At 60.5% G+C, this 57,671-nt stretch carries 51 protein-coding genes and 1 tRNA gene; 19 read left to right on the top strand and 33 right to left on the bottom strand.

What is annotated here, in order from left to right; all coding sequences use genetic code 11:
* Positions 1–1,184: right-handed parallel beta-helix repeat-containing protein (locus T424_RS22785; RefSeq protein WP_051559105.1), on the top strand; the 1,184-nt coding region annotated here is incomplete at its 5' end.
* Here T424_RS22785 and pyrF read toward each other — a convergent pair.
* The 3 genes from pyrF to dnaN form a co-directional block, all read right to left on the bottom strand.
* On the bottom strand, positions 1,174–1,872 hold the full coding sequence (gene pyrF / locus T424_RS0116260; protein WP_027488660.1) for an orotidine-5'-phosphate decarboxylase: 699 nt from the start codon (positions 1,870–1,872) through the stop codon (positions 1,174–1,176). The genes T424_RS22785 and pyrF overlap by 11 nt on opposite strands.
* Positions 1,873–2,103: 231 nt before the next feature.
* Positions 2,104–2,697 (bottom strand): phospholipid N-methyltransferase PmtA, encoded by a 594-nt coding sequence (gene pmtA, locus T424_RS0116265; RefSeq protein WP_027488661.1) that lies wholly within the window; start codon positions 2,695–2,697, stop codon positions 2,104–2,106.
* 250 nt (positions 2,698–2,947) lie between these two features.
* Entirely contained in the window at positions 2,948–4,066 is a 1,119-nt protein-coding gene (gene dnaN / locus T424_RS0116270) for a DNA polymerase III subunit beta (protein ID WP_027488662.1), read from the bottom strand.
* Between the two features lie 258 nt (positions 4,067–4,324).
* Here dnaN and rsmI point away from each other — a divergent pair, with 258 nt between their 5' ends.
* Together rsmI and T424_RS0116280 are read left to right on the top strand one after the other, a co-directional pair.
* Positions 4,325–5,239 (top strand): 16S rRNA (cytidine(1402)-2'-O)-methyltransferase, encoded by a 915-nt coding sequence (gene rsmI / locus T424_RS0116275; protein ID WP_027488663.1) that lies wholly within the window; start codon positions 4,325–4,327, stop codon positions 5,237–5,239.
* A 4-nt stretch (positions 5,240–5,243) separates the two neighbouring features.
* Positions 5,244–5,630 (top strand): YraN family protein, encoded by a 387-nt coding sequence (locus T424_RS0116280; protein WP_027488664.1) that lies wholly within the window; start codon positions 5,244–5,246, stop codon positions 5,628–5,630.
* Between the two features lie 162 nt (positions 5,631–5,792).
* Here the strand turns inward: T424_RS0116280 and T424_RS0116285 are convergent, their stop codons facing one another.
* The 5 genes from T424_RS0116285 to T424_RS0116305 all read right to left on the bottom strand — a co-directional run bounded on the left by T424_RS0116285 (position 5,793) and on the right by T424_RS0116305 (position 10,604).
* On the bottom strand, positions 5,793–6,242 hold the full coding sequence (locus tag T424_RS0116285; RefSeq protein WP_407921404.1) for a cupin domain-containing protein: 450 nt from the start codon (positions 6,240–6,242) through the stop codon (positions 5,793–5,795).
* A gap of 151 nt (positions 6,243–6,393) precedes the next feature.
* Positions 6,394–7,491 carry a sn-glycerol-3-phosphate import ATP-binding protein UgpC gene (locus T424_RS0116290; RefSeq protein WP_027488666.1) on the bottom strand — a complete coding sequence of 366 codons (1,098 nt, stop codon included), beginning with the start codon at positions 7,489–7,491 and terminating at the stop codon, positions 6,394–6,396.
* 11 nt (positions 7,492–7,502) lie between these two features.
* A complete protein-coding gene (gene ugpE / locus T424_RS0116295) occupies positions 7,503–8,345 on the bottom strand; it encodes a sn-glycerol-3-phosphate ABC transporter permease UgpE (RefSeq protein ID WP_027488667.1) in 843 nt (280 codons plus the stop codon).
* Between the two features lie 4 nt (positions 8,346–8,349).
* On the bottom strand, positions 8,350–9,231 hold the full coding sequence (locus T424_RS0116300) for an ABC transporter permease subunit (protein ID WP_027488668.1): 882 nt from the start codon (positions 9,229–9,231) through the stop codon (positions 8,350–8,352).
* Between the two features lie 74 nt (positions 9,232–9,305).
* A complete protein-coding gene (locus tag T424_RS0116305) occupies positions 9,306–10,604 on the bottom strand; it encodes an extracellular solute-binding protein (RefSeq protein ID WP_027488669.1) in 1,299 nt (432 codons plus the stop codon).
* Between the two features lie 370 nt (positions 10,605–10,974).
* Between T424_RS0116305 and T424_RS0116310 the strand changes: the two genes are divergently transcribed.
* Positions 10,975–12,507 (top strand): YifB family Mg chelatase-like AAA ATPase, encoded by a 1,533-nt coding sequence (locus T424_RS0116310; protein ID WP_027488670.1) that lies wholly within the window; start codon positions 10,975–10,977, stop codon positions 12,505–12,507.
* Positions 12,508–12,944: 437 nt separating this feature from the next.
* Positions 12,945–15,914, top strand: a complete 2,970-nt coding sequence (gene polA / locus T424_RS0116315; RefSeq protein WP_027488671.1) for a DNA polymerase I — start codon at positions 12,945–12,947, stop codon at positions 15,912–15,914.
* Positions 15,915–16,236: 322 nt separating this feature from the next.
* On the opposite strand, the gene T424_RS0116320 is transcribed toward polA, so the two are convergent.
* From T424_RS0116320 to T424_RS0116335, 4 genes are all read right to left on the bottom strand, one after another.
* Positions 16,237–17,694, bottom strand: a complete 1,458-nt coding sequence (locus T424_RS0116320; protein WP_027488672.1) for an amidohydrolase family protein — start codon at positions 17,692–17,694, stop codon at positions 16,237–16,239.
* Between the two features lie 251 nt (positions 17,695–17,945).
* Complete coding sequence (locus tag T424_RS0116325) at positions 17,946–18,896, bottom strand: LysR family transcriptional regulator (RefSeq protein ID WP_027488673.1); 951 nt, start codon at positions 18,894–18,896, stop codon at positions 17,946–17,948.
* A 201-nt stretch (positions 18,897–19,097) separates the two neighbouring features.
* Entirely contained in the window at positions 19,098–20,270 is a 1,173-nt protein-coding gene (locus tag T424_RS0116330) for a Gfo/Idh/MocA family protein (RefSeq protein ID WP_027488674.1), read from the bottom strand.
* 276 nt (positions 20,271–20,546) lie between these two features.
* Positions 20,547–21,470, bottom strand: a complete 924-nt coding sequence (locus T424_RS0116335) for a TIM barrel protein (protein WP_027488675.1) — start codon at positions 21,468–21,470, stop codon at positions 20,547–20,549.
* A 128-nt stretch (positions 21,471–21,598) separates the two neighbouring features.
* Here T424_RS0116335 and T424_RS0116340 point away from each other — a divergent pair, with 128 nt between their 5' ends.
* Positions 21,599–22,612: a LacI family DNA-binding transcriptional regulator gene (locus T424_RS0116340; RefSeq protein WP_027488676.1), complete on the top strand. Its 1,014-nt coding sequence runs from the start codon at positions 21,599–21,601 to the stop codon at positions 22,610–22,612.
* Between the two features lie 73 nt (positions 22,613–22,685).
* Here the strand turns inward: T424_RS0116340 and phnN are convergent, their stop codons facing one another.
* The 3 genes from phnN to T424_RS0116355 form a co-directional block, all read right to left on the bottom strand.
* Positions 22,686–23,270, bottom strand: coding sequence for a phosphonate metabolism protein/1,5-bisphosphokinase (PRPP-forming) PhnN (phnN, locus tag T424_RS0116345; protein WP_027488677.1), 585 nt, complete (start codon positions 23,268–23,270; stop codon positions 22,686–22,688).
* A 114-nt stretch (positions 23,271–23,384) separates the two neighbouring features.
* Complete coding sequence (locus T424_RS0116350; protein ID WP_027488678.1) at positions 23,385–24,527, bottom strand: alpha-D-ribose 1-methylphosphonate 5-triphosphate diphosphatase; 1,143 nt, start codon at positions 24,525–24,527, stop codon at positions 23,385–23,387.
* Positions 24,528–24,534: 7 nt separating this feature from the next.
* On the bottom strand, positions 24,535–25,239 hold the full coding sequence (locus tag T424_RS0116355; RefSeq protein WP_027488679.1) for a DUF1045 domain-containing protein: 705 nt from the start codon (positions 25,237–25,239) through the stop codon (positions 24,535–24,537).
* Between the two features lie 485 nt (positions 25,240–25,724).
* On the opposite strand from T424_RS0116355, the gene T424_RS0116365 reads away from it, so the two are divergent.
* Positions 25,725–26,537: a class II glutamine amidotransferase gene (locus T424_RS0116365; RefSeq protein ID WP_027488680.1), complete on the top strand. Its 813-nt coding sequence runs from the start codon at positions 25,725–25,727 to the stop codon at positions 26,535–26,537.
* 22 nt (positions 26,538–26,559) lie between these two features.
* On the opposite strand, the gene T424_RS0116370 is transcribed toward T424_RS0116365, so the two are convergent.
* Positions 26,560–27,489: a LysR family transcriptional regulator gene (locus T424_RS0116370; protein WP_027488681.1), complete on the bottom strand. Its 930-nt coding sequence runs from the start codon at positions 27,487–27,489 to the stop codon at positions 26,560–26,562.
* 207 nt (positions 27,490–27,696) lie between these two features.
* On the opposite strand from T424_RS0116370, the gene T424_RS21340 reads away from it, so the two are divergent.
* The gene (locus T424_RS21340) at positions 27,697–28,983 is read left to right on the top strand and encodes an MFS transporter (RefSeq protein ID WP_161712606.1); all 1,287 of its coding nucleotides are present in this window, start codon (positions 27,697–27,699) and stop codon (positions 28,981–28,983) included.
* Between the two features lie 4 nt (positions 28,984–28,987).
* A complete protein-coding gene (locus T424_RS0116380) occupies positions 28,988–30,406 on the top strand; it encodes an amidohydrolase (RefSeq protein WP_051559110.1) in 1,419 nt (472 codons plus the stop codon).
* Positions 30,407–30,507: 101 nt separating this feature from the next.
* Here T424_RS0116380 and grpE read toward each other — a convergent pair whose 3' ends face one another.
* Together grpE and hrcA are read right to left on the bottom strand one after the other, a co-directional pair.
* Entirely contained in the window at positions 30,508–31,146 is a 639-nt protein-coding gene (gene grpE / locus T424_RS0116385) for a nucleotide exchange factor GrpE (protein WP_027488683.1), read from the bottom strand.
* A 118-nt stretch (positions 31,147–31,264) separates the two neighbouring features.
* Positions 31,265–32,350, bottom strand: coding sequence for a heat-inducible transcriptional repressor HrcA (gene hrcA, locus T424_RS0116390; protein WP_051559113.1), 1,086 nt, complete (start codon positions 32,348–32,350; stop codon positions 31,265–31,267).
* 265 nt (positions 32,351–32,615) lie between these two features.
* On the opposite strand from hrcA, the gene rph reads away from it, so the two are divergent.
* The 4 genes from rph to hemW are packed head-to-tail and all read left to right on the top strand — an operon-like array spanning position 32,616 to position 35,605.
* Complete coding sequence (gene rph / locus T424_RS0116395; protein ID WP_027488685.1) at positions 32,616–33,332, top strand: ribonuclease PH; 717 nt, start codon at positions 32,616–32,618, stop codon at positions 33,330–33,332.
* 17 nt (positions 33,333–33,349) lie between these two features.
* Complete coding sequence (locus T424_RS0116400) at positions 33,350–33,763, top strand: VOC family protein (protein ID WP_037068075.1); 414 nt, start codon at positions 33,350–33,352, stop codon at positions 33,761–33,763.
* An 11-nt stretch (positions 33,764–33,774) separates the two neighbouring features.
* Positions 33,775–34,419, top strand: a complete 645-nt coding sequence (gene rdgB / locus T424_RS0116405) for an RdgB/HAM1 family non-canonical purine NTP pyrophosphatase (RefSeq protein WP_027488687.1) — start codon at positions 33,775–33,777, stop codon at positions 34,417–34,419.
* A gap of 4 nt (positions 34,420–34,423) precedes the next feature.
* Positions 34,424–35,605, top strand: coding sequence for a radical SAM family heme chaperone HemW (gene hemW / locus T424_RS0116410; RefSeq protein ID WP_027488688.1), 1,182 nt, complete (start codon positions 34,424–34,426; stop codon positions 35,603–35,605).
* Between the two features lie 157 nt (positions 35,606–35,762).
* On the opposite strand, the gene dnaA is transcribed toward hemW, so the two are convergent.
* From dnaA to mutM, 4 genes are all read right to left on the bottom strand, one after another.
* The gene (gene dnaA / locus T424_RS0116415) at positions 35,763–37,310 is read right to left on the bottom strand and encodes a chromosomal replication initiator protein DnaA (RefSeq protein WP_027488689.1); all 1,548 of its coding nucleotides are present in this window, start codon (positions 37,308–37,310) and stop codon (positions 35,763–35,765) included.
* An 820-nt stretch (positions 37,311–38,130) separates the two neighbouring features.
* On the bottom strand, positions 38,131–38,406 hold the full coding sequence (gene rpsT / locus T424_RS0116420) for a 30S ribosomal protein S20 (protein WP_027488690.1): 276 nt from the start codon (positions 38,404–38,406) through the stop codon (positions 38,131–38,133).
* Between the two features lie 225 nt (positions 38,407–38,631).
* Positions 38,632–39,405 carry an enoyl-CoA hydratase gene (locus T424_RS0116425; protein ID WP_027488691.1) on the bottom strand — a complete coding sequence of 258 codons (774 nt, stop codon included), beginning with the start codon at positions 39,403–39,405 and terminating at the stop codon, positions 38,632–38,634.
* 33 nt (positions 39,406–39,438) lie between these two features.
* Positions 39,439–40,332 (bottom strand): bifunctional DNA-formamidopyrimidine glycosylase/DNA-(apurinic or apyrimidinic site) lyase, encoded by an 894-nt coding sequence (mutM, locus tag T424_RS0116430; protein WP_027488692.1) that lies wholly within the window; start codon positions 40,330–40,332, stop codon positions 39,439–39,441.
* Positions 40,333–40,472: 140 nt separating this feature from the next.
* Between mutM and ubiE the strand changes: the two genes are divergently transcribed.
* From ubiE to T424_RS0116455, 5 genes are all read left to right on the top strand, one after another.
* Positions 40,473–41,249: a bifunctional demethylmenaquinone methyltransferase/2-methoxy-6-polyprenyl-1,4-benzoquinol methylase UbiE gene (gene ubiE / locus T424_RS0116435; protein ID WP_027488693.1), complete on the top strand. Its 777-nt coding sequence runs from the start codon at positions 40,473–40,475 to the stop codon at positions 41,247–41,249.
* 58 nt (positions 41,250–41,307) lie between these two features.
* A complete protein-coding gene (ubiB, locus tag T424_RS0116440) occupies positions 41,308–42,882 on the top strand; it encodes a 2-polyprenylphenol 6-hydroxylase (protein WP_027488694.1) in 1,575 nt (524 codons plus the stop codon).
* Positions 42,883–43,248: 366 nt separating this feature from the next.
* On the top strand, positions 43,249–44,742 hold the full coding sequence (locus T424_RS0116445) for a sensor histidine kinase (RefSeq protein WP_027488695.1): 1,494 nt from the start codon (positions 43,249–43,251) through the stop codon (positions 44,740–44,742).
* The gene (locus tag T424_RS0116450) at positions 44,739–45,176 is read left to right on the top strand and encodes a response regulator (RefSeq protein ID WP_027488696.1); all 438 of its coding nucleotides are present in this window, start codon (positions 44,739–44,741) and stop codon (positions 45,174–45,176) included. The genes T424_RS0116445 and T424_RS0116450 overlap by 4 nt, the downstream gene beginning before the upstream one ends.
* 16 nt (positions 45,177–45,192) lie before the next feature.
* Positions 45,193–46,236 carry a sensor histidine kinase gene (locus tag T424_RS0116455; RefSeq protein ID WP_027488697.1) on the top strand — a complete coding sequence of 348 codons (1,044 nt, stop codon included), beginning with the start codon at positions 45,193–45,195 and terminating at the stop codon, positions 46,234–46,236.
* On the opposite strand, the gene deoA is transcribed toward T424_RS0116455, so the two are convergent.
* From deoA to T424_RS0116505, 10 genes are all read right to left on the bottom strand, one after another.
* Positions 46,229–47,560: a thymidine phosphorylase gene (gene deoA, locus T424_RS0116460; protein ID WP_027488698.1), complete on the bottom strand. Its 1,332-nt coding sequence runs from the start codon at positions 47,558–47,560 to the stop codon at positions 46,229–46,231. The genes T424_RS0116455 and deoA overlap by 8 nt on opposite strands.
* A 1-nt stretch (position 47,561) precedes the next feature.
* Positions 47,562–48,335: a deoxyribose-phosphate aldolase gene (gene deoC, locus T424_RS0116465; RefSeq protein ID WP_027488699.1), complete on the bottom strand. Its 774-nt coding sequence runs from the start codon at positions 48,333–48,335 to the stop codon at positions 47,562–47,564.
* Between the two features lie 30 nt (positions 48,336–48,365).
* Entirely contained in the window at positions 48,366–49,160 is a 795-nt protein-coding gene (locus T424_RS0116470; RefSeq protein WP_027488700.1) for a purine-nucleoside phosphorylase, read from the bottom strand.
* Entirely contained in the window at positions 49,157–49,549 is a 393-nt protein-coding gene (locus tag T424_RS0116475; RefSeq protein ID WP_027488701.1) for a cytidine deaminase, read from the bottom strand. Before T424_RS0116475 ends, T424_RS0116470 begins: the two co-directional genes overlap by 4 nt.
* Before the next feature lie 3 nt (positions 49,550–49,552).
* On the bottom strand, positions 49,553–50,524 hold the full coding sequence (locus T424_RS0116480; protein WP_027488702.1) for an ABC transporter permease: 972 nt from the start codon (positions 50,522–50,524) through the stop codon (positions 49,553–49,555).
* A 12-nt stretch (positions 50,525–50,536) separates the two neighbouring features.
* Positions 50,537–51,640, bottom strand: coding sequence for an ABC transporter permease (locus T424_RS0116485; RefSeq protein WP_027488703.1), 1,104 nt, complete (start codon positions 51,638–51,640; stop codon positions 50,537–50,539).
* Between the two features lie 7 nt (positions 51,641–51,647).
* Positions 51,648–53,159 (bottom strand): ABC transporter ATP-binding protein, encoded by a 1,512-nt coding sequence (locus T424_RS0116490; RefSeq protein WP_027488704.1) that lies wholly within the window; start codon positions 53,157–53,159, stop codon positions 51,648–51,650.
* 193 nt (positions 53,160–53,352) lie between these two features.
* Positions 53,353–54,348: a BMP family lipoprotein gene (locus T424_RS0116495; RefSeq protein ID WP_027488705.1), complete on the bottom strand. Its 996-nt coding sequence runs from the start codon at positions 54,346–54,348 to the stop codon at positions 53,353–53,355.
* Positions 54,349–54,669: 321 nt separating this feature from the next.
* Positions 54,670–55,320: a peptide-methionine (S)-S-oxide reductase MsrA gene (gene msrA / locus T424_RS0116500; protein ID WP_027488706.1), complete on the bottom strand. Its 651-nt coding sequence runs from the start codon at positions 55,318–55,320 to the stop codon at positions 54,670–54,672.
* A 93-nt stretch (positions 55,321–55,413) separates the two neighbouring features.
* Entirely contained in the window at positions 55,414–55,734 is a 321-nt protein-coding gene (locus T424_RS0116505; RefSeq protein WP_051559128.1) for a hypothetical protein, read from the bottom strand.
* Positions 55,735–56,027: 293 nt separating this feature from the next.
* Here T424_RS0116505 and T424_RS0116510 point away from each other — a divergent pair.
* Positions 56,028–56,117 (top strand) — tRNA-Ser (locus tag T424_RS0116510).
* A gap of 13 nt (positions 56,118–56,130) precedes the next feature.
* Here the strand turns inward: T424_RS0116510 and T424_RS0116515 are convergent.
* The gene (locus T424_RS0116515; protein WP_027488708.1) at positions 56,131–57,522 is read right to left on the bottom strand and encodes an aminotransferase-like domain-containing protein; all 1,392 of its coding nucleotides are present in this window, start codon (positions 57,520–57,522) and stop codon (positions 56,131–56,133) included.
* Positions 57,523–57,671 lie beyond the last annotated feature (149 nt).

The following is a 57,671-nucleotide window of genomic DNA, read 5'->3' on the forward strand; positions in this document are numbered from 1 at the left end:
AAACCGGTTCCCACTTTTCGGGCCGATGCTATCGCGCCTTCATGCCGCATCGGCTCAGTCCGAAAACCGGTTCCCACTTTTCGGGCCGATGCTATGGCCCCTCCCCCGCCATCGCCCTCCTGTGGCTGATGGCGTTGGCGGTTGTCCCGACACCCGTGGCGCAGGCTACGGAGCCGTCCCACGGTTCTGCTCGCGCCTGCGGCCCGTCGGCGCAGGAAAGCCTGCTTGAGCCTGCCTCCGGCGTGGACGACAGTCTGGCGCTGGATTGCCGCGCCAGTCTTTCAGGGCAGGATCTTGTCACGAAGGAACTGGTCTTCGAGGGGGAAAAGGCCAGCGGCGCGGGTATTGATTGCCATGGCGGCACCATCGGCATTCCCGGCCATGTGCCGAAGGGCGCACCGCCCACCATAACCATTCGCTCCGAGCCGCAGGAAGACGGTGGCTGGAGCGTGCCGCACGATATTCACATCCGCAATTGCAAGATTTATGGCTCCATCGTCATCATGGGCATGGGCGGCAATGGCGAGGCGGAGGCCGTGCGTCTCTCTTCTCTCACGCCGGGCCACACGGCCCGCGCCCAGATGGCGGCACCCCATCACATCGTGATCGACAATGTTACGCTGGTGGCGGCCGGACCGGTTCCGCTTTATCTTGCGCCCGGCGTTCACCATGTCGAGTTCAGCCATTCCATTGTCACCGGCCATAGCAAGAATACAGCCCTCTATCTCGACGCCGAGAGTGGCCAGAACGTCATCACTGGCAATCGTTTTGAAATCGGCACGCGCAATCGTGAAGTCATCGCGGTGGATGGCTCGGCACACAATGTCATTTCGGCAAACAGCTTTGTAGAACCGGCTGGCGGCGGCGTTTTCCTCTATCGCAATTGCGGACAGGGCGGCACGATCCGCCACCAGACCCCGCAATATAACCAGATTACCGGCAATCACTTTCTCTATCGCGAAGGCGCGCCCTCGCACCCGGCCATCTGGCTTGGCTCCAGCAGCATCGGTCAGGCGCTTTATTGCTATCAAGACCCGTCGCTGCCCTTCGGCAGCGGCGCCGATAACCGCAGCTTTGCGGATTTCAACACCGTTACCGGCAATGACATAACAGGTGCGGGCAGCGAAACCATCCGGGATGCAGGCGCCTCCAACACCGTTGGAGACAACCGCTTCAAACCGTGAAGGCGCCCTGCATTTCCTCCAGAATGGCGCAGGCCGCGGCAAGCGGGTCAGCCGCCTTGACGATTGGCCGCCCGACAACCAGATGGCTTGCGCCTGCCTGAATCGCATCCGCCGGGGTCATCACACGCTTCTGGTCGCCCTTGTCGGCGCCTGCGGGGCGAATGCCCGGCGTGACCACCGCCAATTCCGGCCCGACCACGGCGCGCACCGCCGCAGCCTCTTCCGCCGAGCAGACAATGCCGCCCATGCCGGTGGCGCGGGCCTGTTCTGCCCTTTTGAGCACGAGGCTGCGCGGATCGGCCTGATAGCCTGCCTCGATGAGGTCGCCGCTATCCATGGAGGTCAGAACCGTCACGCCCAGCAGGCAAAGTCCCGAGCCACGCGCTGCATCCACAGCCGCGGCCATGGCCTTGGGATAGGCATGGATGGTCAGCATGGTCATGCCCATGCGCACAATGTTTTCCACCGCCGAATGCACGGTGTTGTCTATATCCAGGAGCTTCATGTCGAGGAAGACCTGCTTGCCGTCACGGGCAAGATCACGGGCAAATTCCAGCCCACCAGCGAATGTCAGCTGATAGCCGATCTTGTAGAAGCTCACATCCTCGCCAAGCTTCGCCACCAGCGTTTCCGCCTCGGCAATCGTTGGCACATCCAGCCCCACGATCAATCGATTGCGCGCCTGCATTTCCAGCTCCTTTCATGACCGGCAGCCAAAGCCCCAGGGAAAAGCTCTTCACCCGCCTTTTCGAATGGCGTCCAGTCGCACGAGATGCGGCAATCCGCAAGGGTGAAGCTGAAGAGATTGCCCGCCCCCTAAACTCACTGTTTCTTCGCCTTTGCGGAGAGAAAGCCGGAAAACAGGCACTTCAGGATCAATCCTGATCTGCGGATGGGTGATATAGACGCCAAACACCGATCAGGTCCGGCGGTAGATCCACAGCTGCGCGGGCGGCAGGTTGCGCACCATGAAATCGAGATGCTGGATATGGTAGCTGCCGCCGCGGGCAATGACCGGCGAAACCGGACCATAGGAAATCTGCACCACGGGACGCCCGCGCGGAATGCGGTTCAGCAGATCTTCCACCAGCCGGATGCGCTGGTCCATTGGAAAGCTCAGCAGCGGCACGGCGGAGATTACGCAATCGAATGTCGCGCCGGATAGCGCGCCCAAGGTGTGATCCAGATTGAAGGCATCGCCGTGAATGAAATTCACGCCCGGAAAGCCCGCCTTGAGGTGGCGATAGAAATCCTGGGAATATTCCACCGAAACCAGCTTTTCCGGCGCAACGCCATGGGCAAGAATGGCCTTGGTAATCGCGCCCGTACCCGGACCAAGCTCCAGCACCGGCAGGCCGGATTGCGTATCGATGACGCTGGCCATGCGGCGCGCGGTGAAGGAGGAGGTTGGCGCAATGGCCCCGACTGCCTTGGGCCCCTGCATCATGCCCTTGAAGAAGCGTATCTCTTCATCAAACTTCTGCTCAAGACGCTGCTTCAGATTGAATTTCATCCGCGACTTCCTCCATGCTCTTCCAGTTGCGCCAATCATTGGCGCGTGCGCGGCATGTTGGCGTTATTTTTCGTAAAGACAAGAGGTCCCGACCCTTAAAGACAAAGAAAGCGGCAAACCGATGCCGATCTGCCGCTCTTTTCAAATCTCTTTATAAGCGCCCCCCCAAGGAGCCTCGGACGGCATTGCCGTGGCGCAAGAAACGACTTGGCCCACGGCGGCTTGTCCGTCACCGATCCCGTCTTGCGGATCAGACCCGCATCGGCATCAGGACATACAGAGCGTCGTCGCCAGCCGTATCGCGGATCAGCGTTGGCGATCCGGCATCGGCGAGAAGGAAAATCGCGTCTTCGCCCGAAAGCTGGGCGGTGATGTCCAGCAGATATTTGGCATTGAAACCGATTTCCATGGCATCGCTTTCATAGCCAACGGCGATTTCTTCCGTGGCGCTGCCGGAATCGGGATTGTTGACGGTGAGCGTCAGGTGGCCATCGTTCAGGGCCAGTTTCACGGCCCGGCCGCGTTCGGAGGAAATCGTCGAGACGCGATCCACCGCCTGGGCGAAGCCCTGGCAATCCACGCGCATTTCCTTGTCATTGGCAGTCGGGATCACGCGCTGGTAATCGGGGAAGGTGCCGTCGATGAGCTTTGAGGTCATGACGATTTCACCGATGGTGAAGCGGATCTTGGCATCCGACACCTCGATGGAAACAACGAGGTCTGGATTGTCGATGAGCTTTTGCAGCTCGCCCACCGTCTTGCGGGGAATGATGATGCCCGGCATTCCCTCCGAGCCGGAGGGCGCCTCGACATCGGCGCGCGCCAGCCGGTGTCCGTCGGTGGCAACGGCCCTGAGCTTCAGCGCGCCAGCCGCCTCGATCGTGTGCAGGTAGATGCCGTTCAGATAATAGCGGGTCTCTTCGGTGGAGATCGCAAACTGGGTGCGGTCGATCAGCATCTTGAGATCGGCGGCCTTGAGCTTGAAGGCATGACTGAAGCTTCCGGCGGTCAGATCGGGAAAATCGCTTTCCGGCAGGCATTGCAGCGAAAATTTCGAGCGGCCGGACGTCACCGTCATGCTCGCGCCGTCAGCGGCGGTGGATAGCAGCACCTCGCCGCCATCGGAAAGCTTGCGCACGATTTCGTAAAGAAGATGGGCCGGAACGGTGGTGGCGCCCGCCTGCTCAACCATGGCAGGCGTGCCTTCGATGATTTCCAGATCGAGGTCGGTGGCCTTCATGGCCAGGGTGTTGCCCTCGGCCCGCAGCAGGACGTTGGAGAGGATCGGAATGGTGTTGCGCCGCTCGACGACCCGGTGAACGTGATTGAGCGATTTGAGGAGATTGGACCGTTCAAGAGTAATACGCATTGACGCTGCCACTTTCGACCTTGCGATCCTGAAGGCGGATCGGTTCTTAAGTCCCGGTCCTTCGGAACCGGAGAATGGGACGGGCAAAATGGCAGGAAAACCACTCCAAATGCAAGGGCCTGCCGGGCATCGGCTTTCGAACTCCCCGTTTTCCTCAGGCTTTGCACCTTGCCGGAGCGGCAGAGCTGGACCATAAGTCAGTTCCACCGGCGCAACAGCACCACGCCGATGAAAACATGTGCAAGGCAGGATGGGCCGTTGAAGGACGAAGACACCAGGGCGGACAGACCGCAGCGCAGCTTCCGGCTGAATGACAGCCCGGTTCAGGCCCGCCCGCTGGAGGCCGCCCTTTATCTCGTGGCAACGCCCATTGGCAATCTCGGCGATATTACCCTCAGGGCGCTGGAGGTTCTGGCGGGGGCGGACGTGCTGGCCTGCGAGGATACCCGCGTCACCCGCGTGCTTCTGGACCGCTACGGCATCGCCACCCGGCCCTATGCCTATCACGAACACAACGCCGCAGACGTGGGCCCAAGGCTCATCGAGGCGCTGGCCAGCGGCAAATCCGTGGCGCTGGTTTCCGATGCCGGCACGCCTCTTGTCTCGGATCCTGGTTACAGGCTGGCCCAGCTTGCCATCGAGGCGGGGCTCAAGGTGGTGCCGCTCCCCGGCCCTTCGGCGCCGCTTGCCGCCCTTGTCGGCTCGGGCCTGCCCAATGATGCCTTTCTGTTTGCGGGCTTCCTGCCCAGCAAGGACAAGGCGCGACGTGATGCTCTGGCCGGATGGGAAGATGTCCCCGCAACGCTGATCTTCTTCGAAAGTCCGCATCGCATCGGCGCCACGCTTACGGCAGCGGCAGAGGTTCTGGGCGCAGACCGCCCCGCCTGCGTGTGCCGGGAACTGACCAAGACCTTCGAGGAATTCCGTCGCGGCACGCTTGGCGAACTGTCCGGCTTTTACGACGATGACAGGCAGGTCAAGGGCGAAATCGTGCTGGTGATCGGCCCGCCGCTTGCCCCGCCGCCCCCCGCAGAAGAAGATGTGGACGTCCTGCTTCTGGAGCTTGCCGCAACGCTGCCCGCGCCGAAGGCTGCGGCGGAAGCGGCACGGCGCACCGGCCTTGTCCGCAAGGATCTTTACCAGCGGCTTTTGGACCTGAAAGCTGGAACATGACGCAATGAGCGGCCGCAGCAGGACGACGGGCTCAAGGCAGGACCGGCGACGGCGCAAGGCCGAAAAACGCGGGCGCATGGCCGAGTGGCTGGCCGTTGCATTTCTGCTGATGCGGGGCTATCGCATTCTGGCGCTGCGCCACAAGACCCGCTTCGGCGAGGTGGACATCATTGCCCGCAAGGGCGATCTGGTCGCGCTGGTGGAGGTCAAGGCCCGCGCCAGCGAACAATTGGCGCTCGATGCGGTAAGCCATGAAAGCCAAAGACGGATCCGGGCGGCGGGCGATGCCTGGCTTTCCCGGCAGAAACAGGCGCATCTTCTATCCATCCGCTGCGACATCATTGCCGTTATGCCGTGGCGCTTGCCACGCCATTTTGAAAATGCCTTTTGAAACAGGGCTTGCGACCCTGAACCAGACGTCTGTGGCTCAGGCTTACAGCGCCGCGCGTTTTATCAAACGCACAAAGGACGCTGTAACACTTTAAATCTTCTGCATAATTTTCAGGAAAAGTGGAAGCCGGTTTTCCGTCTGAAAATGCGTAAAAACAAATAGTTAGAGTGCCCGCCGGTCGCCGCTGCGCAAGGCGTTGCGCAAACGGTAAAGCGTGGCAAGCGGTCCGGGAAAAGGTTTGCGCAAAAAGGCAATCTTGCGCACATAGGTGTCAACCTGCCATGTGGCCCAGGTACCACCCTTGAAATAGGCAATGTCACCGGCCTTCAAAAGACGGCTTTGCCCGTCCTCTCCGGTCACGTCTACCGTACCTTCCAGTATCATCACGGTTTCATCCCAGCCGAAATACCAGCGAAAACGGCCTGCCGTGCAATCCCAGACGGCTGTCGTTCCGGCCTCGTCGGCGCTGCGGGAATGGTCTGCCACGCGGGCTTGCGGATCGCCTTCAAGCACCCAGTCCGGATTGATCGGCGCGGGCCGCATTTCAAGATCGCCCGCGGGCGCCGCAATGATTGGCGGCACGTCTTCCCGGCCACGGTTCGCAACCATCATCAATCCGGCAATTCCGGCGACAAGCAACTTGATCGGCATTTACGTCCCCCATGAACGCCGACATTCTAATGTGGGAGCATCGACACCGCGTTAACGCGGTATCGATAATTTTCGCGAAATGAGCATTCGCCAGCAATCGGCCCGCGCGGTCTCAGGCCAGCGTCGTGGAGACGGAAACCGCAGAAGCTTGCGAAAGACCCAGCTCCAGCCGTCGCCCATCCGCACCGAAGAAATGCAGTCTGGCCGGATCGAAACTCAGCACCATGTCCTCCGAAAGCTCGGCGCCGACCGGCAGGGAAGCGCAGAGCGCCTGCGTGCCGATGCGGCCATGGACAAGGCGCGAGCCGCCCAGTTCCTCGACATAATCCATGCGGAAGGGCAGACGCGGCATCCCATCGCGCACCGGACCGAGATCTTCTGCCCGGATACCCACTGTCACATCGCCGGAATGAGCGGCCTGGGCGGAAAGGGTCAGGCTGATCGGCCAGACGGAAAGCAGATTGCCATCGATACGGCCATTCAGAAGATTCATGGCGGGAGAGCCGATGAAGCTCGCCACGAAGGTGGAGGCCGGACGATGGTAGACCTCGAGCGGCGTGCCGATCTGTTCGATGCGGCCGCCATTCAGCACCACCAGCCGGTCGGCCAATGTCATTGCTTCCAGCTGGTCATGGGTCACGTAAAGCGAGGTGGTGCCAAGGCGCCTTTGCAGTTTGCGGATTTCGCCGCGCATGGACACGCGCAGCTTGGCATCCAGATTGGACAGCGGCTCGTCGAACAGGAAGGCGGCAGGCTTGCGCACGATGGCGCGGCCCATGGCCACGCGCTGGCGCTGGCCGCCGGAAAGTGCGCGCGGCTTGCGCTCCAGATAGGGCTCCAGCTCCAGCATACGGGCGGCTTCGGCCACGCGGGCGTCGATCTCCGCCTTGGGCGTCTTGCGGTTCTTCAGGCCGTAGGCCATGTTCTGCCGCACCGTCATATGCGGGTAGAGCGCGTAATTCTGGAAAACCATGGCGATGTCGCGATCGGCGGGCTCCACCTTGTTGACCACGCGCTCGGCGATGCGCACCGTGCCTTCCGAAATGCTTTCCAGACCCGCCACCATGCGCAGCAGCGTGGACTTGCCGCAGCCGGACGGCCCCACCAGCACGATGAACTCGCCATCGGCAATCTGGATGTCCACGGCACTGACGGCCCTGACACCGCCGTCATAGATTTTCGAGACCTGGTTGATGTCGATGGATGCCATGACCGGCTCCTTTACTTGTCGGTTTCGGTGAGGCCCTTGATGAACCAGCTCTGGAACACCACCACGATCAGCACGGGCGGCACGAGCGCCAGCACGGCCAGGGCAAAGGCCTCGTTATAATCAGGGATCTGCGCGCCCACCCAGACTTGCAGGATCTGCTTGATGCCGCGCATCAGGGTGAAATAGCCTTCATCCGTGGTCATCAGGATCGGCCAGAGATACTGGTTCCAGCCATAGACGAACATGATGATGAAAACGGCGGCGATCATGCTGCGCGACAGCGGCACCAGCACATCGATGAAAAACTTGAACGGACCCGCGCCGTCTATGCGCGCCGCCTCCAGCAATTCATCCGGCACGGAACGAAAGAACTGCCGGAAGAAGAAAGTGCCGGTGGCCGATGCCAGAAGCGGCAGGATGAGGCCGGTATAACTGTTCAGCAGATGCAGCTCGCTCATCACCTGATAGGATGGCAGGATGCGCACTTCCAGCGGCAGAAGCAGCGTGGTGAAGATCATCCAGAAGGCCAGCGTCGAAAAGCGGAAGCGGAAATAGACGATGGCATAGGCCGCCATCATCGACAGAACGATCTTGCCGATGGCAAAGCCGAGACCGAGAATGAGCGAGTTCATCATCATGCTCAGCCCTGTCACCTTGCCGTTGAAGCCGGCCTGGGCAAACAGCACTTTGTGATAGGTCGCACCAAACTGGTCGCCCAGCGACAGCATCAGGCCCTTCTGGTGAATTTCGGGCGCCGAATGAGTAGAGGTGGTGAAAGCCACGATAACCGGCGCCAGCATGACGAGGCAGCCGGCAAGCAGGATGAGGTGGTCGAAGAATTTCGTCTTGTACATGGCATCACCCGTAATGCACGCGGCGCTCGATGAAGCGGAACTGGATGAGGGTCAGCACCAGCACCACGACCATCAGGATCACCGATTGCGCCGAGGAAGAGCCGATGTCATTGCCGCGGAAGCCATCGGCATAGACCTTGTAGACCAGCGTTATGGGGTTATCGGCGGGCTTGTCCTTCACCATCACGTCAATGAAGGCAAAGGTGTCGAACAGCGAATAGGTCATGTTGATGACCAGAAGGAAAAACGCCGTCGGCGTCAGAAGCGGCAGGATCACAGTGAAGAAGCGCCGCGTTCCTGACCGGCAATCCAGAACGGCCGCCTCCCGCACGGAAGCCGGAATGCCTTGCAGGCCCGACAGGAAAAAGATGAAATTATAGGGAATATGGCTCCAGACAGCGATGGCGGTCAGTGCCACGGCGGTATCGAAATAGTTCAGCCCGACCTTCATGTCCCAGCCGAACAGCGCCACGAATTTCATGAAGGGGCCGATATGCTGGTCGAAAAACATGGAGCCGATGAAGCCTGACACCGGCGGCGCGATGGCATAGACGAAAATGAGAATGGTCCTGTAGGCCGACTGGCCGCGTATGACCGCATCCGCCTTGACCGCAAGGAGCAGTCCGAGGCTGAGAACGAGAAAGGTGACGACGATCGCGAAGACGAAGGTGAAAAGCGCCACGCGCCGGTATTCCGCCGAAGACAGCACATCGGTATAATTGGAAAGCCCCGCGAAGGTGGATCCGAAGCCGAAGGGATCCTCGATGAACAGCGACGAACGAATGGCTTCAGCCGCCGGCCAGTAAAAGAAGATCGCCACGATGGTCAGCTGCGGCAGAAGAAACAGATAGGGCAGATATTTCGATTCGAATTGCACGCGCTTCATGGCGTCTTCCTCACGTCAATGACCGGAGGCGCCGTTTTACAGCGCCTCCGGACCGGATGTGTTCCAGAGAAGGATCAGCCAGCCGTCTTGGCGAAGCGGGCCAGAAGCTCGTCGGCTTCCTTCTTGATCGTCTCCATGGCGGCCTTGGGCGTGGTTTCGCCGGAGAAGATCTTGTTGTATTCACGCTCCATCACGGCGCGGATCTGCGGATAAAAGCCCATGCGATAGCCCTTGTCCCATTCCGCACCCGGCAGCGAAAGCTGCTTGATGCCAACTTCGGCAACCGGCTCCTTCTCGTAATAGCCGTCCTTCTTGGCCAGTTCGTAAGCAGCCTTTGTGATGGCCACATAACCGGTGGACTGATGGTAGAAGGTCTGGATTTCCGGCGAGGTCAGGAAGTTGAAGAAGGCGGCCGTGCATTTGTTTTCCGCTTCCGGCTTGCCCGACATGGCAAAGAGCGCCGCGCCACCGATGAAGGAATGCACGCCCGCACCCTTGATGGAGCCCCAGTAAGGCAGGAAATCTGCCGAGAAGGGAACGCTCGCCGTCTTCTTCAGACCACCGAAGGAGCCGGAGGAGCCAATCCAGAAGGCAGCCTTGCCTTCCTCGAATACTTTCTGGTTATCGTTCCAGGCAGCGCCGTAATAGGCGAAATAACCCTTGTCCTTCCATTCCTTCAGCTTGTCATACATCATCACATGGTTCGGATCGGTGACATTGATGACCGTATCCTTGACGCTGTCATAGCCGTTGTTGTTGGAAGCAAACTGGATGTTGTTGCGCGAGAAGAAATTCTCGGTGAACTGCCAGGTGAGCTGCGACTGGATCAGCGGAATATAACCGGCTTCCTTCAGCTTCGGCGCAATCTTCTCGAACTCTTCCCAGGTCTTCGGCGCCTCGACACCGGCCTTCTTCAGCGCATCGGTGTTGATATACATGATCGGCGCCGAGGAATTGAACGGCATACCGACGAACTTGCCGGTGGAATCGGCATAGAAATACTTCACGCCTTCGATAAAGGCGTCGCGGTCGAACTTGTAACCGGCCTTGGTGATCAGGTCTTCAGCCGGAATGACGGCGCCCTTGGCGTTGATGATGGTGGCCGCGCCCGCATCGAACACCTGAAGAATGTTCGGCTGCTGGCCGGACCGGAAGGCAGCGATGCCCGCACCCAGGGCTTCCTCGTAGGAACCCTTGGACGTCGGCGTCAGCACGCATTCGCTCTGCGCGGCATTGAACTTCTGGGCGACCTCGTTGATCACTTCGCCATTGCGCCCGCCCATGCCATGCCACCAGGAAATATTGGTGGCCGCAAAGGAAGAGGTGGCCGAAACGCTCACGGCCAGCGCCGCCATAGAAAGCTTCTTGAACATGGATTGATCCTTTCCGCCGGAATCGGGGTTGGACCAAGCCATTAGTGAGGCAAGATGACAGGCGCTTGAACATTTTATGACGGGTTTATTACAGGAATTGAGCGTGGCATATTCAAAAACCCCGGAAATACATGGGTTTTTACGACAATTTGCGGCGTTCCCGTAATTTCGGCCGACATCTTTAAGCACTTTCGGAAATTCTATTCTCTTTTTGTTTCATTTTTACAACTCATCACAACCTGATTCCACCCGGAATGGGCTAATGTTCCGTTATTGTTCTTGTTATTGCGGATTTTTCGTGACATGGTTGCTATCTCCCGCCTGAGTTGAGAAACGTTGCAGGCAAGGTGGGCAAGCGTTTGAGGGCACAATGGTAGCACGGGTCAGTACGGTCGCATTTCAGGGAATAGAAGGTGTGCCGGTGGACGTTCAGGTCATGGTGGCGCCCGGCAAGGTGGGGATGCAGATCGTGGGCCTGCCGGACAAGGCCGTGGCCGAAAGCCGCGAGCGGGTGCAGGCGGCCCTGCACGCTTCCGGCCTTGCTCTTCCGGCCAAACGCATCACCATCAATCTTGCGCCCGCCGACCTTCCCAAGGAAGGTTCGCATTTCGATCTTGCCATCGCGCTTGGCCTGATGGCGGCGATGGAGGCCATTCCGGCGGATGCGGTTTCCGGCTATCTGGTGATCGGCGAACTCAATCTCGACGGCACGATTGCCGCCGTGGCAGGCGCGCTTCCCGCCGCCATGGCGGCAAATGCCATGGACAAGGGCCTGATCTGCCCTGCCGATAGCGGGCCGGAAGCGGCCTGGGCCGGCGAAGACATCGACATTCTCGCCCCGCGCAGCCTGATTGCGCTGGCCAATCACTTTCGCGGCACGCAGGTTCTGTGGCGGCCGCAACCGGCCTCCCGCGCCCTTATCGGCAATCTGCCGGACCTTGCCGACATCAAGGGTCAGGAAAGCGCCAAAAGAGCACTGGAAGTGGCTGCCGCGGGCGGTCACAATCTGTTGATGGTCGGCCCGCCCGGCTCGGGCAAATCCATGCTGGCGGCGCGGCTTCCCTCCATTCTGCCCGTGCTGCAACCGTCGGAACTGCTGGAGGTTTCCATGGTCCACTCCATCGCCGGGCAATTGTCCGGCGGGCGATTGTCGGACCGGCGGCCCTTCCGCACCCCGCACCACTCCGCCACCATGGCAGCCCTGGTTGGCGGCGGCATGAGGGCCAAACCCGGCGAGGCTTCGCTTGCCCATCACGGCGTGCTGTTTCTCGACGAGTTTCCCGAATTCATGCCCCAGGTTCTCGACGCGCTGCGCCAGCCGATCGAAACGGGTGAATGCATCATTGCCCGCGCCAATCACCGCGTATCCTATCCGGCCAAATTCCAGCTCGTCGCGGCCATGAACCCCTGCCGCTGCGGCATGGCGGGCGAGCCCGGCCACACCTGCGCACGCGGCCCGCGCTGCGTGAGCGATTATCAGGCCCGCATTTCCGGGCCGCTGATGGACCGTATCGATATTCGCATCGATGTGCCCGCCGTTTCCGCCATGGACCTCATCAAGCCAATGGCCGCCGAAAAAAGCGCCGATGTCGCCCGCCGCGTGGCCAGGGCGCGCCAACGGCAGATCGACCGGCTTTTGGCCCTGGGAGAAAGAAACGTTTCGACCAACGCCGCCTGCTCCACGGCACTGATCGAAAAAATCGCCGCACCCGATGCCGCCGGCCTGCAATTGCTGCGTGACGCGGCGGAAAAGTTCAAATTCTCCGCCCGCGCCTATCACCGCGTCTTGAAGGTGGCCCGCACGCTTGCCGATCTGGACGGGGCCGAGAACCTTGGCCGCCTGCATCTGGCGGAGGCGATTTCCTATCGCATCCCCGCCGAGCGGCTTTCGGCAGCCGCATAAAACAAAAAAGCCGTCACGGCAGGAGGCGGCGCCGTGACGACTTTTCTAATGGTTGGACAAAGGCCCGGAGAGGGGGATAAGGCCTTTGTCCTGACGTCTGAAGCGGCGGGGGACGAGCCAGCTTTCAGACCGCGACGCTTTTTGTTGCGCCGGTGAGTTCTAAATGCGCCCCCAAATGTGTCTTTTCAAGGGTTCCCAGATTACAATGCGGTAAGCTTTTCGTGATGAGATTAAAAAATCGTCACTTTTGTCCAGCACCTCACAAACTACTGAAAAAGCGGGCCTGAAAACATATCCGCTGAGCGCATTTCCTGCCGCATCCGGTAATTCCGGCAGCCGCCCTGTCGCGGTTTCCGCCGTCTCCCATATTCCTTTGCTTGCGTATTTCCGTTGCCCCCCGATTTACCTTAACCTGCGGGCGCGCTATCCCTGTGCCCATGAAAAAAGGCGATCATCTCTTTCTCGTTGACGGCTCCGGCTTCATCTTCCGGGCCTTTCACGCGCTTCCGGCGCTGACACGTAAATCCGACGGCCTGCCTGTGGGTGCGGTTTCGGGCTTTTGCAATATGCTGTGGAAGCTTCTCACCGATGCGCGCGATACCTCCGTCGGTGTCACGCCCACCCATCTTGCGGTGATCTTCGATTATTCCTCCAAGACATTTCGCAAGGAAATCTATCCGGATTACAAGGCCAACCGCTCCGCTCCGCCGGAGGATCTGGTGCCGCAATTTTCGCTGATCCGTCAGGCAACCCGCGCCTTCAACCTGCCATGCATCGAAACGGAAGGCTTTGAGGCCGACGACATCATCGCCACCTATGCCCGCGCGGCCGAAGCCATCGGTGCGGATGTCACCATCGTTTCCTCCGACAAGGATCTGATGCAGCTCGTCACCCCGAATGTCCACATGTATGACAGCATGAAGGACAAGCAGATCGGCATTCCCGAAGTCATCGAAAAATGGGGCGTGCCGCCTGAAAAGATGATCGACCTGCAATCGCTGACGGGCGACAGCACCGACAATGTGCCGGGCATTGCCGGGATTGGCCCGAAAACGGCCGCACAGTTGCTGGAGGAATTTGGCGATCTCGACACCCTTCTGGCCCGCGCTGGCGAGATCAAACAGGCAAAACGACGTGAAAACATTCTGGCGGGCCGTGAGCTTGTGCAAATTTCCCGCCAGCTTGTCACCTTGCGCACCGATGTGCCACTGGACATGCCGCTCGATGCGCTGATGCTGGAAAGGCAGGACGGCCCAAAGCTCATCGCCTTCCTCAAGGCCATGGAGTTTACCAGCCTGACACGCCGCGTGGCCGAAGCCTGCGATTGCGATGCCTCAGCCATCGCGCCCGCCATCGTGGCCGTGGAGGAAGGTGCTGCCGCCCACGGACCGGACCTCGACCCGGCAGGAACCGGAGCGAGCGCCGCGCAGGCGGCTGTTTCCGTTCCCCCGCAAGGCGAGACGGCGAAAGGCGCCACGCCGCAGGATCTCGCCGCTGCCCGCCTTGAGGCTTTCGGTGGCAAGGAGATCGACCGCAGCAGCTATGTGACGATCCGCGATCTTGCGACGCTTGAACAATGGATCGCGGCAGCGCGCGAGCGCGGTCTGGTGGCCTTCGATACGGAAACCAATTCGCTGGATCCCATGCAGGCCGATCTGGTCGGCTTTTCGCTTGCCCTGCAAGACGATGCGCTCGATCCGGGGGCGGTGGCCATCCGCGCGGCCTATGTGCCGCTTGGTCATCGCAAGGGGCAGGACGACCTGCTGGGCGGCGGCCTCACGGAGGGGCAGATCCCCATGGCCGAGGCGCTGGCCGCCCTGAAAGGACTGCTCGAAGATTCCGCCGTGCTGAAAATCGCCCAGAACCTCAAATACGATTATCTGGTGATGAAGCGGCACGGCGTCAGCCTGCAAGCCTTTGACGATACCATGCTGATGTCCTACGTGCTGGAAGCCGGCCAGGGCAATCACGGCATGGATAGCCTTTCCGAACGCTGGCTCGGCCACACGCCGATTGCCTACAAGGACGTGGCCGGTTCCGGCAAGAGTGCCGTCACCTTCGATTTCGTCGAGATCGACAAGGCAACCGCCTATGCCGCAGAGGATGCCGATGTGACGCTGCGGCTTTGGCTTGTCCTCAAGCCGCGGCTTGCGGCCGCAGGGCTTTTGCGGGTCTATGAGCGTCTCGAACGCCCGCTGGTGCCGGTTCTGGCGGAAATGGAGGAGCGCGGTATCACCATCGACAAGCAGATTCTTTCGCGCCTTTCCGGCGAGCTGGCGCAAAAGGCCGCCGCCTTCGAAGATGAGATTTACGAGCTGGCGGGAGAGCGTTTCAACGTCGGCTCCCCCAAGCAGCTCGGCGATATTCTCTTTGGCAAGATGGGCCTTTCCGGCGGCTCGAAAACCAAAACCGGCCAATGGTCCACCTCCGCTCAGGTGCTGGAGGATCTGGCCGCCCAAGGCGAGGCACTGCCGCGCAAGATCGTGGACTGGCGCCAGCTCACCAAGCTGAAATCGACCTATACGGATGCCCTGCCCGGCTATGTGCATCCGCAAACCAAGCGGGTTCACACCAGCTATTCGCTGGCTTCCACCACGACCGGGCGGCTTTCCTCCTCCGAGCCCAATCTGCAAAACATTCCGGTGCGCACGGCAGAGGGCCGCAAGATCCGCACTGCCTTCATTGCCAGCCCCGGCCACAAGCTTCTGTCTGCCGATTACAGTCAGATCGAGCTTCGCGTTCTGGCTCACGTGGCAGAGATCCCGCAATTGCGCCAGGCCTTTGCCGATGGCGTGGATATTCACGCCATGACGGCCTCCGAAATGTTCGGCGTTCCGGTAGAGGCTATGCCATCCGAGGTGCGGCGGCGCGCCAAGGCCATCAATTTCGGCATCATCTATGGCATTTCAGCCTTTGGCCTTGCCAACCAGCTCGGCATAGAGCGCGGCGAGGCGGGCGATTACATCAAGCGGTATTTCGAACGCTTCCCCGGCATTCGCGATTATATGGAAAGCACCAAGGCCTTTGCCCGCGAGCATGGCTATGTGGAAACGATTTTCGCTCGCCGCGCCCATTATCCGGAGATCAAATCCTCCAATCCTTCGGTACGCGCCTTCAACGAACGCGCCGCCATAAACGCTCCGATCCAGGGTTCGGCCGCCGACATCATCCGCCGCGCCATGGTGCAGGTGGAACCGGCCCTGGAGCGGGCCGGTCTTTCGCAGCAGGTGCGCATGTTGCTGCAAGTGCATGACGAACTGATTTTCGAGGTAGAAGAGGCGGCGGTAGAAAGCGCCCTGCCCGTCATCGTCTCCACAATGGAACAGGCCACCATGCCAGCCCTTTCCATGCGCGTCCCGCTCAAGGTGGATGCCCGCGCTGCCCACAATTGGGATGAGGCACATTGAAAGGCTGAAGGAAAAATCAGCGACGGATCTTCCCTCCGGAAATGCGGGAAAACAAAATCTTACAGCGCCGTGCGTTTTATCAAACGCACGGCGCTGTAAGATTTTAAATCTGCTGCATAATTTTCACCTTAAATCGATTCCGATTTAAGGAATTATGCAGTAGAGCGTCGATCTGGTTGAATGAGATCGACGCTCCAAGGCACTAGAGCGGTTCATTGTTTCACGGAAACATTGAGCCGCTCTAACTATTTGTTTTTACGCATTTTCAGACGGAAAACCGGCTTCCACTTTTCCTGAAAATGCTCTATGCAGTGACACACCCTCAAAGCGCAATATCGAGTGGCGGCAGGTTGGCGCGTTGACGAATATCGGCCTGCGCCTTTTCCGCCTTTTCGATCACCGCCCCGACATCGACGCCGACAAGCCTGCCCTCTCTCTTGCGGATAATGCCATCGATGATAACCGTATCGACATTGGCTGGCTCGCCATGCTGAACGATCTGATAACTTGGGTTGGTGTTGGCGGCAGGCAGCATGTTTGGCGCATCGGTGCGGATGAGAATGACGTCTGCCCTCTTGCCCGGTGTCAGTGTGCCGATCTGATCGGAAAGACCCAGAACGTGGGCACCGCTCAGCGTGCCGACACGAATGGCGTCACGGTAGCTGAACGCCCATTTCAGACCCTTATGGGCAATACCCAGAAGATCCCCGGTCATTTTATTGGCTTCCACCTGCTGGATGCGGCTGGAATTCACCACGGTCCTGAGGCAGGCGAAAGGATCGGCGGGCGCCTGGCAGGTCACGTCGATGCTGAAACTGATATTATCCAGCGAAACCCCACCGGACAACATGGGATAGATCGGCGGCAGACCATTGCCGATCATCGGGTCGGTGGCAGGGCAGAGCGCAACCCCAATCTTCTTTGCGGCAATCAGCCGGACGGCTTCCGGCGGCAGGCCGGGTCCATGCGTGAAGATGAATTCCGGCCCGAGCAAATCGGGAAAGGCCATGAAACTACCGTGGTCGGTAATCGGCCGCAGACCGAGTTTGCGCGCCAGTGCAACCTGCGGCACGAAATGCTCGCCCGCACCGTCGAGGATCATGCCAAGTCCCAATCGGCCCTCGCCATTGGCGGCAATCCAGTCCAGGGCGCGCTGAAGATCGGCAGCAGGCGTGGGAACACCGCGAACGACGCCCGTATAGCTCAATTTGGCGCGAATACCGGCATCGGCCAACGCCTCCAGTTCAGCCTGCACGTCGTTGTAATCCCGCAAACCATGCGACCAGTTGTGGCAGGTGGTAATGCCTGCATTGATCGCTTCGAGGGCGGCATATTGCACGGCCGTATTGTGATCTTCCACCGAATAGAAGGGCAGGAGATCATGGCGGTTGAAGTAATCGGTGGCGTCATTCACCATGCCGCGCCACAGGCTGTTCCACATATGCCAGTGGGTATCGACAAAGCCCGGCATGACGATCATGCCTGCGGCGTCGATCAAATCGGCCTTCGGCGCTTCTATATGCTCGGCGACGGCGACGATCTTGCCGTCCTTGATATGGACATCGCCCTTGACGAGGTCCTTCATGGCCGGATCGACCGGCAGGACATAGCCGCCACGCAGCAGGATCTCGCCCGAAGAGGGCTTTGCGCTGGACGTCCCGGCGGCGGCGGGGCTGGAAATCCCGCTCGCCAAAAAAGGTCCAAGAACGGTGGCGCTCATGGCCGCAAGGGCATGGCGGCGCGAGAGTTTGGGTGTTTTCGGATTGCAGCAGTCACACATGTTGTCTCCCCCGGATCAGGCAACCAATTCGCACGGTATTCGCGCAATGGCTGCAAAGCAAAGGACGGCGCCGCGCCATCGCAATGACTGGCGCGCAGCTGCAAGTCCCCGTTTATCTTGCAATTTCATCCCGGATACCGTGCAGCAGACCCCGCCGCGCGCACCGATGACAGCACCGCTTGCCGGTCGAAGACTGAAGGCATTTCCTGCCGGGATTGTGAAGGAGAGGTAACAGCACGTTCGCGCTGCAATCAAATCGTTTCCAGCGCGAGCCTGTATAAGCGCGGTTTATGTTGCGCGTGCACATCGGCAAGACAAAGCCTGATCCTGGCCCGCAACCAGGCCAGCCCCGGATCATCCTGCAAGCGGGAATGCCACTGCATGACGAGCCGAACCCGCGGAATGGCGATGGGCGGCTCGAACAGTTTGAGATCACAGAAGGAGCCGTACAGCTCTGCCGTCATGCCCGGCAGCGTGGCCAGACGCCTCGTTCCGGAAATGAAAAACGGCACGAGGGAGAAATTGTCGAGCTTCACGGCGATCCGGCGGGCAACGCCGTACCGCGCAAAAAGGCGATCCGGCAGATAGGGCCTTGCCATGGGCCTGACAAAAACCTCGATATGGTCTGCGGCCGCATAATCCTCGAGCGTGATGGCATCGCCATCCCAGCTTTTCGCACAGGCGATGACGCAATGCTCCTCTTCAACCAGCAATTCGCGCGGGTGGTCCGGGGAGCAGTGAATTTCCGGCACCACGACCAGATCGACCTCTCCAGACTCCAGCCGCTCGCCAAGATTTCCGGAGGGCGTGGCAATCTCCAGACGCAGGAAAGGGGCAAGCTGGGAAATCTGCTGGAGCGGTTTTGCCAGCAGCCCCGCAACCACCGTGTCGGCTGCAAGCAGGCTGAAATCACGGTCGGCGACATCCGGGTCAAAGCTCGGAGGGGCTATGATTGTCGCATCGATGCTGCGCAGCATGTTGGCCACGGGCGCAGCGAGCGTCTCGGCCAGAGGCGACAGAATGGACTTGCCATTGCGGGTAATCAACAGCGGATCGCCGAAATACTGGCGCAGACGCGCCAGGGCCGCACTCATCGCAGGCTGCGTCACGTTCACCGCGCCTGCCGCACGCGAAACACTTTGCAGCCTGAGCAATGCGTCCAGCGCCACCAGCAGGTTGAGGTCAAGTCCCCTGTATTTCATCGCTCCCAGTCCGCACAGCCCTCAAGCATTTCCAGAAGAAAAACGAGTTCTTACCTCCGCAAATGCCCTACAGCGCCCCTGCATTTCAACAGAAGCAGGGGCGCTTTGTTCCTCAAGGTGAATTTGAACACTCCTGCCCCGGTTAGTTCCATGGTCTATTCCACCTGAAGCAAAGGTATTTTTCAATCGGAGATCCCGATTTTATTGGTAATCCACCCAGACGCCGCCGAGATCGGCCGAGCGAACGCAATTTTCCACCCAGCGCACCCCTTCCACGCCAGCCTCTATGCCGGGATAGCGAATTGTCGCCAGACGGGCCATATCGTTGTCGTTGCAGGCCTCCATGGCGATTGCGAAGCGGTCGTAGAGGTTGGCCCAGGCCTCGAACAGGCCTTCGGGATGGCCGCCGCCAATCCTGTCATCGGCAAGCGCGTTCGGGTGGAGATAGCCCATGCCGCGCTCCAGAATACGCACCGGCTCGCCCTGAACCTCGAAGCGCAGCTGGTTCGGTTGCTCGTCCCACCATTCGATGGATGCTTTCGAGCCGACGATGCGCACCTTCTGGCCGTGCATGGAGCCACAATTGATGGCGCTGGACCAGACAGTGCCGAAGGCGCCGTTATCATATTCCATCAGGGTCATGGCATTGTCTTCAAGCGGTGCGCGGGTCTTCACGAAGCTTTGGCGGGCGCAAAGCAGCCGCTTGATATGAAGATGCGGCAGGATGACTTCCGACAGATAAAGCGGATGCGTGCCAATATCGCCCAGCACATAGCTCGGCCCGGCAAATTTCGGATCGACGCGCCAGCGGGCGGCGGGATTTTGCAGTTCCACGGCCTCGTTGTGAAAACCATGCGCGAACTGCAGGTTGACCAGACGAATATCGCCGAGTTCCCCCGCGGCCACCAGTTCGCGGGCATGTTCGATCACCTGATGGCCGCTATAGCCGTAAGTAACGCCGACGATACGGCCGCGCTCCTGCGCAATACGGCGAAGGTCTTCGGCCTCGGCCACCGTGAAGCAGAGCGGCTTTTCGCAAATCACATGCAATCCGCTTTCCAGCGCCGCCCTCGTGATCTCATAATGGGTATTGTTTGGCGTCGCGATCGAGACCGCCTCTATCCCATCGGCACGCTTCGCCTCCTCTGCAAAAAGCGTGCGCCAGTCGGCATAGCAGCGCGAAGCGTCGAGCCCGAGATCCACGCCGAAGGCACGTCCGCGCTCGGCATCGAGGTCGAAGGCACCTGCGACCAGCTCGAAATAGCGGTCGCGAAGGGCAGCACATCGATGGATGTAACCGATCTGGCTGCCACGCCCACCACCCACCATGGCCCAGCGCAAGGCCCGTTTCGTCTGACGAGTTCCGTAAATCATGATCTTTATCCTGAGCTTGTGGTGTCGATCTTGTGGCAAGGCGCAAGAATGAACAGGCGTCCCACCTTGCAGAAATCAAAATATCTCAATAATATCGGTATCTTGAGATATTAAAAAAGGAATGGTCAGGGTCATTGACCGTGGCGCCCGCCTCTTCCTGGGAGCCTTTCACTGTTTCACGGAAACGGTGAAAGGCTCTAGCTGTCTGTTTCGACGCATTTCCGGACGCAAAACCGAATACACTTTTGCTGGAAATGCTCTAAGAGCCGAGGCAGGTTAAAAACCGACGCTTCCAAGATAGTCGCGGCTGAGCTTCACATCGGCAAGGCTGCCGTCCGCATTGCGCGGATCGCGCTCCTGCTCCACGGTGATGAAGCCCTGATAGTCCAGTCGCGTCAGAAGGTCGCGAATGGCGGGATAATCGATGCAACCCTTGCCGATCGGGCACATCACGCCTTGCGCGCAGGCTTCGAAAAAACGAATTCGCTCACCCATCACGCGCTCGAAAACCGGCCTGTCTATATCCTTGAAATGAATGTAGTCGAGCCGGTCGGCGTATTTTTCCAGCGTTGCCACCGGGTCCATGCCCGCATACCACGTATGTCCGGTATCCAGGCAGAAGCCCGCAACCTCCTTTGGAATATCGCGGGCAAGCCGCTCGATCTCGTCTTCAAATTCGATATAGCCCCCGGCATGGGGGTGAATGGTGGCGCGCACGCCATAGGCCGTGCGGGCAAGATCGGCAATGGCGCGGATATTGTCCATCATGCCCTGCCAGTCGCGGTCATTCAGCCGGGGGGCGCGATCGCTGTGACCGGCGGCATAATCACGCTCGTCATGGCCCCAGTCCATGACGGTCAGATAAGGGGCGGGAAAGCGCTGGCCCGCCGCCTGCGGCGGACGCGGCAGCTTCGTGATCAAGGCGCAGATCTCATGCGTCTGACGCAGCAATTCCTCGCGATTGTCCGGCGAAACGAGGTCATGAAATATCGTACCCGCGACGATATAAAGACCCCGGCTGGTCAGCGCCTGCGATACCTTGCCGATGTCGAGCGGCACATAGCCATAAGGCCCAAGCTCCATGCCGCCATAGCCTGCCGCCTTTACCTCGTCGAAGACAAGCTCCCAGGCAGGCAGGTTGGGGTTGCGCACGTCGTCAACGCCCCAGCAGCACGGGGCCGTGGTGATGGTAATGCTCATGATGGTTCGGTCCTTCCTCGGCGCCATGGGGTGAATGGCGCCCCTCCACGGCCAGAATTAGCGATTCCGGCCTGCTTTACAAAGCGCCGTTTTGATGGGATTCCATCAAAATCGGAGAGAGGGCGTCAATGGTCGGACGAAAGGTCAGCATTGCCGATATAGCAACCGCCGCCGGCGTCTCAACGGCAACGGTGGACCGGGTGCTGAACAGGCGCGGCGGCGTGAGCGCCATGAAGGAAGATCGCGTGCTGGCCGCCGCGCGTTTGCTTGGCATGGATCGCGCCCTCGACCGGCCGCCATCCCGGACGCTCCGCATTGCGGTGCTGATCCAGACGCCGGCCAATCCGTTTCATGCCGCGCTGCGGGAAGGGCTCGACCTTGCCGCGCGGATCTATGCCGCCTTCAACATGCAGTTCTTCGTGCATCACATCGACCCGAAAAACCCGGCGGGTATTGCCGCCACCGTGCGCGAATGCCACGCCTATAACGGCCTCATCATCACCAGCCCCGATGACGAGCGCATCCGGGAGGCGATAAAAGCCCTGTCACGCACGATCCCGGTGGTTACGCTGGCCACCGATGTGGCCGGTTGCGGGCGGGCGGCCTATATCGGCCCTGACGACCATAAGTCCGGGCGCGTCGCGGGCGACCTCATGGGGCTTTTCTTAGGGCAGGAGGGCGGACGCCTGCTGATTGTCGCGGGCTCGCGCGACATTACCGGCCATCGGCAGCGGGAGGCCGGATTTCGACAGATCATCGCCGAACGCTATCCCGCCTGTCACGTCATGGCGGTGCTTGAAACGGGCGAGGAGCAGGCGGCGGCAGGGCGCGTGGTGGAAGTTGCATTCCGGCAGGATCCGGCCCTGCGCGGCATCTATCACCTGTCCGCCGGAGCAGGCCCCATCGTCGTGGCGTTGCAGCGGCTTGGAAGGCTCGCCGATACGGTCATCATCACCCATGAATTGACGGAGGATCGCCGACGCCTCCTCAAGGCGCGCAGGCTTGCTGCCGTCATCGACCAGCAACCGCTGCTGGAGGCACGCATGGCGGTGGAAACCATGGCAAAACTCCATGGACGCATGGCGGGCGAGGCCGCTTCCGTCGCCACCGACATCCAGATTTTCCTTGCGGAAAATGCTTGATACATCCACTGCCTGAGACAGGTCCCCGAACCAGGCGAGAAATGCAGGTTTCAAAAGCCTGCCGAAAGCCCGGTCAGCGGGAAAGGAGCGTTTCAATCATCTCCACCAGCAGGCCGCCTGCCTTTTCCAGCGCCCCGGAATTGTCGATATGCACCACATGGTAATTGCCGTGGAGGGCGAGGGAAGCGCGTGACAGCCTTGCCAGAATATCACCCCGGCTTTCGCGCCCGCGCGCTTCAAGCCGGTCCGCCAGCACCTCGGGCCTTGCCGTCACATTCACCACCGTCATGGCCCTGAAGACGCGGGCGAAAAGCGGCAAAACCGAGCGCGAACCGTTGACCACCACGATCCGCCCGTTTGCCACATGCCCGCCGACATCGGCGGGAATGGCATAGCGCAAACCATGGGCCTGCCACTCCACCGAAAAGAGGCCCTGCGCCTTCATGGCATCAAATTGATCCGCGCAAAGCGGCTGATGGTTTTCTCCTCCAGCCTCGGCGGGACGTGTAATGAAGCGGCGCACGAAATGGACGCGACGATCGTGAAGGAAATGATTGCGGGCGAAATCGATCAGGCTGTCCTTGCCCGCCCCTGACGGCCCCACCACCACGAGAAGGCAGCCTGCGCCCTGATCCGGATGCGATGAATTATCCCCCATGGACCTTACTAGAGCGCCTTTCGATCTGATTGAATCAGATCGAAAGGCGCTCTAACCTTTTCTTTTTGAACCATAATCTTGTCGATCCTCGTTCCACTCCGGTCGGATTATGCTCTAGGCCACCCGCTGGCCCTGCCGCCAGACGCCCCGCACCACGGGAACATCCGTCATGGCCTCGACACGCACCAGATCGGCGCGCAGACCGGGCGCGATCCGGCCACGATCGTCCAGCCCCACGGTCCGTGCCGGGGTGGCCGTCACCATGGCCAGCGCCTGCGGCAGGCTGATGCTCTCGATTGTTTGCGCCAGCAAAAACGGCGCATAGATCAGGCTGAAGGGAATGTAATCGGAAGACAGCACGTCCAGCACGCCGTGCCTGGCGAGATCGGCTGCGGCGATATTGCCGGAGTGTGAGCCGCCACGCACCACATTCGGCGCTCCCATCAGCACGCTCATGCCAGCCTGATGCGAAGCCACCGCCGCTTCGAGGCTGGTGGGGAATTCCGCAAGCCGCACGCCATGGCCACGCGCCTCCTCCACATGCTCCAGCGTGGCATCGTCGTGGCTTGCCACGGTAATGCCGCGCTCGGCGCAAAGCTTTGCCAGGCAATCGCGATGCGGCTGCGAATAGCGCGCCGATATGGCTTTTCTGGCGGCGACGAACGCGGCAAACTGCTCATCGCTCAGGCCGCGCCTGGTCTTGTAGTAGAGTGTGTATTGCTCCATCGTCTGAAACTGCCGCTGCCCCGGCGAATGATCCATGAGGGAAATCAGCCTGACCTGTGGATCCGTTTCGAAATCCGTGAAATGCTCCAGCACATTGGCAGAGGCCACCTCGCAGCGCAGATGCAGGAAATGCTCGGCCCGCAGCCGCCCCTCGCGTCCGGCAAGCGCGATGCCATCGGCCATGGCGCGCATTTCGCCCCGCTCGAAGCCGCCCTCCTCGTCGGAACCCAGCCGCAGGCAGTCGAACACCGTAGTAATGCCGGAAGCCGCCACCTGCGCATCATAGGCCTGAATGGCCGCCATTTTGTGCCAGCGCACGCCAGGGCGTGGCGAGTAGTGGCTTTCCAGATGATCGGTATGCAGTTCCACCAGTCCCGGAATAAGAAAGTCACCGCCAAAATCCTCGCCGATCCGGCTGGCGCCTTCGCCCACCTCGGCAATCACGCCATCGCGTATCACGACAGTACCGCCCGGCAGGATACCGTTTTCCAGGACGACCGTTGCATTGTTGAAGACCGTTTCGTTCGTCATCGCATCCTCATGAACCGCCTGCGGCGTGACCGCTCAAAGGCAGCCATGTCTGAATGGTAAAGTCTGCGCCAGGCGCCTTTTCCTGAAAAAGCGCCAGCCCGCCAATCGTAAGGGGCTTGCCGATGAAAGGGGCGAAAATCCGGCGCAGACCGGCATCCACCGCCTCCATGGCCTCATCCGGCACCGGGCCGGTGAGCGTCATATGGAAGCGGAATTCCTCCATGACATAGGGATAACCCCAGCGCGCCAGCAGCGCCTGTTGCGCCGGGCTCAGCAAATGCGGCTTGCGGCGGGCAAGTTCGGCCTCGTTCAACGCCGCACGAAACGGGTCGAACACCTTGACCACATTTGCGGCGAAAGACTGGAGATCGCCATAGACCGCATCAGGCACCAGCGCAAAGAACCGGCCGATCCGGCCAAGGGTCAGGCAAGGAATATCGAAAGGCCGATTTTCGGCGCAGAACCGATGAAGCTGCGCCACAAGATCGGCCTCTCCCATCCCGTCCGCCAGCCGGAAGGGCGCCTTGAGGGTTGCGTGAAAACCATAACGGCGCGGATCGGCCGTCAGCGCGCAGGCTATGCCGGACGAAAGACCATCCCATGCTGGCGTTTCGGGCGCGGCCTCGCCGAAGGGGTCTCGGCCCAGCCAGCCGGAAGCAGCCCTGCTCAGCGCGTCTCCGGCGGGAGGCGTGTAATAAATTGCATAGCGCAAAGGTCGTATCCTTGAATCGATTCCCCTTATTGTGGCCCGGCGCATCGCGCCATGACAAGGCCCTCGCTTCCCCTATCCGGCAATGCACGTCTCAAACTGAGGCGGCCCCGCCGTGCAATCATGACGTGCCATTGAAACTTTCGTAATCTCTGCGCGTTATCATGATCACATTGCTCCATATGAGGGTGGCGTCATGGAAGTCGAAATGATGTTCGGACTTTTCATCTCAGTCATGATCGGCGCGCCTGCAATTTGCGCGCTCTGGTATGCGGGCCGCCCGGGAGACTGAAATCCATCCCCATCCCCATCCCCATCCCCATCCCCAAAAATGGTCACGCGCCGCAATATTGCGCTGCGAAAAGTGATTGTGCGCTTCGTCAAAAATTTGTCATGAAGCAAGGGAAGCTTCACGCTTCGTTATCACTTCGCACCAACAATGGTGCAACCGGTGCATCGATGCGCCGGAGGCCGGAGAAGTTTTGCACATGTGTCGCTGGGCAGCCTATCGGGGAGAGCCGCTTTTCATCGAGGAACTCGTGTCCTCTCCTGCACATTCGCTCATCGAGCAATCGGTCTGCGCCACCCGCGCCCGCACCTCTACCAATGCCGACGGCTTCGGCCTTGCCTGGTATGGCGACCGCGCCGAGCCGGGACGTTTCCGCGATGTGTTGCCCGCCTGGTCGGATTGCAATCTGAAAAGCATTGCCCGCCAGATCCGCTCGCGGCTGTTTCTGGCGCATGTGCGCGCCGCCACCCACGGCGCCACGCGGCGCGACAATTGCCATCCCTTCGTCTTCGAAAACTGGTCCTTCATGCATAATGGCCAGATCGACCACTTCGACCGTATCCGCCGCTCCATGGAGCAGATGCTGGACGACCGGCATTTCGGCGCCCGCCACGGCACGACGGACTCGGAGATGCTCTTTCTGCTGGCCATGCAGTTCGGGATGCAGGAAAGGCCGCTGGCGGCCATGGCGGAAGCCATCGGCTTCGTGGAGGGCCTCAGCCTGCACATGACGGGAGAGACGCGGGTGCGCTTCACCGCCGCCTTTTCCGATGGCGAAACGCTTTATGCCGTGCGCTATTCCACGGACGAATTTGCACCCACGCTCTATGCAGGCCCGATGGGACCTGCGGGCGGCTATTGCATCGTTTCCGAACCGCTGGATGACAATAGCGAAAGCTGGGTGGAAATTCCGGCTGGCAGCGCCGTCATCCTCGGGCAGGACGGGCTGAACATCGCCGATTTCCAGCCCGATGGCGCCCGCCTTGCAACCCCTCAGCGCGAAATGGCCTGATTGGTCCCAAAGCGCATCTGTCTCAGCCTTGTAAATGCGCGACCAGATTGACCGTCTCTTTCTGAAAAAGCCGCGCAGACGGCGATAGCGGCGTATTGGCTGGCCAGATCAGACCAATCGGCTCGATGGCCAGTGTCAAAGGCAGGGGAAGGATTTGGCACAGCCCCTGCTCGCGCCAGCTTTCCGCATGATTCTGCGTGACCAGCGACAAGGCAGGCGTTGCCTGCAAGAAAGCCGTGAGATAGGGCAAGGAGCCGATTTCCACCCGCATTTGCGGAAATGGCAGACGAAGTTCCGATAAGAAGTCGGCAAAGTGGTTGCGCGTCGGCGTGCCCGGCAGGGGCAGGCACCACAGGCACTCCATGGCCTCCACCCAGCTGATCCTTGCCCTTTGAAGCAGCGGATGCCCGGCGCTGGCAACCACGACATAATGGGGAGATGGAATGGCCATGCCTTCCAGATCGGAAGCCATCAGCCGCGGCACCATGCGTCCAAAGGCAAGATCCACCCGGCCCGTTCTGAGCGCCTTCAGCACTTCCGGCAGGGTTTCCTCGTATAATTGCAGCGTCACGCGCGGATATTGCACCTTCATGGCGGCAAAGATTCGGGAAATGACCGGAGAAATGGAAAGCGCCTGCGCACCGATGCGCAAAAGGCCCGCACCGCCCTCAGCCACCAGCGCCACCTCATCGCCCAGGATTTTCAGCTCACCCAGAATGCGCCGCGCCGCCTGAATGACCTGCTGGCCCGCAAGCGTCGAAACCACGCCACGCCCGCGCCGCTCGAATAGCTGAACACCTGCCAGTTGCTCCACCTCCCCGACCATTTTGGAAATAGCCGCCTGGGTGACGAACATGTCCTCCGCCGCACGGCTGATGCTGCCGCGCTCCTCAATGGCGAGAATGACCCGCAACTGCCTGAGTTTTAAGCGCTCCACCCAGTCCGTCTTCAAACCATCACCTTTTCAGCATGTGTTCCTGCCACACCACCCGCTGGTATGCAGGGCTTCTGTTCCATACTATAACCAAATTGTAATAGTATATGGATGGCTTTTCAATTTTCGCGCGGTTTTTCTCCCTTTATCAAAAGAAGCGTCGGAGCAATCGGGCAAGATCAGCCCTTGAAAACCTCCGATATGAACCAAAAACGGGGAACGACCATGACGACCCTTACCTCTGAGCATATCAAGGCTCCATCACGCACGCGGGTAATTTCCGCCGTCTCCATCGGCAATGCGCTGGAATATTACGATCTGACCCTCTTTACCTTCTTTGCCGTGACGATCGGCAAGGTAGCCTTCCCTTCAGCCGATCCGACGGCGCAGATCCTGTTGTCGCTTGGCGTTTATGGCACTGGCTATTGCGCCCGCCCGCTGGGAGGATTGCTGATCGGCATGTTCGGCGACCGCTACGGGCGCAAGGCCGCCGTCAACCTGACACTGCTTTTGATGGCTATCGGCACGATGATGATCGGCCTGACGCCAAGCCATGACGCCGCTGGCGTGCTGGCGCCCATCGTGGTGATTGCCGGACGTCTTTTGCAGGGCTTTTCCGCCGGGGGCGAGACCGGCGCGTCCACCACGCTTCTGGCGGAATCCGCCCCGCCCAATGAACGCGGTTTCTTTGCAAGCTGGCAACTGGCCAGCCAGGGTCTGGCCGTCGTCATCGGCGCGGCCATCGTGTCCAGCCTCAATACGTTTCTGTCCCCTGAAGCCATGAATGACTGGGGCTGGCGCATTCCCTTCATCCTCGGCATTGTCATCGTTCCGATCGGCCTTTTCCTGCGCTCGGCGGTGGAAGAAACGCTGGATGTCGATACCGCCAGCAAGGCCCGCGCGGAAAATCCGGTGGGAAGCGTCATCACGCTGCACTGGACACGCACGCTCTGGGCGGTGCTGGCGCTTCTGGGGGCCAATGCCGCCTATGTCATCCTCAATCTCTATGTGCCAACCTTCGGCGTGCGCGAATTGCACATGTCGCCGGCCACTGCCTCAACCGCCGCGCTGGTGGGCGGCATTTCCATGGTGATCTTTGCACCGCTCGGCGGGCTGCTCAGTGACCGCTACGGCCGCAAACTGCCGCTGATCCTCTCACGCATCGCCATTCTGGCGCTGGTCTACCCCGCCTTTCTGGTGGTGGTCGAAACGAACAGCCCCGCCGTTCTTCTCATCATGGTCGCGGTCATGAGCGCCATTCAGGGCCTGGGCTCCGGACTGATGATCGCCATTGTCGAGAATTTCCCCAAGACGGTCCGCGTGACCGGCCTTTCGGCGGCCTATGCCATCGGTGTCATGCTGAGCGGCGGTTTTGGCCAGATGATCGTGACCTGGCTGATCTCCACCACCGGCAGCAAGCTGGCGCCCGCCCTTTATGTCATTCTGATCGGGGCATTTTCCCTGATCGGCGTGTGGAATATGTTCAAGCCACTGCAAACGGAAAAGGCCTGACAGCATGAAGAACACCCGCACCCTGCCCGACATCGTTGACCACCACGCAGAACCCTTCGTGGCGCTCGCCGACACCATCTGGGCAATGCCGGAAATCTGCTACACCGAACACCGCTCGGCGGCAGAGCATGAGGCCATGGCCCGCGCCGGCGGCTTTCGTGTCACCACCGGCATTGCCGGCATTCCAACGGCACTGATGGCGGAAGCTGGCGAGGGCGGACCCGTCATCGCCATTCTTGGCGAGTATGACGCCCTGCCCGGCCTCAGCCAGGAAGCGGGCGTTGCGCAGTATCGGCCCGTGGAGGCAGGCGGCCATGGTCATGGCTGCGGCCACAACCTTCTGGGCTCTGCGGCGCTTCTGGCCGCCACCGCCGTCAAGCAGTGGCTGGAGGAACAGGGCCTGCCCGGACGGGTGCGCTATTATGGCTGCCCCGCCGAGGAAGGTGGTGCCGCCAAGACATTCATGGTGCGCGCGGGCGCCTTCGACGATGTGGATATTGCGCTTTGCTGGCATCCGCATTGCTTCACGGAGGTGACACCGCCGCATTCGCTGGCCAATACCCGCATGGATTTCAGCTTTACGGGCCGCGCCTCGCACGCTGCCGCCTTTCCGCATCTGGGGCGCAGCGCACTCGATGCGGTGGAGCTGATGAGCGTCGGCGTGAATTACATGCGCGAGCATATGCCAAGCGACGCGCGCATCCATTACGCCGTTCTGGACACTGGCGGCGTTGCGCCAAACGTGGTGCAGGCCCATGCCAGGGTGCGTTATTCCATTCGCGCCACGGACCTGCCCGGCATGGTGGAACTGGTGGAACGGGTGAAAAAAGTGGCCGAAGGCGCCGCCCTGATGACGGAAACCCGCGTGGAGGCCAGCATTGTCAGCGCGGTTTCGAACCTGCTTGGCAATACGCCGCTGGAAACGGCCATGAACGACGTGCTGACGAAGCTTGGCGGGGTGAGCTTCGACGATGAGGATCGCGCCTTTGCCGCCGCCATTCGCAAGAGCCTGAGCGACAACGACATTGCCAGCGCCTTCAAGGGCGTTGGCCTGGAGCGCAACGACGATGTGCTGTTCGAGGGCGTTGTGCCGCAGGCTTCGCCGCGCCAGTTGATGATGGGCTCCACCGATGTCGGCGATGTCAGTTGGGCCGTGCCGACCGTGCAGGCCCATGCCGCGCTTTTTGCCATCGGCACGCCGTTCCATTCCTGGCAACTGGTGGCGCAGGGCAAATCCCCCGCCGCCCACAAGGGCATGGTTTTCGTGGCAAAGGCCATGGCGATGGTGGCAGAACGCGCCCTCAGCGAACCGGCCCTGATTACCGCGGCAAAACAGGATCTCGACCGCCGGCGTGGTGGCCATGCCTATCAATGCCCCATGCCGCCAGACGTGGCCCCGCCGCTGACCATGTCGCTGAAATGAAAAATGGCCGGTCAAACCGGCCATTTTCAGAGCATATTTACAGTGTTACAGCGTCCTTTGGCCGTTTGATGAAACGCAGGACGCTGTAACAGCTTCTGGTATTACGCGGATTTGCCAGACTCGTCGCCGGCCGCTTCCGTCTTCGGGCCGCCCTTGGCAACACCCACCATTGCGGGGCGCAGAACCCGCTCGCCAATGGTGTAACCGGCCTGTACCACCTGAACCACCGTATTGTTGGGAACATTCGGGTTTGGCACTTCAAACATGGCCTGATGGAAATTGGGATCGAAACGCTGGCCTTCCGGCTCGATCTTCTTTACACCGTGGCGCTCAAGCGTGGAAAGCATGGCGCGCTCGGTCATTTCCACCCCTTCGATCAGCGAGGCAAGACCGGCTTCGGCTGCGGCGCGGGCTTCCGCCGGAACGGCTTCGATGGCGCGGCGAAGATTGTCGGACACCGCCAGCATGTCGCGGGCAAAGCCGGTGACGGCGTAGCTTTTTGCGTCCTTCACATCGCGTTCGGTGCGGCGGCGCAGATTGTCCATGTCGGCGGCCAGCCGCAGGAAACGGTCGCGCAGCTCGGAATTTTCCGCCTGAAGCGCGGCCAGCGGATCTGGCGTTTCGACCTTCGCCTCGTCTGCTGCCCCTCCGGCGTTCTGATCGCTATTGTCGATTGCGGCTTGCGCCGGGGCCTCGGCCGCAGCAGCGTCAGGTCCGTTCTTGGTTGTGTCATCGGTCATGACGTTCTCCGGTATGCATGTTGTCCGGTCCGCATATCAGCGTTCGGACCGTAAAAATCAAGACTTCGTGTTGAGGAGAATGACAGGCAGAAGCAATGGAAGACGAAGGTGCACGCCTTCAGCCTCCCTTGCGGGACAGCCGCGCCATGATCTGGGCGGTATAATCCACCATGGGCACGATGCGCGAATAGTTCAACCGCGTCGGTCCGATCACGCCGACGGCGCCGACGATCCGGTCATCGCCATCGCGATAGGGCGCGACGATCAGCGAGGAGCCGGAAAGCGAAAACAGCTTGTTTTCCGAACCGATGAAGATGCGCACACCCGGCCCCGTTTCCGCGAGGCTGAGGATTTCGATCAGGCTTTCCTTCCGCTCCAGATCGTCGAACAGCAGGCGCAATCGATCCATGTCGTCCGTGCCACCAAGGCCTTCCAGCAGGTTGGCGCGCCCGCGCACGATCAGCCGGGTGGGCTTGTCGCCCTCCCCGCCGGACCAGATCGCCAGCCCCCGCTCCACCAGGTCGCGGGAAAGCGCATCCAGCTCGTATTCCACCTGGCCTTTCAGTTTTTCAAGCTGGCTTTTCACTTCATGCAGCGTCTGGCCCGCCAGATGCGCATTGAGGAAATTGGCCGCCTCCGTGAGCTGCGAGGCGGTAATGCCCGCCGGAAGCTCGATGATACGGTTTTCAACCTGGTTGTGTTCACCCACCAGCACGGCGAGCGCCTTGGTGGGCTCGAGCCTTATGAATTCCACATGCTTGAGAACCGGATCGGACTTGGCGGCAATGACCAGACCCGCCCCACGCGACAGGCCAGACAACATGCGGCTGGCCTCGTTGAACACGCCTTCCATCGACTGATCGTCTTCGGAGGGCCGGATCTGGCGCTCGATGGAGCCGCGTTCCTCGTCGGAAAGACTGCCGACCTGCATGAACGCATCCACGAAAAATCTGAGCCCGATCTGGGTGGGAAGCCTTCCGGCACTGACATGCGGCGAATAGATCAGCCCCAATTCCTCCAGATCGCTCATCACGTTGCGCACGGAGGCTGGCGAAAGCGCCATGGGCAGAATACGCGACAGATTGCGCGAGCCGAGCGGCTCGCCCGATTCGAGATAGGATTCAACGATACGCCGAAAGATTTCCCGCGACCTGTCATCCAGGCCCGCCGAACCCTGCATGTCCCTGATCGTGCCGCTGCCCATCCTGCCTTCGAAATCTTTTCTGAAATCCGGTCTTCTTGCGAAAACCGATGTTTGCGTTCCATCACCTGTCCTGACCAATATAGTTTGTCCGCTTCGCTTAACAACGGTATTTTAACGGCCTTTCGGCCGGGCTGCGGCTTTTCCTTTGCAAATGGCGCCAAGCGCTCGTAGAAGGCAGCGGAGTTCCCGACATGCGAGGCGCCAGGCCTGCTTCGGGCAGGATGGTGCAAGCGACCTCGCGGGCGCGGGCTTTTGGGAGAAGAGAATGCGGCCTTCAGGCAGAAAAACCGACCAGATGCGCAAGGTGAGCTTCGAGCGCAATGTTTCCAAACATGCCGAAGGCTCCTGTCTCGTCAAATTTGGCGATACGCATGTGCTGTGCACCGCAAGCCTCGAAGAAAAGACCCCGCCATGGCTGCGCAACTCCGGCAAGGGCTGGGTGACAGCCGAATACGGAATGCTGCCGCGCGCCACGGGAGAGCGCATGAAGCGGGAAGCCGCTTCCGGCAAGCAGGGCGGCCGCACGCTGGAAATCCAGCGGCTGATCGGCCGCTCGCTGCGTGCGGTGGTGAACCTGGAAGCCATGGGCGAGCGCCAGATTTCCATCGACTGCGACGTGCTTCAGGCCGATGGCGGCACCCGGACAGCCGCCATCACCGGCGCATGGCTGGCCCTGCATGATTGCCTGAAGTGGATGGAAAACCGCAACATGGTGAAGGTGGAGCGCGTGCTGAAAGATCATGTCGCCGCCATTTCCTGCGGAATTTTTGCCGCCCAGCCGGTCATCGACCTCGACTATCTGGAGGATTCGGCAGCCGAAACCGATGCCAATTTCGTCATGACCGGTTCAGGCGGCATCGTGGAAATCCAGGGCACCGCCGAAGGCAAGCCCTTCAGCCAGGAAGAATTCCTGACTTTGCTCGATCTTGCCCGCAACGGCATTGCCGAACTGGTGGATCTGCAAAAGCAGGCACTGGCCTGAGGGGGCAGACGACTGCAATGGCCCTGCCGCTCGAAGCCGTTCTGGAAACCGCACTCTACGTCGATGATCTCGATGCGGCAGAGCGGTTTTATGGCGGGCTTCTGGGCTTTGAAAAAATCCTGCGGGAGGGCGACCGTCATGTCTTCTATCGCTGCGGGCCCGGCGTTCTGCTGATTTTCAATCCGGCAGAAACCGTCAAGAGCCCGCCGGAAGGGGCCCTTCCCGTGCCGCCTCATGGAGCGCGCGGCCCCGGACATGTCTGCTTTCGCGTCAGCCGCGAGACAATGGAGCCGATCCGCACAAGCCTCGTGGCGGCAGGTGTGGCGATCGAATCCGATTTCAATTGGCCGAACGGGGCACGATCGATCTATTTCCGCGATCCGGCGGGAAACAGTCTGGAATGCGCCGAAGCACGGCTTTGGGGACTTTGACAGGACAGGACATGCGCAAGCTCGACACCAAAACCATCGTGGTCGCCAGCCACAATAGCGGGAAAATCGCCGAAATCGCCGATCTCATCGGCCCCTTCGGCTTTTCCGCCAGATCCGCCCGCGAGCTGAACTTTGCCGAGCCGGAAGAAACCGGCACGACCTTCGAGCAAAACGCCGCCATCAAGGCGCTTGCCTCGGCCCATGCTTCCGGCCTGCCATCGCTATCGGACGATTCCGGCCTGGTCATCGACGCACTGGACGGCGCGCCCGGCGTCTACACGGCCAACTGGGCGGAGAATGCCGATGGCAGCCGCGATTTTGCCATGGCCATGGCCAAGGTGGAACAGGCGCTTGCCGACAAGGGCGCCATGGCGCCTTCTCAGCGCCGCGCCCGTTTCGTGAGCGTGCTGTGTCTGGCCTGGCCGGATGGGCACACGGAAATGTTCCGCGGCGAGGTGGAAGGCGCCATTGCCGCGGCCCCGCGCGGCACATCCGGCTTCGGCTACGACCCGATTTTCCAGCCGGAAGGCCATGAGCGCACCTTTGGCGAAATGACGGCCGAGGAAAAGCATGGCTGGAGGCCCGGCCAGCAGCAGGCGCTATCGCACCGCGCCCGCGCCTTCAAGCTTTTCGTCGAAACCTGCCTGGACGCCTGAGCATATGGCCGAACCCACGTCTCTTCTTCTGCCCGATACGGGTGAGCCGGGTTTCGGCATCTATATTCATTGGCCCTTCTGTGCAGCCAAATGCCCCTATTGCGACTTCAACAGCCATGTCCGCCACCAGAAGATCGACCAACCGCGCTTTGCAGCTGCCTTTCTGAAGGAAATGCAGGAGATGCGCGAGTTGAGCGGCCCGAAAACCGTGACCAGCATTTTCATGGGCGGCGGCACGCCTTCGCTGATGGACCCGCAAACCGTGGCCACCATTCTCGACGGTATTGCGCGCTTCTGGAACGTGCCGCGCGGCATCGAAATCACCATGGAAGCCAACCCGACCAGCGTGGAGGCAGAGCGGTTTCGCGGCTACCGCGCCGCCGGTGTCAATCGCGTTTCCCTTGGCGTGCAGGCTCTGAACGACCGCGACCTGAAATTTCTGGGCCGTCTGCATTCGGTGGAAGACGCGCTGAAAGCCGTGCGGCTTGCCCGCGAGATCTTTCCGCGCATGTCCTTCGACCTCATCTATGCCCGCCCGAACCAGACGGTGAGCGAATGGGAAGAGGAACTGAAACAGGCGATTTCCTATGCTGTCGATCATTTGTCGCTCTATCAATTGACCATCGAGGAAGGCACGCCCTTTTTCGGCCTGCACAAGGCAGGCAAGATCATTACTCCCGATGAAGACCGTGCCGCCGAACTCTACGAGGCCACGCAGGACCTGACCGCAGCTCAGGGCCTCCCGGCTTACGAGGTCTCCAATCACGCCCGTCCCGGCGCGGAGAGCCGTCACAATCTCACCTATTGGCGCTATGGCGATTATGCCGGTATTGGTCCGGGCGCCCATGGCCGCTTGTCTCATGGCCCGGCCAAACTGGCCACCGCCACCGAGCGCAACCCGGAACGCTGGCTGGAGCAGGTAGAGGCCCGTGGCCACGGCATGGTGGAGCAGGAAGCGCTCAACCGGGACGAACAGGCCGACGAATTGCTGCTGATGGGCCTGAGGCTCAGGGAGGGCGTCGATCTCGCCCGTTGGCAGGAGCTGTCGGGGCGCGATCCGGATCCGGCGCGCGAGCAATTTTTACTGGAACACGGTTTCATAGAACGGCTTGGCAATTCCCGTCTGCGCTGCACGCCCAAGGGAATGCTGGTGCTGGATGCTGTCGTTGCCGATCTGGCCTGCTGAACCCGGCCGGAACGGGCTGACCATTTTCCTGAATTTGGCGGGACCTATACAAAAAACCCGGTGAGGCTTCACCGGGTTTTTTCGCATGTCATGGTCCTTTGCCGCCGGCTCTTCCCGAGCAAGGGCCGGCGCCTGATCGCCGGCAAGCCGAAACAGCTTATTCGTTGATGAGACGGCGCAGGAGTTCGATTTCCTGCGAAAGCTTCTGATCGCCCGCAATCAGTTCCTCGATCTTGCGCACGGCATGAAGAACCGTCGTGTGGTCACGGCCACCGAAGCGGCGACCGATTTCCGGGAAGGAACGCGGCGTCATGGTCTTGGAGAGATACATGGCAATCTGGCGCGGCTTGACGATAACCCGCGTGCGGCGGTTGGAGACCAGCTCCTGCCGCGACACGTTGTAATGGCGGGCTACGATGCGCTGGATGTCTTCGATGCGCACGCGCTTCTGATCGGAGGCGCCGACCAGATGCGCCAGAAGCTCATCGACACGGTCAACGGTCAGATTGGCTTCGAAGGAGCGGCGGAAAATGAGCTGGTTGAAAGCTCCTTCCAGATCGCGGCCGCTGCTGGCGACATGGCGGGCCACGTGGGAGAGAATTTCCTCAGGAATATCCAGCGCCGGATCTTCGCGGCGGGCATTGTCCAGACGGATCTTCAGCATGTCGAGGCGCATTTCGTAGTCGGGCGCCTCCATCTCGATGGCAACGCCGCCCTGAAGGCGCGAACGGACGCGCTGGTCAAGGCTTTCCAGCTCCCAGGGAGCCCGGTCGGCGGCCACGACAACCTGCTTGGCGCTGTCCAGCAGCATGTTCAGCAGATGGCAGAACTCATGCTGGATGGTCTTGCCTTGCAGGAACTGCATGTCATCGATGATCAAAAGATCGATATTGCGCAGCGAGTCCTTGAGCGTCAGCGCGTCATTGTCGCGGATGGCGGTGGCAAAGCGCCACATGAAATATTCTGCCGTCAGATAGACCACACGGGGTGCACGCGGGCTGTGAATGGCCGCATTGGCAATCGCCTGTAGCAGATGGGTCTTGCCCAGGCCGACGGAGGAATGGATGAAGAGGGGATTGAAGCGCACCGCGCCCGCACCGGCTTCGGCGATCGTCTTGGCAGCCGCAACGGCGACGCGGTTGGAAGCGCCCTCGATGAAGGCGTCGAAGGTGAAGCGGCTGTCCAGCGGCGAACCGAAGAGCGGTCCCTGCGCGGGGGCGCGCTGCGGCTGTGCAATGGCGGGAGCAGCGGCGGACAGCGGCATGGCGGTGGAAGCGGGTGATCGCTTCTGGGCCGCGGGCTGGGCGGCAACCTCGACCGCAGGTGCCCGTTCCTCGGCTGCACGGCCATTGCGGCTGGCGCTGCGCACCAGGATTTCCACCTTGAGAATGGAGGGATCTTCAGCCTGAAGGATCGTCGTGAGAAGATCCAGGTAACGGTTGTTGATCCACGACTTCAGGAAGGTTGTGGGCACGGAAAGCCGGATCACGCTTTTGGAAGCCGAATGCAGCTTCAACCTGCCGAACCAGCTGGCAAAGACATCGGCGCCGACCTGCGCCTTCAGACGGGCCGAAAACCGTTCGAACAGGGCATCATGCATGATCTTGGAGGTTTCCTGTGCCGCATCCGGGCAAACGGCCTCTGTCGCCGTGCGCGCCTCGTCCCCGTTGGCCGCCGCACTTGCCGTCACCATAGTCATTTGCATATCGCCGCCTTCCACTTCTCTCAATGTGCCGGGCAACTGCCATTTTGCCCGACGCCTTATAGTCCTGCATCACGGCCTTATCGGACGTGACGTCGTATCCCCAGCCACATCGCTCCAGAACGGAACAGAGTGTGGCGCTCTCCTGCTGCGCCTCATCAGCGCCTAACCACGTTCCCTCATCCTCGTTCATGAGGAGCGTGGCGATCTTATTCTTGCCGCCCACGGCTGGATGAATATGGCGCCCCGAGGGGCAGAAAGCCAAAATCCACCTTTCCCGAATCCGGAGACCGGGGCAAAAAACGGATCATGTAAGATAAAAACGGAACAGGATTGATCCGCTTCAAGAGGATGCTGCCAAGCCAGACGCCCTTTGCTTCCGGTCTCTTCAAGCTGCCCTGCAAGCCTCTCGTAAAATCATTTAGGCAGGATCGGAGGCCGAGATCAACAATGAATTTTACCTAAAATTAAGTGCCCGGCATTGACTCTGGGGACGACATCTGTGCCCCGAAAAAATGCAAAAAAGAATCGCTTTTGAATCAAGGAGTTTTAGGCCCCGCCAGAAAACAAGCCCTTTGAATCGTCAAAAATAAAAAATTCTCTTGACTCGAAATTGGCATGACCTGCCGTAAAGGGAAGCCAAGGCCAATAAGGGCACCTTCATTAATCTATTGTTTTTTCAGGATTTTTAGTGTCATGCGAGTGACATGTCCGGCACATTGCCAGCAAAACGTGTATAATATTAAAAAACACGCAAAAAGCCCGGCTTGCGCCAGGCTAATCACTCACAAAAATTTGAAAAGCCGCGAAAGCGGCAGTTTCATCAGGCAGCGGGAGCTGCCAGAGCCTTCACGCGGCCAGCAAGACGCGAGATCTTGCGGGAAACGGTGTTGGCATGGATCACACCCTTGGAAGCGGCGCGGTGCAGCTCAGGCTGGGCAGCGCGCAGGGCTTCTGCGGCGAGCGTCACGTCACCGGAAGCGATGGCTTCTTCAACCTTGCGGACGAAGTTGCGAACGCGCGAGCGGCGGCTCTTGTTGATTGCAGTGCGGCGAGCGATCTTGCGGGTCGCCTTCTTAGCCGACGTTGTATTGGCCATGGATGCCTCTCTTGAATATCAACCAAACCTCTGCCTGCCGCCAGACTGTTGCGACCCGTCAAACACGCATATCGGGATGCAATTGCGGAATAAGCAGAAGCTTTCCTAACTGTGGCCGGGCATATAACTGGAAAGAGCGCCCCCGTCAACGCGATTCCGACTCTGCCGCGCTTTTCCTTCATCTGCCGCATCGGCGGCGGCAAAGGCCGGGGCGGATGGCTTGCCTCATCTGTCGGTAAACGTCGCCTTGCGCTTCTCGATGAAGGCGGCCATGCCTTCCTTCTGGTCTTGCGTGGCAAAAAGCGACTGGAAAAGGCGGCGCTCGAGATGCAGCCCCTCATTCAATGAGAGCTCTGCGGCACTGGCCACGGCCTCCTTGGCCATCAGCACGGCAGGCTGCGAGAAGGAGGCGATCTTTGCCGCAGCCTTCAGCGCTTCCTCGATCAGGCTTTCAGGCGGCAATATGCGGGCCACCAGTCCGGCGCGCTCGGCCTCTTCTGCGTCCATCATCCGCCCGGTCAGCACAAGGTCCATGGCCTTGGCCTTGCCCACGGCCCGGATCAGCCTTTGCGTGCCGCCCATGCCGGGAATAATGCCAAGGCTTATTTCCGGCTGTCCGAATTTGGCACTGGTATCGGCGAAGATCATGTCGCACATCATGGCAAGCTCACATCCACCCCCCAGGGCAAAGCCCGCGACGGCGGCAATGATCGGCTTGCGGAAACCGGCCACCTCGGCCCAGCCCGACAGAAAATCGCCCTTATAGATGGTGGCGAAATCCAGCGCCTGCATTTCCTTCACGTCCGCGCCAGCGGCAAAGGCCTTCTGCGAGCCGGTGAGCACCACGGCGCGCACGGCCTCGTCCGTCTGGAAGGCGGCAAGCGCCGCAATCAGCTCCGTCAGCACCTGTGCGTTCAGCGCGTTGAGCGCCTCCGGGCGATTGAGGCGGATGAGCGCCACCGGGCCGTGGCTTTCGAGAATGAGGGTCTGCGGGGTCATGCGGGGTCCTTTCTCTTGGTCCTGCGGATGAAATCACATCTGGCAATCCGGGCAGTAGAAGGTCGAACGCCCCGCCTGAACGATGCGGCCGATCGTGCCGCCGCATCCGGGATGGCGGCAGGCCTGCCCTTCGCGATCATAGGCATTGAAGCGATGCTGGAAATATCCGAGCGAGCCATCGGTCTGGATATGATCGCGCAGCGAAGACCCTCCAGCCTCGATGGCCTCGGCGATGACGTCGCGGATGGCGATCGTCAGCCGCTCCAGCCCGTCTGTCTTGCCGCCGTCCGGGGCAACCAGCGTTCCTGCGGCGCGCTGCGGCGACAGATGCGCCCGCCACAGCGCCTCGCAGACATAGATATTGCCGAGCCCGGCAATGGTTTTCTGATCGAGCAGCACCGTCTTCAGCGGCTGGCTGCGCCCGGCAAAGCGCCCGGCCAGAGCTTCAGCGCTCAACATATTGCCCAGCGGCTCCGGCCCAAGTCCCGCAAAGGCGGCGTGGCTGTCCATCAGGCGGCGCTCCACCAGATCCATGAAGCCGAAACGCCGGGGATCGTTGTAAATGACGCGAATGACCGATCCCCCTGTCCTCTCGAGATGAAAGATGACATGGTCATGCTTCTCGTCCTTGGAGCGGGCATGGTGAAACTCCCCCGGCATGTCGGTCTGCCTGCCCTCGTCGATACGGTAGGAGCCGGACATGCCGAGATGGGAGATAACCGAAAGGCCGTTTTCGAGATCGATCAGCAGATATTTTGCCCGCCGCGACAGCGAAACAATGCGCTGGCCTTGCGTTTTTTCCTGCAAATCCGAAGGCAGCGGAAAGCGTAGATCCGGCCGCCTCAGTTCGAGGCGGCGAATGGTCGCGCCCTCCATGAATGGCGCCAGACCGCGTTTTACCGTCTCTACCTCTGGCAATTCCGGCATGGGGGCTCCATCTTTCTGTTTCGGCGCGGGCCGCAATGGGTTAAGGACGGGTTCCGGCTCCCTTTGGCGTGCTGGCGATACCTAACCTATCAAGCGCCTTTCCGCCACTGCCGGAAAGGCTGAAGAAGTGGAGAGATCCGATGGCTGAGAACCGCACCTCTGCCGATGGCGGCATGGAAACATCCTATGGTTTCCGCAATGTGGCCGAGGGCGAGAAGCAGGGCCTGGTCAACGAGGTCTTCCACAAGGTGGCCAAACGCTATGACATCATGAACGACGTGATGTCGGCGGGCCTTCACCGGCTGTGGAAGGATGCCATGGTCGCCGCCCTGCATCCGCGCCGCGACCCGAACTACAAGGTTCTGGATGTGGCTGGCGGAACCGGCGACATTGCCTTCCGCATCATCGAGGCCTCCCGCCGCCTGGCCCATGCCACCGTGCTGGACATCAACGGCTCCATGCTGTCGGTGGGAGAGGAAAGGGCAAAGAAGCGCGGCCTGTCGCAAAACCTCAGCTTCGTGGAGGCCAATGCGGAGGAACTGCCTTTCGAGGATGGCCGGTTCGACGCCTATACCATTGCCTTCGGCATTCGCAACGTGCCGCGCATCGACAAGGCCCTCAGCGAGGCCCATCGCGTGCTCAAGCGCGGTGGCCGGCTTCTCGTGCTGGAATTTTCCGAGGTCGAGATGCCGCTGCTCGATCGCGTTTACGATGCATGGTCGTTCAACGCCATTCCCCGCTTCGGCAAGATGATTACCGGCGATGCCGAGCCCTACCAGTATCTGGTGGAATCCATCCGCAAATTCCCCAACCAGAAGGATTTTGCCGCAATGATCGAAAAGGCCGGTTTTTCACGGGTCGGTTTCACCAACTATACCGGTGGAATTGCCGCACTGCATTCCGGCTGGAAGATGTGAGCTGCCGATGCAGACCTCTCCCCTGCCTGCTGCCCCCTTTCTTGCATAAAGGAATGCGATGAGCCCCTTCAGCGCCTATTTCCGGCTGGCGCGCGTCGGCTGGATCCTTGTCCGGGAGGGCGTGGTCTCCGCCCTGCCCTCCGAAGGACTGCCGCCCATGGTGGCGCTTGGCAAGCGCGCCGTTTCCGCCTTTGCCCGCAAGCGCGCCATGCGCGTGCACCGTGCCGAACGCCTTTCACAGGCTATCGAACGGCTAGGGCCGTCCTATGTGAAGATCGGCCAGTTTCTGGCAACCCGGCCCGATGTCGTGGGCGCGGAACTGGCGCAGGATCTGACGGGTCTCCAGGACCGGATGGCCTTTTTCCCGACGGATGCCGCAAAGACCGCCATTCGCGATTCTCTTGGCCGGACGATCGATGACCTTTATGCCGATTTCGGCGAGCCCATCGCCGCCGCCTCCATTGCCCAGGTTCATCCCTGCATGGTGGCGACCGGCACGGGGTTGACGAAAGTGGCGGTCAAGGTCGTGCGTCCGGGCGTCCGCCGTCGCTTTGCCGCCGATCTTCAGGTCATGTATCTCGTCTCGCATCTCCAGGAGCGGCTGCTGCCGCATATGCGCCGCCTACGGCCCGTGGAAGTGACGCGGGCGCTGGAACAGACGACGCGGCTGGAAATGGACCTGCGGCTGGAGGCCGCCGCGCTTTCGGAGCTGGCCGAAAATACCCGTAACGATCCCGGCTTCCGGGTTCCCGTCGTGGATTGGGAAAGAACCGGCCGCGACGTGATTACCATGGAGTGGATCGAAGGCGTCAAGATGTCGGACGTGGAGGGCCTCAGAGCTGCCGGTCACGATCTCGACCGGCTGGCCGACAGTCTGATCCAGTCCTTCCTGCGCCATACGCTCCGGGACGGTTTCTTCCACGCCGACATGCATCCCGGCAATCTTTTCGTCGATCCGCAGGGCATTATCGTGGCGGTCGATCTGGGCATTTCCGGCCGGCTCGGCAAGAAGGAGCGGCGCTTTCTGGCAGAAATCCTCTATGGCTTCATCACCCGCGATTACATGCGCGTGGCGGAGGTGCATTTCGAGGCGGGCTACGTGCCGGGCCATCACAATGTGGCCAGTTTTGCCCAGGCCATCCGCGCCATCGGCGAACCCATCCATGGCCAATCGGCGGAAACCATTTCCATCGCGCGGCTGCTCAGCCTGCTGTTCGAGGTGACGGAACTGTTCGATATGGAGACGCGCCCGGAACTGGTGATGCTGCAAAAGACCATGGTGGTGGTGGAAGGCGTCTCGCGAATGCTGAACCCGCAATTCAACATGTGGAAGGCATCCGAACCGGTCGTTGGTGAATGGATCCGCGACAATCTCGGCCCCAAGCGCCTCGTCGGCGACATGCGCGACGGATTGAAAGCGGCCTTGCGCGTGGCGGAAGCCCTGCCGGACATTGCCGCGAAAACCGAGAAGTTCCACGGAGAAGTCATGCATATGAGCGAGCATGGCCTGCGTTTCGACGCCGCAACCGCAGAGGCGATCGGCAAGGCAGAGGCCCGCCATGCGCGCTCGGGTCGCTGGGCCTTGTGGATCATTGCGGCAACGCTTGCCTATATCGCATTCCGGCTGTCCTGACCCTTCGGAAAATTTTTATCCCCCGCCGGAACCAATGAGGGCTGCGGACGTTTGAGCCGTGAAAGTGGACGGGTGTTTCCGGGCGAGGAATTTTCGCCTTTGATGAAGGCACCCTGACATGCGATTGAGTTCCGACGGGAGTGGACAGGTTCAGATCGGGCCTGTCCACTCCCGTCGTGCTGCGTGAAGGGGTGAGACGGCGGTGTGCGTATTTTCAGATTTTCGATGCCCGGCCGTAAGGCCACAGCATGAAGGGAAAAGGGCCGGTGAAGCCTTGCCGGTAATATCCGGCGTCATCTGCGCCATTGGGCCTGACGGTTGGCCGAACGCGGCTTTCCGCCCTTGCAGCGCCGGAGGCTTGCTTTGATGTCGGCCACGCATCGGATCTTCATGCGCTCGACCATGCTCATGCTGGCATTGGGCGCGCTTATCCTTTTCAGCATCATTGCTTCCTCCATCTGGCTGCTTGGCCGCACGCAGGACATGTTCGACGTGGTGGTGCAGGAGCGGCAAGTCCGCCGGACCATCGCGGACCTGCTCCAGAACCTCACCGATGCGGAAACAGGGCAGCGCGGCTACATCATTACCCAGCAGCAGGATTTTCTGCGGCCCTATACCGATTCCGTCGGCGATGTGCGCAATATTCTGGCAAATCTGGACAAGCAGATGGCGAACCAGCCGGAACGGGCCCGCCAGCTGCCGCAATTGCACCGGCTGGTGGACGCCAAGCTCGGCGAACTGGAAGCCACGCTCAACCTCGCACGAATTGGTCGAATTCAGGAGTCGGTCGATGCCGTTCGCGGCGGCTTCGGCAAGAACGCCATGGACGAGATTCGCCAGCTTCTGGAGACCATGCGTGATACGGCCGACATCAGCCTGGACGAAGGAATTGCCGCGCAAAAAAGGGCCAGCAACTGGCTGACATGGTTTACGCTGGGCGGCGCCATCGCCATCGTGGCCGTGCTGGGCGGCGCGCTGGCAGTCATCATCCAGCATGTCCGCGAGCTTTCACAGGCGCGGCAGGAGGTCGAACTGCTCAATCGCGGCCTTGAGGCGCGGGTGCAGGAGCGTACCGAGGATCTCATTCAGGCCAATCAGGAAATCCAGCGTTTCGCCTATATCGTGACGCACGATTTGCGCGCACCGCTGGTCAATGTCATGGGCTTTACCGCGGAGCTGGATACGGCATTGAAGTCGCTGCAAGCCTATGTGCTGTCAGAGGGCGCGCAGTTGAGCGAACAGCAGATTGCCGATGCCCGGCTTGCCGCCTCCGAGGACCTGCCGGAAGCCATCGGCTTCATACGGTCCTCGACCCGCAAAATGGACGGGCTGATCAACGCCATCCTGAAGATTTCCCGCGATGGCCGCCGCCAGCTCAAGCCGGAGCCCGTCAGTCTCAACGAAATCCTTCAAACCACCGCCGCCAGCGTGCAGCACCAGATCGGCGAAAGCGGCGGAAAGGTGGACATATCCATCGACGTGGACATGATCGTTTCCGACCGGCTTTCCATCGAGCAGATTCTCGGCAACCTGTTCGATAATGCGATAAAGTATCGCCGCCCTGAAATTCCATTGAATCTGGCCGCAAGAACCGTGCAGGACGGAAGACATTTCATTCGCATTGACATAAAAGACAATGGGCGGGGTATCGCGGCGGAAGACCACGAAAGAATATTCGAGCTTTTCAGGCGCTCCGGCCAGCAGGACCAGCGCGGCGAAGGCATCGGTCTTGCGCATGTCCGCTCGCTTGCCAGAAATCTTGGCGGCGAGATTACCGTCACATCGCAATTGGGCGCAGGGTCCACTTTCACGCTGCGTCTGCCCAGAGACCTTTCAAAGCTTGTACGGAGTGAGACATGAAGGCGGTTGGCAAGGAAGTAACGATCGTGATGGTCGAGGATGACGAGGGCCATGCCCGCCTCATCGAAAAAAATGTGCGCCGCGCCGGCGTCAATAACGAGATCGTTCCCTTCACCAACGGCAATGCCGCACTTGACTTCATTCTTGGCCAGAACCGCTCCGGCGAAGCCTCGAAGGATCGTTACCTGCTGATCCTTCTGGACCTCAATCTGCCGGACATGTCGGGAACCGACATTCTGGAAAAGGTGAAGAACAACCCCCATACGCGCCGTCTGCCGGTCGTTATTCTGACCACCACCGACGACGAGCGGGAAATTCAACGCTGCTACGATCTGGGCGCCAATGTCTATATTACCAAGCCGGTGGATTACGACAATTTCGCCAATGCCATCCGGCAACTCGGACTGTTTTTCTCCGTCATGCAAATTCCCTGAGGCGACCCGCACCGGCATGAATGTCCGCATCCTTTATCTCGATGACGATCCCGCCATTGCACGGCTGGTGCAGAAGACGTTCAGCCGCAGCGGCCATTCCGTGACCCATGCGGAAGATCTGGAGCGGGCGCTGGAGCTTCTGGTGGCCGACAAATTCGACGCCATCGTGCTGGACCATTACCTGCGCAACATGACGGGCCACGACGTGCTGGCACGCCTGAGGGCGGAAGGCATTTCCCTGCCGGTGGTCTATGTCACCGGCTCGAACGAGGCGGAAATCGCGGTCAACGCCATCAAGGCCGGTGCGTCGGATTACGTCATCAAGAGCGTGGGCGAGGATTTTCTTCCCCTGCTTCTCAGCGCCATCGAGCAATCTGTCGATAATGCCCGTCTGCGGGCCGAAAAGGCCCGCGCCGATGAGGAGATCCGGCTTGGCAAGGAACGGGCGGAGGCCCTGCTGGCGGAGGTGAACCACCGCGTTGCAAACAGCCTGGCGCTCGTGGCAAGCCTGATCCGTCTGCAAACTGCCAATAGCCGCAGCGAGGAAGTCAAGGCTGAACTTTCCGAGACGCAGGCCCGCATCACGGCCATTGCCGGGATGCATCGCAGCCTCTACACATCCCACGACGTCAGCCGGGTGGACGTGAACATCTATCTTGCCAATCTCGTCGGCGAGATCGCCAGCTCGCTTGCAAGCCCCGACCGGCAGATAAACCTGAGCGTGGAGGCCGATCCGATTTCGCTGAAGTCCGACAGGGCCGTCTCCGTGGGCATGATCGTGACGGAACTTGTGACAAATGCCTTCAAATACGCCTATCCAGACACCGGGGGCGACATTCGCGTGCGGCTGAAACGGTGCAGCGACGCGCAGGCCTTGCTGACCGTTGAGGATGACGGCATCGGCATGAGTGCGGATTCTCTCCCGAAAGGCACGGGGCTCGGCGGACGCATCATCAAATCCATGGCGGCATCGCTTGGCGCCGGGCTGAGCTATGCGGCTGCGGCCAAGGGCACCGTGGCGCACATTCCCATCGATCTTGAGCCAATAAGTCTCACCTGATGCCTGCCGCCATCCCGCAGATCCGCTCGATCACCACCGGGCGCGATTTCGGGCATTCGTCGCCGATGGTGTAAGCGGCTGCCAGCTGGCTTGCGGCACGCGCGCCGCCGGTTTCATCTCCGGCATGAACAAGACCGATGACATCGCCGCGCTGGACAGTGCTGCCGACGGCCAGGAGTTGGCTGAAGCCAACCGCAGGATCGATGCGATCCGTGGTGCGGCGGCGCCCGCCGCCCAATTCGATCACCGCCATGCCGATTTCCCGCGTGGCAACACTGTCGATAAAGCCATCGCGGCCCGCAAGAACGGGGATGCGCACCGGCGCCTTCGGCAGGCAGGCCTCCGCCCGCTCCAGAAAATCAGCCGGGCCGCCAAGACCGTGCACCATACGGCCAAAGGCTTCTGCCGCATAACCGCTGGAAAGGGCGTGACGCACATGCTGCCCTGCCTCATCCAAGGTTGCCGCAAGCCCGGAATTGACCAGCATTTCGGCGCCCAAGGCCAGTGTCACCGCCTCCAGACGGCTGCCGGTCTTTTCGCCCCGCAGCAGGCAAACGGCGTTCAGCACCTCCACGGCATTGCCCGCGGCATCGGCAAGCGGTTCATTCATGTCTGTCAGCAGGGCGGTCGTTTTCGTGCCCGCGCCATTGCCCACGTCCACGAGAGAGCGGGCCAATATCCGTGCAGCCTCGATATTCGCCATGAAGGCGCCATTGCCGACCTTCACGTCCAGTACAAGGCTTGAAAGTCCTGCCGCCAGCTTCTTGGAAAGAATGGAAGCAGTAATCAGCGGCACGGATTCGACCGTTGCGGTCACATCGCGCACCGCATAAAGCCGCTTGTCGGCAGGGGCAAGCTCGCCCGTCGGACCAATGATCGCCGCCCCCGTTTCAGCAACGAGCTGCCGGAAAACCTCAGGCGGCGGCTGAATATCATAGCCGGGAATGGCTTCCAGCTTGTCCAGCGTGCCGCCCGTATGGCCAAGCCCCCTGCCGGAAATCATCGGCACGGCCAGTCCGCAGGCCGCCATCAGCGGGGCCAGCACCAGCGAAACATTATCGCCAACGCCGCCGGTGGAATGCTTGTCGCAAACCGGCCGCGCCAGTCCTTCCCAGCTCAGCACATCGCCGCTGTCACGCATGGCAAGGGTGAGCGCCACGGTTTCCTGCGCATCCATGCCGCGCAGAAACGCCGCCATGGCGAAGGCGCCGATCTGCCCTTCGGAAAGCTCATCGCTTGCCAAGGCCTTGACGAAGGCCTCAATCTCGGCGGCAGAGAGAACCTCGCCATCACGCTTGCGGCGAATGATCTCCTGCGTCAGCATCTCAGTACCCCGCCTGCGGCGTGGAAAATGCCGTGCCGGACAGGACAGCGTCGATGTCGTTCAGCAGGCCCGAAGCGCCAAAGCGGAAGGTGGAGGGCATGATCCAGTTTTCACCCATGATGGCGCTGGCGTGGCGGAAATAGAGCGCGGCATCCGCCACGCTGCCAATGCCGCCCGCAGGCTTGAAGCCGACGTTGCGCCGGCTGTCGCGAATGACCTGCAACATGATGTCGGCCGCTTCCAGCGTGGCATTGACGGCCACCTTGCCGGTCGAGGTCTTGATGAAATCGGAACCTTCGGCGATGGCGATCTCCGAAGCACGGCGGATCAATTGCGGATCTTTCAGTTCGCCGGTTTCAAGAATGGTCTTGAGCAGAACGGACTGGGGGCAGACGGCCCGCACGGCGCGCACCATCCCGGCCACGGCGGCCTCGTCGCCTTCCTTGAAACGGCGATAGGGAATGACGAGATCGATCTCATCCGCGCCGTCGGCAATGGCCTGCACGGTTTCCCGCACCACCTCGTCAACGGCAAGATCGCCAGAGGGGAAGTTGACGACCGTTGCAATGCGGATCAGGCCATTCTCGCCGAAAATTGCCCGTGCCTGCGCCACGAAGCGAGGCCAGATACAGATGGCCGCCGTGGCGCCGTGGGCGGTCTGGGCACGAGCGCACAGCGTTTCGATTTCCGCCGCCGTGCAATCATCCTTCAGGTTTGTCAGGTCGAGAACCGACAGGGCCACGGCCGCGCATTCCCGCAATTCGCGATTATCCAAGGTCTCGTCCTCCGGCTGCTTTTGGTTTCGTTACAAGCCAGTCAACATTCGTTTCAGAATGAGGGCCAGCTTTGCTCCGCCGAGAGGCGCCATGTCCTTGGTTTCGTCATGGCTCAATTCGGCGCCGGTCATGCCTGCCCCATAATTGGTGATGACAGAGGCCGCGGCAACCCGCAAACCCAGAAAACGCGCCAGAATAACCTCCGGCACGGTGGACATGCCCACGGCATCGGCTCCCAGAAGGCGGGCCATGCGGATCTCGGCCGGGGTTTCAAAACTCGGTCCGGAAAACCACATATAGACGCCGTGATGCAGGCTGATCGCCTCTTCATGGGCGGCCTGGCGCATGGCTTCTGCCAGCGCGCCGTCATAGGCCTCCGTCATGCCGACGAAGCGGGCATCGCTTGCCTCGCCGATCAGCGGATTGAGGCCGGAATAATTGATGTGGTCGGTGATCTGCATGACCGAACCGGGTGCCATGTCCTGGCGCAGCGAGCCCGCCGCATTGGTGAGGATCAGGCTTTGAACGCCAAGTTCCTTCAGGACGGTCAGCGGCAAGCGCATGGCGCCGGCATCGCCCTTCTCGTAATAATGCACCCGCCCGGCCAGCATGATGACCGGGACGCCGTTCAGATGACCCGCCACAAGCTCCTTTGCGTGCCCGGAAACCCCGCCCGCCGGAAAGCCGGGCAGGTCGGCAAAGGGAATGCGCACCGCATCGCTCACCTCATCCGCCAGCCCGCCAAGGCCGGAGCCGAGAATGATGGCAATGCGCGGCAGAAGGCCGTTCAGCCGGTCCACCAGAAGGTCGGTTGCGGGCATCATCCGAGAATATCCGTCTCGAAACTGAAGGGCAGCAGCTCTTCCATGGTCATGGTTTTCTGCACCCCCGTTTCATCGCAAAGATAGATCAGCGTCCCGGCATCCGCAAATTCGCGGATCTTCTGGCGACAACCGCCGCAGGGCGGGCAAAGCGCCAGTTTTTCGGCGATCACCGCAATCTCCCGGATCTTGCGGCCTCCGCCCATGACCATGCAGCCAATGGCCGTGGGCTCGGCGCACCAGCCCTGCGGAAAGGACAGGTTTTCGATATTGGCGCCCGCATAGATCTTGCCATCATCGGCCCGAATGGCGGCGCCCACCGGAAATTTCGAATAGGGCGCGTGGGCCTTGGCCATAGCCGCGCGGGCAGCCTCGAAAAGATCATGCGCCATCAATCACCGCTCCTTCACATAGGGCACGCCGCCCGCCTTTGGCGATCTTGCCGCACCGATAAAGCCAGCCAGCAAAATACAGGTGAGGATATAGGGCAGTGCCTGGAAAATCTGTACCGGCACTTCACCAATGCCCGGCACCGCCTTGCCCTGCATGAAATTGGCCAGCGCATCGAGAAAGCCGAACAGCAAGCAGGCAAACATGACCGGCACCGGCTTCCATTTGGCGAAGATCAACGCGGCAAGCGCGATATAGCCCTTGCCCGCCGACATGTCCTTGATGAAGGCCGCCGATTGCGCAATGCCGAGATAGGTTCCCGAAAAGCCGCAAAGCAGTCCGGCAACGATCACGGCCCGGTAGCGCAGCCATTCCACGGAAATGCCCGCCGTATCCACCGCGCCCGGATTTTCGCCAACGGCGCGCAGCCTGAGGCCAAAGCGCGTGCGATAAAGCACCCACCACGACAGCGGCACGGCAAGGAAGGCAAGATAAGTGAGGATGTTGTTGCCGGAAATGACATTGGCATAAAGCGGACCCAGCACCGGCACATCCCTGAGCGCATCGACGCCCGGAAGAATAATGGGCAGGAAGCGTGCATCCGCGGGCAATTGCGGCGTACGCCCCCCCTGGCCGAACCAGGCCTGTCCCAGAACCACGGTGAGCCCCGCCGCCACGAAATTCAACGCCACGCCGGAAATGATCTGGTTGCCGCGATTGGTGATCGAGGCAAATCCATGAATGATGGCAAAGACGATGGAAACACCGACGCCACCGAGAAGCCCGGCCCAGGCAGAGCCGGTGAGATAGGCAACCACGGCAGCAGCAAAGGCGGAAGCCAGCATTTTCCCTTCAAGGCCGATGTCGAAAATCCCGGCGCGTTCGGAAAAAAGCCCTGCCAGCGCCGTAAAGATCAACGGAATCGAAAGACGCACGGTGGAGCCGAGAATGGAAACCAGCATGTCGAAATTTTCCATGATGCCGGCTCCTTACGATTTCTTGAACGACAGATAGAGACGCACCAGCGCCGGACGGAACATGAATTCCAGCGCGCCCGCGAACAGAATGACAAGGCCCTGGATGACCACGATCATGTCACGGGTGATGTTGGGCATGTCGAAGGACAGCTCCGCGCCGCCCTGATAAAGAACGCCGAACAATATCGCCGCAAGCAATATGCCCAGCGGATGGCTGCGGCCCATCAGCGAAACGGCAATGCCCACGAAGCCCGCCCCGCCGACGAATTCCACCTGAAGCCGGGCAGACGCCCCCATGACGGGATTGAGCGCCATCATGCCCGCCAGCGCCCCGGACAGCAGCATGGCGATGACCACGATGCGCGTATAGGAGATGCCGGCATAGGACGCCGCCGAGCGGGAAATGCCGAGCGTGCGCATTTCATAACCCAGTCTGGTGCGCCAGATCAGCACCCAGACCGCCACGCACATGACAAGGGCGATGATGAAGGAGATGTTGAAGGGTGCCGCCCCAAGCTTCAGGCCGAACATGGCCATCAGCCAGTCAAGCTTGGGCAATTGGCCGCCCTCCAGAAAGGTGCGGGTTTCCGGCGCCATCTTGCCGGTCACGCGCAGCACATTGACGAGGAGGTAGACCATCAGCGCCGAGGCGATGAAATTGAACATGATGGTGGTGATGACCACATGGCTGCCGCGCCGCGCCTGCAACCAGGCGGGTATCAGCGCCCAGGCCGCGCCGAAAACCGCTGCTCCCAGCACGGCAACGGGCATGGTGACATACCAGGGGCAATAATGATCGAGCGCCAGCGCCACCAGCGCCGCCCCCAGCCCGCCGACATAGGCCTGCCCCTCGGAGCCGATATTGAACAGGCCCGCGTGAAAGGCCACGGCCACGGAAAGCCCGGTGAAAATGAAATTGGTGGCATAAAACAGCGTAAAACCGATGCCCTCGCCGCGTCCCAGCGCGCCCTGCAACATCAGCACCAGCGCATCCCAGGGATTTTCACCGATGATCCAGACGACAAGGCCGGAAATGAGAAAGGCAAGGATCAGGTTGATGAGCGGCAGCAGGCCGTAGGTGATCCAGTTCGGAAGGGGAATGGAAGCAGTACTCATCAAAACCTCAAGCGGCAATACCGGCCATCATCAGGCCAAGCGTCTGTTCCGTGGCATCCGCCGATTTCTCACCGACGATCCGGCCTGCAAACATCACCAGAATCCGGTCGGAAAGCGCCCGGATCTCGTCCAGCTCCACCGAAACCAGCAGCAGCGCCTTGCCTGCATCGCGCGTTTCGACAATGCGGCGGTGGATGAACTCGATGGCGCCTATATCGACGCCGCGCGTCGGCTGGCCGATCACCAGCATTTTCGGATCGCGTTCGATCTCACGCGCCACGACGATCTTCTGCTGGTTTCCGCCGGAAAAATTGGCGGTCTTCAGCCGGGCGTTCGGCGGGCGAATATCGTATTTGGCAATCTCCACCTCGGCGGCAGCACGGATCGCCGCCGGATCGAGGAAAGGCCCCCGGCCGTAGCGCGGATCGCGATGATAGCCCAGAATGGCGTTCTGGCTTTCCTCGAAGGGCAGCACGAGGCCCATATGATGGCGGTCTTCGGGAATGTGCCCCATGCCCAGACGCCGCAGCATGGCCGGATCGAGACCGGACACCTTGCACCCCTCCAGAAATATCTCTCCCGATACCGGCTTGCGGATGCCGGTAATGGCTTCCAGAAGCTCGCTCTGACCATTGCCCGCCACGCCGGCAATGCCGAGGATTTCACCGGCGCGAATATCGAAGGACACATCATCGACCATGGTCACGCCGCGAGCGTCCTTGACGGTGAGGTTGCGCACTGAGAGCAGCACTTCTCGCGGCTGGGCGGGCTTCTTGTCCACCCGCAACAGCACGCGGCGGCCAACCATCAGCTCGGCCAGCTCCTCCACGGTGGTTTCGGCGGTCTTGCGGGTGGCCACGATCTCGCCGCGCCGCATGACGGAGACCGTATCGGTAATGGCCATGATCTCGCGCAGCTTGTGGGTGATGAGAATGACCGTCTTGCCCTGATCGCGCAGGACACCGAGAATTTTGAACAGGTGATCGGCCTCGGCGGGCGTCAAAACCCCGGTTGGCTCGTCAAGAATCAGGATTTCGGCGCCGCGATAAAGGGCTTTCAGAATCTCGACACGCTGTTGCAGACCGACCGCAAGCTCCTCGATGACGGCATCGGGATCGACCTCGAGGCCGTAATCCTTCTCAAGCTGCTTCAGCGAGGCACGGGCGGCATCCGAGCCTTTGGCCAGCGATGCGCCGCCCTCGGCTCCCAGCATGATGTTTTCCAGCACGGTGAAATTTTCGACCAGCATGAAATGCTGGTGAACCATGCCGATACCCGCGGCAATCGCCGCCTGACTGTCCTTGATCGTGGCCGCTTCACCGCCAACCTTTATGACGCCCTCATCGGCCTGATAGAAGCCGTAGAGGATCGACATCAGGGTCGATTTTCCAGCCCCGTTTTCACCAATGATCCCGTGTATGGAGCCCTTGGCAACGGTGAGGTTGATGTTCTTGTTGGCGTGGACCGGACCGAATTTCTTGTCGATCCCGATCAGTTCAATCGCAGGCGCCTGAACCACGTCATAAGCTCCAGAAAATGCGGCGGATCCGTTCATTTACGCAAAAGTGCCGCGCTCATTGAAAAGCGCATCGCATGTTTCGCAGGGCGCCACAAGATTTGCCGCTGAAACAGGCAGCAGAAAAACTTGAACAACAAAGTGTCAGCATGAAAAAGGGCGCAGGACGACGCCGCCCTGCACCCTTTCAAACAGCTCAGCCCTTCGGGCAGGCGTTGTCGCTCATGTAGTCATGCACCTTGATCTTGCCGGCAATGATGTCTGCCTTTGCCTTTTCGACGGCAGCCTTCATGTCAGCGGTGATCAGGGCCTTGTTGTTGTCGTCGATTGCCGCCATGACACCTTCTTCCTTCACGCCAAGCGACTGGGTGCCGCCGGTGAACTTGCCGTTCTTCGTATCCATGAAGGCATTATAGACGGCGAGATCCACGCGCTTGACCATGGAGGTCAGCACCGAACCCGGATGCAGATGGTTCTGGTTGGAATCGACGCCGATGGAGAATTTCTTGTTGTCGGCAGCCGTTTGCAGGGCACCGATACCGGATGCACCGGCTGCGGCGTAGATCACGTCCGAACCCTGGTCGATCTGGTTCTTGGTGAGTTCACCGGCACGAACCGGGTCGTTCCAGGCAGCGCCCGTGGTGCCAACCATGTTCTGGAACACTTCGATCTTGGCATTGGCAGCGCGCGCGCCCTGCTCGTAGCCGCATTCGAACTTGCGGATCAGCGGAATGTCCATGCCGCCGACGAAGGAGACCTTGCCGCTCTTGGAAGCCATGCCAGCCAGAAGGCCGACGAGGTAGGACCCCTCTTCTTCCTTGAAGGTGACAGAGCGGACATTCGGCTTGTCAACGACAGAATCCACGATCACGAACTTGGTATCGGGAAACTCGCCAGCCACCTTTTCCATCGCCGAAGTCCAGGCGAAGGAAACGGCGACAACCGGGTTATAGCCGCGCGAGGCGAAGTTGCGGATGGCCTGCTCGCCCTGCGTATCGCTGGTCGGCTCGAAGTCCCGGAACTTGATGCCGGTTTCCTTGGAGAACTTCTCCGCGCCATTGGCGGCTGCTTCATTGAAGGATTTGTCGAACTTGCCGCCGGTGCCATAAACCAGGGCGGGCTGTAGATCGGCAGCAAGCGCCGAACCCGACATGGCGACCATGGCAAAAAGCGAAATAAGGGATTTCTTCATTGTGCAGCCCTAGTGTTGCTATTGATGTTTCCAGCACCGGAAGGCCGCTTTGCCGCGTCCATCCATGCGCCTGCCCCCTCTCAAGGATCTGGCTGGCGCGCATCCTTGCACGGCTTTTCGAAAAATTCACCAGATTTTTTTCAACTGGTAAACAATAGCAAGCTGCATAATCTCCAAAAATTATGCAAAGCGCAGAAAATAAATGGAAGCAGGATTCCATTTTAAAAACAGAATCTTGCTTCCTACTTGCAAAATATCATCGTGATCTTTCCAGGCTCGCGCCAAAAAATCAGGCGCAAGTCTGGCGGCCAAGCTCAAACGCTAGGCAATCGGGCAGGCAACGCCGGTGCCGCGCAATCCACAATATCCATTCGGATTTTTGGCAAGATATTGCTGATGATACTCTTCTGCGTAGAAGAATGGGCCAGCATGAGCAATTTCGGTTGTAATCGCAGCCTTCCGTCCCGCTGCGACCAGGGCCTGCTGGAAGGTGTCACGCATGGATTCGGCCTTTTTCACATCGGCCTCCGCGTCAGCATAAATGGCCGAGCGGTAGGTCGTGCCAATATCGTTGCCCTGCCTCATGCCCTGTGTCGGGTCATGCGCTTCGAAAAAAACCTTGAGCAGATGGTCGAGGCCGACCACATTCGGATCATACACGACCTTGACGACCTCCGTATGGCCGGTCAGGCCCGTACAGGTCTCCTCATAGGTCGGATTGGGCGTAATGCCGCCCTGGTAGCCAGCCGCCGTGACCCAGACGCCGGGAATATTCCAAAGCAACCGTTCAGCGCCCCAGAAACACCCCATGCCGAGATAGATGACCTTCATGCCCTCGGGATAAGGGCCTTTCAACGGCCGCCCCGATACATGATGATATTGCGCCGTCTCAAGCGGCTGCGGCCGTCCGGGCAAAGCCGTATCCACGGTTGGCATGATGGTCTTTTTGCCGAACAATCTGTCGAGTAGCATGTCGAACTCCTTTCAACAGCGCCGCCCTGGCAAAAGCCATCGCGACTGACGTGGTCGAACCCTTTTCACCATTTTGCCGGATAAAGACGGACTTCAGGCCGCAAATCGGCCAGCCGGGGCCTGTCGTCTATAACCCATCATCCACAGCATGAGCGAAAGCCCGAGCAAAACGGCAAAGCCGGGCTGGTGCAGAATGGCAATTTCCAGCGCTTCCCAGCTCTGGCGTCCGAGATAGGTCTCGCAGAGATCACGCATCCGCGTGAGGCTCGATGGATCTGCCGAGATCCACAGACTTTGAAAATCCGTCGTGACGATCGCGGATGACGCCACCGATTCAATCGCGTCCACCGTGGCCGCGATCACCGCCAGTACCAGCGCAACGAAACTGATGAAACGCAAGAAGAAGCGCACCACACCCGACTCCCGCCCGAGGGAAAATAACACACTGCTTTTCGCCTGCTATCACGGCCCACCCTCGGCATTGCAGTTTTCCCGCTCGAGGTGTTGACCGCCTCCGCCCGCCCATACCGCGTCTCGGGCTCTGATCCAGGACCATGATATGGGGCCACTCCCCCGGCATCGGCAATAGGGATGGACGAAAAGTTTGGATGGCCTGCAAAAAACTTTCATAATCGCCTTGCGCCCGGACGAATCCTTGGTATATGTCCCGCCCACCAGCCGGGGCGAAACTGCCCGCAGGCCTGGACGGACAGGTGGCCGAGTGGTTTAAGGCGCACGCCTGGAACGCGTGTGTACGTGAAAGCGTACCGAGGGTTCGAATCCCTCCCTGTCCGCCATTTCTCTCTGAATTCAGGTAGATAGCAATCGTTTCAGCACATCGTAGATGCGTTGATCGGCCATATGCGCGACGTTGAAGCGCAGGAAGCGGGTTGCGGTCTGGTGGACGCTGAAAATGTTTCCGGGCGCCAGAAGAATATTGGCCTCCATCGCTGAACGGGCGATCCGGGCGGCGTCCTGCCCTTCCGGCAGCCGGCACCAGAGATAGAAGCCACCGCGTGGCACCAGCCATGGCGTGACATCGAGAGCGCTCAGCTTTTCCGCCACCTTTTCCCGCAGGCGCATCAGGCGGGTACGGGTCAGTTCCATATGCTTGCGATAGCTGCCACCTGTCAAAACCGCGGTGATGGCTTCGGCAGCGAGCGGATGATAACCACAGAAGCTGGTGGCGATCTGCAAATCCACCAGCGCCTCTATCATCTCTGGCCGCGCCGCGATGTAGCCACAGCGCAGCGATGCTGACAGCGTTTTGGAAAAACTGCCGATCCTCACTACATGTTCCAGCCCGTCCAGCACCGCAAGCCGGGGCGAATGAGCAGGCTCCAGATCGGCAAAAATGTCATCCTCGACAACCGTCACGGAATGGGCGGCAGCAAGCGTCAGCACCCGGTGGGCCGTGGCGGGCGACATTGTTGCGCCAGTCGGATTATGGAGCGCCGAATTGGTGAGATAGAGGCGGGGTTTGTGGGTGGCCATCGCGCACTCCATCGCCGTGATGTCCGGGCCAGAGGGCGTATAGGGCACGCCCGCCACCTCGACATTCAAAGCGCGAAACAGGGCGCGGAAGTTGAAGTAGCACGGATCATCCACCAGCACCCTGTCACCGGGCTTGAGCAGCAGGCGGCAAACGAGATCCAGCGCCTGCGTGCCGCTCCCTGCCAGCAGCACCTGATCGAGAGAGGCCGCCAGGCCCTCCTCCGCAAAACGCCCAAGCAGCACCCGCCTGAGGCCGAGTGGCCCCCGAACGGCACCGTAATCGGCCAGCATGGCATCGCTGCTGCGGCCAAGGCCGCGCAATGCCTTGCGAAAGGCGTCATTTGGCATCCAGTCTGCCGGAAGCCAGCCGCAACCGGGCTTCAGGGTCGAAGGGTCGCTGGCCAACGCCTGCCGCGATACCCAGAAGGGATCCACATCCCGACTGGCCGTTTCCACCCGCTCCGAAAGCGCAAGCGGCCGGGCGGCGCCGCCAGCCACGAAGAAACCAGCCCCCCGCCTTGCGCGAATGGCGCCCTCAGCCGCCAACCGGTCATAGGCTTCCGCCACGGTGGACGGCGAGACACCCATGTTTTCCGCCATATGCCGGATGGATGGCAGACGCTCATCCACACCCAGCGCACCACTGAGGATCTTGCGGCGTACAGCCTCCATCACCGTCTGGGTTCGGGAACGTGCGTGAGAGGTCATGAGGGACGTCCATGAAACTGTATGGTTATACTTTACCATACAGTACAGCTAAATTGTATGGTTTTGTCTCTGTCTTGTGCGGCAGGCCGGTCGTAAAGGCAAGGGCATGACACCATCAATGGCCTGCTTTGATTTTCGATACAACGCCG

It is taken from the genome of Allorhizobium undicola ORS 992 = ATCC 700741, assembly GCF_000621665.1.
Taxonomy (GTDB): Bacteria; Pseudomonadota; Alphaproteobacteria; order Rhizobiales; family Rhizobiaceae; genus Allorhizobium; species Allorhizobium undicola.

Bases quoted from the DNA above. Each gene is read 5' to 3' on its own strand.
- T424_RS0116285 (WP_407921404.1), bottom strand. From the start codon at position 6,242: ATGATGGTTGCGAACCGTGGCCGGGAAGACGTGCCGCCAATCATTGCG.
- T424_RS21340 (WP_161712606.1), top strand. From the start codon at position 27,697: ATGACGACCCTTACCTCTGAGCATATCAAGGCTCCATCACGCACGCGG.
- rpsT (WP_027488690.1), bottom strand. From the start codon at position 38,406: ATGGCCAATACAACGTCGGCTAAGAAGGCGACCCGCAAGATCGCTCGC.
- T424_RS0116450 (WP_027488696.1), top strand. From the start codon at position 44,739: ATGAAGGCGGTTGGCAAGGAAGTAACGATCGTGATGGTCGAGGATGAC.
- T424_RS0116455 (WP_027488697.1), top strand. From the start codon at position 45,193: ATGAATGTCCGCATCCTTTATCTCGATGACGATCCCGCCATTGCACGG.
- T424_RS0116495 (WP_027488705.1), bottom strand. From the start codon at position 54,348: ATGAAGAAATCCCTTATTTCGCTTTTTGCCATGGTCGCCATGTCGGGT.
- T424_RS0116335 (WP_027488675.1), bottom strand. From the start codon at position 21,470: ATGAGCATTACCATCACCACGGCCCCGTGCTGCTGGGGCGTTGACGAC.
- ubiE (WP_027488693.1), top strand. From the start codon at position 40,473: ATGGCTGAGAACCGCACCTCTGCCGATGGCGGCATGGAAACATCCTAT.
- rdgB (WP_027488687.1), top strand. From the start codon at position 33,775: ATGCGCAAGCTCGACACCAAAACCATCGTGGTCGCCAGCCACAATAGC.
- hrcA (WP_051559113.1), bottom strand. From the start codon at position 32,350: ATGGGCAGCGGCACGATCAGGGACATGCAGGGTTCGGCGGGCCTGGAT.
- T424_RS0116350 (WP_027488678.1), bottom strand. From the start codon at position 24,527: ATGACGAACGAAACGGTCTTCAACAATGCAACGGTCGTCCTGGAAAAC.
- rph (WP_027488685.1), top strand. From the start codon at position 32,616: ATGCGGCCTTCAGGCAGAAAAACCGACCAGATGCGCAAGGTGAGCTTC.
- T424_RS0116380 (WP_051559110.1), top strand. From the start codon at position 28,988: ATGAAGAACACCCGCACCCTGCCCGACATCGTTGACCACCACGCAGAA.
- T424_RS0116325 (WP_027488673.1), bottom strand. From the start codon at position 18,896: ATGAAATACAGGGGACTTGACCTCAACCTGCTGGTGGCGCTGGACGCA.
- polA (WP_027488671.1), top strand. From the start codon at position 12,945: ATGAAAAAAGGCGATCATCTCTTTCTCGTTGACGGCTCCGGCTTCATC.
- ugpE (WP_027488667.1), bottom strand. From the start codon at position 8,345: ATGTACAAGACGAAATTCTTCGACCACCTCATCCTGCTTGCCGGCTGC.
- T424_RS0116445 (WP_027488695.1), top strand. From the start codon at position 43,249: ATGTCGGCCACGCATCGGATCTTCATGCGCTCGACCATGCTCATGCTG.
- T424_RS0116365 (WP_027488680.1), top strand. From the start codon at position 25,725: ATGTGTCGCTGGGCAGCCTATCGGGGAGAGCCGCTTTTCATCGAGGAA.
- T424_RS0116485 (WP_027488703.1), bottom strand. From the start codon at position 51,640: ATGAGTACTGCTTCCATTCCCCTTCCGAACTGGATCACCTACGGCCTG.
- T424_RS0116515 (WP_027488708.1), bottom strand. From the start codon at position 57,522: ATGACCTCTCACGCACGTTCCCGAACCCAGACGGTGATGGAGGCTGTA.
- grpE (WP_027488683.1), bottom strand. From the start codon at position 31,146: ATGACCGATGACACAACCAAGAACGGACCTGACGCTGCTGCGGCCGAG.
- ubiB (WP_027488694.1), top strand. From the start codon at position 41,308: ATGAGCCCCTTCAGCGCCTATTTCCGGCTGGCGCGCGTCGGCTGGATC.
- dnaN (WP_027488662.1), bottom strand. From the start codon at position 4,066: ATGCGTATTACTCTTGAACGGTCCAATCTCCTCAAATCGCTCAATCAC.
- T424_RS0116400 (WP_037068075.1), top strand. From the start codon at position 33,350: ATGGCCCTGCCGCTCGAAGCCGTTCTGGAAACCGCACTCTACGTCGAT.
- T424_RS0116280 (WP_027488664.1), top strand. From the start codon at position 5,244: ATGAGCGGCCGCAGCAGGACGACGGGCTCAAGGCAGGACCGGCGACGG.
- T424_RS0116330 (WP_027488674.1), bottom strand. From the start codon at position 20,270: ATGATTTACGGAACTCGTCAGACGAAACGGGCCTTGCGCTGGGCCATG.
- T424_RS0116340 (WP_027488676.1), top strand. From the start codon at position 21,599: ATGGTCGGACGAAAGGTCAGCATTGCCGATATAGCAACCGCCGCCGGC.
- T424_RS0116475 (WP_027488701.1), bottom strand. From the start codon at position 49,549: ATGGCGCATGATCTTTTCGAGGCTGCCCGCGCGGCTATGGCCAAGGCC.
- hemW (WP_027488688.1), top strand. From the start codon at position 34,424: ATGGCCGAACCCACGTCTCTTCTTCTGCCCGATACGGGTGAGCCGGGT.
- phnN (WP_027488677.1), bottom strand. From the start codon at position 23,270: ATGGGGGATAATTCATCGCATCCGGATCAGGGCGCAGGCTGCCTTCTC.
- T424_RS0116425 (WP_027488691.1), bottom strand. From the start codon at position 39,405: ATGACCCCGCAGACCCTCATTCTCGAAAGCCACGGCCCGGTGGCGCTC.
- T424_RS0116320 (WP_027488672.1), bottom strand. From the start codon at position 17,694: ATGTGTGACTGCTGCAATCCGAAAACACCCAAACTCTCGCGCCGCCAT.
- pmtA (WP_027488661.1), bottom strand. From the start codon at position 2,697: ATGAAATTCAATCTGAAGCAGCGTCTTGAGCAGAAGTTTGATGAAGAG.
- T424_RS0116470 (WP_027488700.1), bottom strand. From the start codon at position 49,160: ATGATGCCCGCAACCGACCTTCTGGTGGACCGGCTGAACGGCCTTCTG.
- T424_RS0116310 (WP_027488670.1), top strand. From the start codon at position 10,975: ATGGTAGCACGGGTCAGTACGGTCGCATTTCAGGGAATAGAAGGTGTG.
- deoA (WP_027488698.1), bottom strand. From the start codon at position 47,560: ATGCTGACGCAGGAGATCATTCGCCGCAAGCGTGATGGCGAGGTTCTC.
- T424_RS0116305 (WP_027488669.1), bottom strand. From the start codon at position 10,604: ATGTTCAAGAAGCTTTCTATGGCGGCGCTGGCCGTGAGCGTTTCGGCC.
- T424_RS0116290 (WP_027488666.1), bottom strand. From the start codon at position 7,491: ATGGCATCCATCGACATCAACCAGGTCTCGAAAATCTATGACGGCGGT.
- msrA (WP_027488706.1), bottom strand. From the start codon at position 55,320: ATGCTACTCGACAGATTGTTCGGCAAAAAGACCATCATGCCAACCGTG.
- T424_RS0116300 (WP_027488668.1), bottom strand. From the start codon at position 9,231: ATGAAGCGCGTGCAATTCGAATCGAAATATCTGCCCTATCTGTTTCTT.
- mutM (WP_027488692.1), bottom strand. From the start codon at position 40,332: ATGCCGGAATTGCCAGAGGTAGAGACGGTAAAACGCGGTCTGGCGCCA.
- T424_RS0116480 (WP_027488702.1), bottom strand. From the start codon at position 50,524: ATGGAAAATTTCGACATGCTGGTTTCCATTCTCGGCTCCACCGTGCGT.
- pyrF (WP_027488660.1), bottom strand. From the start codon at position 1,872: ATGCAGGCGCGCAATCGATTGATCGTGGGGCTGGATGTGCCAACGATT.
- dnaA (WP_027488689.1), bottom strand. From the start codon at position 37,310: ATGCAAATGACTATGGTGACGGCAAGTGCGGCGGCCAACGGGGACGAG.